Raw genomic sequence first — 53,121 nt, forward strand, 5'->3', positions numbered from 1 at the left:
TGCTGGACTGGATGCTGCCCGACGGCACCGGCGGCGACGTGCTCGACTGGCTGCGCCACCGCCCGGGCGTGCAGCCGCCGGCCATCGTGCTCACCACCCTGGCCGACGAGGCGCAGGTGGTGGACGGCCTGAACAGCGGCGCCGACGACTACCTCATCAAGCCGGCCCGTCCGGCCGAACTGCTGGCCCGCATCAGCGCGCTGGTGCGGCGCACCCGCAGCCGCGGCCCGCAGGTGCTGTCGCTGGGCGGCTACCGGGTGGACCTGCTGCAGCACCGCATCGCCTTCGACGGCCGGAGCGCCGAGCTGACCCAGAAGGAATTCGACCTGGCGGTCTACCTCTTCCAGAACCCGCACGTGCTGCTGTCGCGCGAGCATCTGCTCAACCGCGTCTGGGGCAAGACCGCCGACGTCACCACGCGCACGGTGGACACCCACATCAGCCGCCTGCGCCGCAAGCTCGCACTGGATGGCGACGGCCCGCTCAAGCTGACGCCCGTCTACGGCCGCGGCTACCGGCTGGACGCGGAGTCCGGCACCGGCGAGGACGACCTGCCGGAGGGCGGCGCCGAGGTGGCGCATTGACGGGGCGAGCGGGTGAGCGAGGCGCAGCGGGTCTGGCGGACGGACGCCCGCAGATCCGATGGCCCCCGCCTTGCGTACCTATGGATACGGCAATGGCTGACAGCGACCGGCGCCGGCCCCTCCTAGAATTTTTGCGCTGCTCTCCGACAGACCCGCATCCCGCGACGCCACGGCCGCAGAAGCACAACAATATTTAAGGGCCCCACCCATGAAACAGGAGACCGCGGCCCTCGTCCGGGCGTTGCGCGACAACCCCGCCGCCATCGTCGAGGAATGGCTGCGCGAGCTGCAGGCCAGCCAGGGCAGCCTGCATGCCAGCGCCAAGGCCGAGGCCGCCGCCCTGGCGGACGGCCTGCGCAGCGCCCTCGAGGCCGACGCCGACCCCGAATCCCTGCAAGGCCCCGGCTGGCGCGGCCTGCGCGCCACCCTGGAGCAGCTGTCCGCCAGCCGCGCCGCCAAGGGCGACGCCGCCAGCGCCACCGCCGTGTTCGTGCAGGCGCTCAAGAAACCCCTGTTCACCCGCCTGCAGCAGGCCTGCGCCCAAGACCCGCAGGTCCTCGCCCGCGCGCTGTGGGCCCTGTCCACCCTGGTGGACCGCCTGGCGCAGCACACGCTCGACACCTTCCAGCAGACCCGCGAGGAGGTCATCCGCCGCCAGCAGGAAGACCTGCTGGAGCTGTCCACCCCCGTGGTCAAGCTGTGGGACGGCGTGCTGGCCGTACCCATGATCGGCACGCTGGACAGCAACCGCACGCAGGTCGTCATGGAGACCCTGCTGCAGACGGTGATGGACACCGGCTCGGAGCTGGCCATCATCGACATCACCGGCGTGCCCACGGTGGACACGCTGGTGGCGCGCCACCTGCTCAAGACCGTCACCGCCATCCGGCTGATGGGCGCGGACTGCATCATCAGCGGCATCCGGCCGCAGATCGCGCAGACCATCGTGCACCTGGGAATCGACCTGCAGGGCATCACGACCAAGGCCACGCTGGCCGATGCCCTGGCCCAGGCCCTGCGCACCAACGGCTGGCGCATCAGCCGCGAGGACTGAGGCCGGCATGGACCGCATTCCCATTCTGCGGATGGGCCAGACGCTGCTGGTCACCATCCAGATCGACATGCAGGACCAGACGGCCATGGCCCTGCAGGAAGACCTGGCCCAGCGCATCGCGGCCACCGGCGCCAATGGCGTGCTGATCGACATCTCGGCGCTGGAGGTGGTCGATTCCTTCATCGGCCGCATGCTCAGCATCATCTCGGGCGTGGCCCGCGTGCTGTCGGCCACCGCCGTGGTGGTGGGCATGCAGCCGGCCGTGGCGATCACGCTGGTGGAGCTGGGCCTGTCGCTGGACGGCGTGCGCACCGCGCTGGACGTCGAGCGCGGCATGGCCCTGCTCGACCGGCTGCGCCAGCCGCACGGGGTGCGCCGTGGCGCCTGAGCCCACCGGCACCCTGCCGCTCGCCAGCGAGCCGCACATCGTGCAGAGCCGCCAGGTGGTGCGCGCCCTGTGCCAGGAACTGCGCTTCTCCCTGGTGGAGCAGACCAAGATGATCACCGCCGCCAGCGAGCTGTCGCGCAACACGCTGATCCACGGCGGCGGCGGCCGCATGCACTGGGCCGTGCTGCAGGAAGGCGCGCGCCGCGGCCTGCAGCTGCGCTTCGAGGACGAGGGCCCGGGCATCGCCGACATCGGCCTGGCCATGTCCGACGGCTACACCTCCGGCGGCGGCATGGGCCTGGGCCTGCCGGGCAGCAAGCGGCTGGTGCACGACTTCGACATCCGGTCCACGCCCGGCCAGGGCACCTGCGTGAGCATCGTGAAGTGGAAGTGATCCGCGGCTGGACCCACCGGGCCTTCCCCATCGCCGACCTGAGCTTCGTCGGCGAGGCGCGCCGCCACGTCGTGCGCCTGGCGGCCGAGCTGGGCTGGCCCGACCACGACGGCGCCCGCGCCGCCCTGGTGGCCACCGAGCTGGCCACCAACCTCGCCAAGCATGCGCGCGAGGGCCAGCTGCTGGTGGCCGCGCGCGCAGCGCTGAACGACATCGAGCTGATCGCCGTCGACCGCGGCCCCGGCATGGCGGACGTGCCGCGCTCCATGCGCGACGGCTACTCCACCGCCGCCACCGCCGGCACCGGCCTGGGCGCCATCGCCCGCCAGAGCGACGGCGTCGACCTGCATTCCGCCCCCGGCCTGGGCACCACCTGCGTCGCGCGCATCCGGCCGCAGGGCGCACCGGCGCCGCGGCCCTCGGCCTTCGACTGGGGCGCTGTATGCGTGCCGGTGCGCGGCGAGACCGCCTGCGGCGATGGCTGGCTGCTGGCCTTCGAGGGCCGGCGCGCCGCCGCCCTGCTGGCCGACGGCCTGGGCCACGGGCCGGACGCCGAGCGCGCCGCCCAGGTGGCGCTGGACGTCTTCGGCGACCGCGTCTTCGACGACGCCGGCCGGGCCATGCAGGCCATGCACGAGGCGCTGCGCACCACGCGCGGCGCCGCCGTGCTCGGCCTGTGGATGGACGGCGACGAGGTGCGCCACACCGGCGCCGGCAACGTCGCCGGCCGCCTGGTCTCCGGCACCGCCGACCGGGCGCTGGTCACCGCCCACGGCACCATGGGCCTGCAGGTGCGCCGCTTCGACCTGGCCGTCACGCCGCGCCCGCCGCATGCGCTGGCCGTGCTGCACAGCGACGGCGTGCAGACGCGCTGGCCCGCCAGCGCCCTGGCGCCGCTGCTTGCGCGCGACCCGGTGCTGCTGGCGGCCCGCATCTACGCCGACTATTCGCGCGGCCGCGACGATGCCTGCGTGCTCGTGCTGCGCCCGGGAGCGCCGTCATGACCGCCGCACCCGCCGACGACCGGGCCGCCCGCCTGCAGGCCGCCGAGTCCGAGGTCGCCCAGCTGCGCGCCGAACTGGACGAGACCAACCGCGGCGTGGTCGCGCTCTATGCCGAACTGGACGAGCAGGCCAACCAGCTCAAGCAGGCGACCGAACTCAAGAGCCGCTTCCTGGCCTACATGAGCCACGAGTTCCGCACGCCGGTCAACGCCATCCGCAGCATCGCGCGGCTGCTGACCGACGAGGTGGACGGCCCGCTCACCGACGAGCAGCGCCGCCAGGTGCAGTTCATCCAGACCTCGGCCGTCGAATTCGCCGAGATGGTGGACGACCTGCTGGACCTGGCCAAGATCGAGGCCGGCCGGGTGGAAATCTCGCCCGCCTGGTTCGAGATGGTGGACCTGTTCTCGGCCCTGCGCGGCATGTTCCGCCCCATGCTGGAGAACCAGCAGGTCACGCTCACCTTCGAGGAGCCGGCCGACCTGCCGCGCCTGTACACCGACGACCGCAAGCTGTCGCAGATCCTGCGCAACTACGTCTCCAACGCGCTCAAGTTCACCCCGCAGGGCGAGGTGCGCATCGCCGCCAGCCGGATCGACGGCGACCGCGTGCGCTTCGCCGTCAGCGACACCGGCATCGGCATCGCGAAAGAGCACCAGGCCGCCGTGTTCGACGACTTCTCGCAGGTCGACTCGCCGGTGCAGAAGCGCCTGCGCGGCACCGGCCTGGGCCTGGCGCTGTGCCGCCAGCTGGCCGGCCTGCTGGGCGGCGAGGTGGGCGTGGAGAGCGAACTGGGCCGAGGCTCGACCTTCTGGCTCGTGCTGCCGGTGCAGCTGCCCGGGGGCGCGGCACCGCGGGGCGCGGACGCGCAACCGCCATCGCCGGAGGCCGCATGGAAACCAGCGGCGTGATCCACAGCACCATCGACCGCGGCGCCCACCGCATCCTGGTGGTGGACGACCATCCCACCACCCGCTATTCCACCGCGCGCACGCTGCGCGCCGCCGGCTTCGCCACCGAGGAGGCGGGCACCGGCGGCCAGGCCCTGGGCATGGCGGCGCAGGGCATGTCGGCCGTGGTGCTGGACGTGCACCTGCCCGACATCGACGGCTTCGAGGTCTGCCGCCGCCTGCGCGAGGACCCGCGCACCGCCAGCCTGCCGGTGATCCACCTGTCGGCCACCTTCGTGCAGGACCGCGACAAGGTGACCGGCCTGAACGCCGGCGCCGACGCCTACCTGGTGCACCCGGCCGAACCGGCGGTGCTGGTGGCCACGCTGCAGGCGCTGATCCGCGCGCGCAGCGCCGAGGAGCGCCTGCGCCAGAGCGAAAGCCGCTTCCGCGCCATCTACAACCAGGTGCCCGACGGCATGGCCCTGCTCGATGCCGAAGGCCGCTTCGACGACGTCAACCCGGCCCTGGCCACGCTGCTGGGCCGCGCGCCCGATGCGCTCGTGGGCGGGCGGCTCGACGCGCTGGCGCGGACGCAGGATGCCGCGGCCGTGCGCGACTTCGTCGCCCAGGCCGTGGCGGCCAGCGGCAGTGCCGCGGGCAATGTGTCGCGCGCCGAGTTCCCGCTGCTGCATGCCGACGGCCACGAGGTGCCGCTGGCCTGGAGCCTGTCGCCGCACGGCACCACCGGCCTGCTGGTGGCCGTGGCCGTGGACATCGCCGAGCGTCTGGCCCTGGAGCGTGCGCGCCAGGAGGTGCTGGAGCGCGAGCAGGCCGCCCGCGCCATGGCCGAGCGCCACAGCCGCACCAAGGACGACTTCGTGGCCGTACTCTCGCACGAGTTGCGCACACCGCTCAACGCCATCAGCGGCTGGGTGCACATCCTGCAGAAGCACGGCGGCCGGCCCGACCTGATGGGCAAGGCGCTGGACGCCATCGCCCGCAGCGTCAAGGCGCAGAGCCGCATCATTGCGGACATCCTGGACGTGTCGCGCGTCAACGCCGGCAAGCTGCGGCTGCACCGCGAATGGGCCGACCCGGCGGAACTGACCCGCGCCGCCATCGACGCGCTCAAGGACGACATCGCCGCCCGCGCGCTGGACGTGGCGCTGGCGGCGGACGAGGCGGGCAGCCGCCCCGCCTGGCTGGACCCGACGCGCTACCAGCAGGTGGTGTGGAACCTGCTGAACAACGCCATCAAGTTCTCGCCGCCGCGCGGTCGCATCGACGTCGTGCTGCACCGCGAGGGCCGGCGGCTGGTACTGCGCGTGCAGGACCAGGGCCAGGGCATCGCGGCCGACTTCCTGCCGCACCTGTTCGACCGCTTCGCGCAGAGCGACGCGCCCGACAACCGGCACCATGGCGGCCTCGGCCTGGGCCTGTCCATCGTGCGGCGCCTGGCCGAGCTGCACGGCGGCGCGGCCGAGGCCCACAGCGAGGGCGAAGGCCGCGGTGCCCGCCTGACGGTGCAGTTCGACGTCGAGCCCGACGCCGACAGCCAGGCCGCCGCCGGCGCGCCCCAGCCCGCGGCCGCCCCGGCCAGTGCCGACCGCGACCGGCCGCTGGCCGGCCAGCAGGTGTTGGCGGTGGAGGACAACCCCGACGCCGCCGAGATGCTGCAGATCGTGCTGCACGAGGCCGGCGCCCAGGTTCAGGTGGTGAACGACTACGACGCCGCGCTCGCCGCGGTGGGCGCCCGTTGGCCCACGCTGGTGGTCAGCGACATCGGCCTGCCCGGGCGCGACGGCTACGAGCTGGTGCGCGCGCTGCGCCGCCTGGAGGCCGAAGCCGGCCGCGCGCGCACGCGCTGCGTAGCCCTCACCGCCTTCTCCCGCCCCCAGGACCAGGAGCGCGCGCTGGAGGCCGGCTTCGACGCGCACGTGTCCAAGCCGCTGGACACCCACCTGCTGCTGGCGGCGTTGCGCGAAGGCGGCTGAACCGCTTGCGCCGGGAAAAGCGAGGACCGTCGAAGCTCCTTTAGACTGCGCAGAATTCTGCAATCTCAAGGAGCCGGCCATGGGCTTTTCAGCCAGCGACGTCGTGCCTTTCACCCAGGCACGCGCCAACCTTTCCGAGTTGGCCGACCAGGCCAAGGCCGGCGCCGAAAAGATCATCACCAAGAACGGCGAGAGCTATGTCGCGCTCATCGACGCCGACCGGCTGGACTACTACCACCGCCTGGAGCGCGAGCGCATCCACCTGCTGCTGATCGAGGATGCCCGACGCGGCATCGCCGACCTCAAGGCCGGCCGCACTTACGGTGCCGATGCGGCCATCGCTCAGCTGCAGCAGCGCCGCGCGGCCGCCCCTACTGGCAAGGCCACCAAGAAGCGTGGCTGAGGCTCTGCATCGGGTCGAACTGACCGCGAGCTTCCTGGAGCGGCTGGACGCCATCGAGGCTTTTCTCGTCGAAGCCGATGCGGCTTTCGCCTTCGATGGGCTGCTGGCCGGCCTGCGTTCCACGGTCATCCCCAATCTGGCGCGGTTCCCCCGCCTCGGCAGGCGCTGCCTGGACAACCCGCCGCAGTCTGCGGAAGCACTGGCCCAACTCGCAGCACTGCCAGCCGGCGCAGCCAGCGCTCTGCGCGAGTATCTGCATGGCGACTACCTGATGCTCTACACCGTCATGGACGCCAGTGCGACGGTCTATCTGCTGTCCATCCGGCACCACCGCCAGCTTTCATTCGACTTCGCCCGCCTGTGGCCGGGCGCCAACTGAGCGCGCGCCCGAGGCCGCCGTTCATGTCCGGTCAGGGCAAGCGCCCTATGCTCCGCGCGACGCCGCCGCCGGCGGTTCCCTGCATGCGCCTTCGCTCCATGAACGTTCCACCTGCCACCCGCCTCTCCACGCGACGCGACGCGTCCCTCTCGCGCCGCCATGCCCTGCTCGCCGCCGCCGCCCTGCTGGGCACGGCCGCTTGGCCCGTGCTGGCCGACGAGGCGCGTCTGGGCGTGGGCGCCGCGCTGCCGCCGCTGTCGGTCAACGACCAGTTCGACAGGCCAGTGAGCATCGATGCCGGCACCCGCGTGCTGCTCTTCGCCGCCGACAAGGCCGCGGGCGACATCGCCACCGAGGTGCTGCGCCCGCATCCCGAGGTGCTGGCCCAGCAGCGGCTGGTGTACCTGGCGGACATCAGCGGCATGCCGGCCGTCATCACCCGCATGTTCGCGCTGCCCAAGATGCGCGAGCTGCCCTTCCCCGTGGGCCTGGTGCGCGACGCGGCCCTCACCGCGGCCCTGCCCCGGCAGGCGGGCGCGCTGACCTGGATCGCGCTGGACCAGGGCACGGTGCGCAGCGTCGAGACGCTGCCGGACGCCGCCGCGCTGCGCAGCCGCCTCGGCCTGCCGGCGAACTGATGCGCCCGGCGCGGTCCGCCGTCGCATGGCGGGCAAGGCCTGGGCGCGCCACGGCGCTCGCCGGGCTGTAGGACAAAGGCGGCACACGACAGGCCCCAACGCCCGCCTCCCGCAGAATCGGCAGCCGCCGCGGGACCATCCGCCCCACCTCTGCCGAGGCCGACCTTGACCCGCTCGCCCGAAAAGCCTTCTCTCCAGCCCTCCCGCCTGCCCATCCGCGCCGAGGGCACGCCCGGCGAAGTCCGGGACCACAAGGACGACATCTTCTTCGCCGCCATCGAGATGACCCGCATGCCCATGCTGGTCACCGACCCGCGGCAGCCCGACAACCCCATCGTCTTCGCCAACCGGGCCTTCCTGTCCATGACCGGCTACACGCCGGAGGAACTCATCGGCACCAACTGCCGCTTCCTGCAGGGCCCGGCCACCGACCGCGCCTCGGTGGCGGTGATCCGCGAGGCCATCGAGAGCCGCACCGAGGTGCAGATCGAGCTGCTGAACTACCGCAAGGACGGCAGCACGTTCTGGAATGCGCTCTTCATCTCGCCGGTCTACAACCCGGCCGGCGAGCTGGTGTACTTCTTCGCCTCGCAGCTGGACGTGAGCCGCCGGCGCGACGCCGAGGAAGGCCTGGCCCAGGCCCAGAAGATGGAAGCCCTGGGCCAGCTCACCGGCGGCATCTCGCACGACTTCAACAACCTGCTGCAGGTGATGTCCGGCCACCTCGACCTGCTGGAGGTGCGTGGGCGCATGAACAAGCTCGACCCCGAGCACGTGGGCCGCGGCGTGGAGAACATCCGCGAGGCGGTGAGCAAGGCGTCCAAGCTCACCAGCCAGCTGCTTGCCTTCTCGCGCAAGCAGAGCCTGCGTGGGCGGGTCATCAACCTCAATGCGGTCACCAAGGACATGACCGACCTGGCGCAGCGCACGCTGGGCGAGCAGATCCAGGTGGTGTTCAAGTTCGAGCAGGACATCGGCAACTGCCAGCTGGACCCGACCCAGCTGGAGGTGGCGCTGCTGAACGTGCTGGTGAATGCCCGCGACGCCATGCCCGAGGGCGGCACGCTCACCATCCAGACCGGCAGCGTGGAGGTGAGCGACGACGACACGCCCGCCTTCTCCGGCTTGGCGCCCGGGCGCTACAGCACGCTGTCGGTCACCGACACCGGCACCGGCATCGACAAGGCCCTGCTGGCGCGGGTGATGGACCCCTTCTTCACCACCAAGGAAGAGGGCAAGGGCACGGGCCTGGGGCTGTCGATGGTCTACGGCTTCGTCAAGCAGTCCGGCGGCACCGTGACAATGTATTCCGAGGTGGGCATCGGCACCACGGTGCGCATGTACTTTCCCACCGTGGATGCGCGGCCCGCCGTCGCCACGCGCAGCGCCCATCCCGCCTACCGCGGCGGCACCGAGCGCATCCTGCTGGTGGAGGACCGCGAAGAGGTGGGCCTGCTGGCGCAGGAGATGCTCGAAGGCCTGGGCTACACCGTGCTGATGGCCAACTCGGCCCAGCAGGCGCTGCGGGTCTTCCGCGGCCTCGCGCCCGAGGCGCAGCCGGACCTGCTGTTCTCCGACGTGGTCATGCCCGGCGGCATGAACGGCTACACGCTGGCGCGCGAGATCCAGAAACTGCGCCCCTCCACCCGCGTGCTGCTGACCACCGGCTTCGACCGCGACCTGGGCAGCCTGGACCACGTGGCGCCGGCGGAATTCGAGATCCTCAAGAAGCCCTACCGCCTGGGCGACCTGGCGCGCAAGGTGCGCGACGTGCTGGACGGGCCGACGGGCTCGCATTCGACCGCCGGCTGACGCCGCCCCCCGCTGGCGCGGGCACGCAGTCAGTGGCCCAGACGTTTCGCCCGCGCCAGCAGCAGGGCGCGCTGGGCCGCGTTGTCCGTGAGGCCCGCCGCCTGCGCATAGGCCGCCCGTGCCTCGGCGACGCGACCCAGGCGCTCCAGCATGTCGGCCCGCGCGCCCGCCAGGAAGGGATAGCGCTGCAGCCGGGGCTCGTCGGCCAGTGCATCGAGCAACGCCAGGGCCGCCGCCGGGCCGTCGGCGAAGCCCACGGCCACGGCCCGGTTGAGCGCCACCACCGGCGAGGGATGCCGCGCCAGCAGCCGGTCGTAGCCCGCGACGATGGCGTGCCAGTCGGTGTCCTCGGCGCGAGCAGCACGCGCATGGCAGGCGGCGATGGCGGCCTGCAGGGTGTAGGGCCCGTCCGCGTCCAGCGCCTGGGCCGCGGCCAGGGCCGCCAGGCCGCGCTGGATCAGCAGGCGGTCCCAGCGGCGGCGGTCCTGCTCGGGCAGCAGCACGGGGCGGCCCTGCGCATCGAGGCGCGCCGGCAGCCGGCTGGCCTGGATCTCCAGCAGCGCCGCCAGGCCATGCACCTCGGCCTCCCGCGGCAGCAGGTGCTGCAGCTGGCGCACCAGGCGCAGCGCCTCGTCGCACAGCGCCGGCCGCAGCAGCTGGGCGCCGCCGGCCGCGCTGTGGCCCTCGTTGAAGATCAGGTAGACCACGGCCAGCACGGCGTCCAGCCGCAGCGCGCGCTCGTCGGCGCGGGGCAATTCGTAGGGCTGGCCCTTGAGGGCCTTCTTGGCGCGCACGATGCGCTGCGCCACCGTGGCTTCGGGCAGGAGGAAGGCCCGGGCGATCTCCGCCGTCTCCAGCCCGCCCAGCAGGCGCAGCGTGAGCGCCACCTGCGATTCGCGCGGCAGCGTGGGGTGGCAGGCGATGAAGATCAGCCGCAGCTGCTCGTCGCCGATCTCGGCCTGGTCGCGCGCGGCATCGAGCTGGTCGGCGAAGTCGGGCACCACCTGGGTGCCCATGGCTTCGTCGTCGGCGGCGAGTTGCGCATGCTCGCGCGCCAGCATGGCGCGGCGGCGCAGGCGGTCCAGCGCCTTGTTGCGGGTGGCGGTCATCAGCCAGGCGGCCGGGTTGTGCGGTGCGCCGTCGCGCGGCCAGGCGTCGAGGGCGGCGAGCAGCGCGTCCTGCGCGCAGTCCTCGGCCTCGTCCAGGTCGCGCAGCAGCCTGGCCGCCGCGCCCACCAGGCGGCCGCGCTCGATGCGCCAGGTGGCGGCGGCCAGGTCGGCATGGCTCACGTCGCGGGCGGCGCGTCGGGCATGAATGCCAGCTCCCAGATGTGGCCGTCCAGGTCCTCGAAGCCGTGGCCGTACATGAAGCCATGGTCCTGCGGCGGCCGCGGCACGGCGGCACCGGCGGCGCGGGCCTTGGCGACGAGGCCGTCCACCTCCTCGCGGCTCTCGCAGGAGAGGCACACCAGCACCTCGGTGGCGGCCCTGGCATCCACCAGCGGCTTGGCGGTGAAGCCGCGCGCGAAGTCCTCGGTCAGCAGCATGGCGTAGAGGTTTTCGCCCAGCACCAGGCAGGCGCCGTGCTCATTGGTGAACTGCGGGTTGAAGCAGTAGCCCAGGGCCTCGAAGAAGGCCTTGCTCGCGGGCAGGCTCTTGCAGGGTAGGTTGATGAAGATCTGCTTGTGCATCGGGGTTTCCTCAGAAATGGGAAGACGACTCGGCCAGGGTCTTGAGCTGCTGCAGCGCACGGGGCCACATGCCTTGGAGCATGGCGGCATGGTCTTCGCTCCAGCCTTCGAGCCGCACGTCGAGGCGGGTGCCGCCTTCGGGCCGCCGGGCCAGCGCGTAGCGTTCGTAAATGGGCGCTGCGTCGGGCAGACCGGGCGTGACCGGCTGGCCCTCGCGCAGTTCACCCAGCATGCGCAGCGTGAGTTGCGTGGGCGGCTGGCGCCGCTCGACCACGGCCTCCATGCCGTTGCAGTCCGGGTCGAGGAAGCGCATGCGGCTGCCCTCGGACCAGTCGCCCTCGCAATGCGCGCCTTCGCAGAAGGCGCTCGCCCACTCGCGGAAGGCGACGGGATCGAACAGGCAGGCCCAGACCCGCTCGGGCGCGGCGTCGATGTCGATGGTGTGCTGCTGGTCGCTCATGCCCGGGCCTCCGCAATCTGCTTCAGGTTCTGCAGGCCGTCCTCGAAGTCGCGGCCGCACATGCGGTCCATGTCGATGAAGATGCCCATGATTCGCCCGATCAGGTTGGACGGGCCGTGCATGCGCCAGTGCACGGTCGTGCCGCCATCCGGTGCGCGCTCGAGCAGGAATTCGACCTGGTTGTGGGCCTCGAAGGGCTTGAGGAAGTCCAGCTGGAGCTGGACGGCGCGGCCAGGCTGCTGCCCGGTGAGGGTCATGCTGCCGGTGCCGACCTTGCTGCTGTCCCAGTCGTAGCGCGAACCCGCGCCGGCCGGTGGGCCGCTGTAGTGGCCACGCATCTGTGGGTCCTTGCGGGCATAGGGATTCCAGCGGTTGAAGCCCTGCAGCTCCCCCACCAGTGGCCACAGCTGCTCGGGGCTGGCATCGATGCGCAAATGGCGCTCGACGGAGAAGGTGGCGGGGCGGGTGGCGGCATAGGCCAGCAGGGCCAGCACCAGCACGGCCAGGCCGATCAGCACGAAGACGAGGATTTGCATGGCGGCTGCGTCCTTGCACGGGCCGCGTCAGCGGCCGATCTCCATGTCGCCGCCCGGGCCGAAGTCGGCCTCCTCGTACAGGCGCCGCACCTCGATCTCGCAGGTGATGCCGACGAAGGGCGCGGGGAAGCGGGCGGCCCAGGCGCGGGCTTCGTCCTCCGAGCGCACCTGGATCAGCGTATAGCCGGCGATCAGCTCCTTGGTCTCGGCGAAGGGACCGTCGATGACCTCGCGGCGGCCGTCGGCGTGGTAGCGCTGGCGCCAGCCCTGGCGGCTGGGCCGCAGGCCGGCGCCGTCGAGCAGCACGCCGGCGCGCGCCATCTCCTCGTGGAAGGCGCCCATGTCCTCGAAGAGCTGGGCGAACTCGGGGCCCGGCTTGTCGCCGCGCTCGCTGGTGTCCGTCGCGCGGACCTGGATCATGAATCGCATGGAAGGCTTCTCCTGATGAAGCGGCAGCGCCTGTCGCTGCCTTCATGCCTACGACGATCCGGCCGGTGCGACATCGACAAGCCACGGGAAACTACCTAGCCATCGGCCTGGCGGCGCCCCTTCTCACCCGTAGCATGGACCGACGCCGCGGATCTCCACGGTCGCCCACTCGGCGGCGGGGCAGCGGCCGGCCCAGTGCAGCGCCACGGCCTCGTCCTCGGTGTCGAGCAGGAAGAAGCCGCCCACCATTTCCTTGGCCTCGGCGAAGGGGCCGTCCAGCACCTGCACCGCGTCCGCCCGGCGGGTGAGGCGCCGCGCGGCGGTGCCCAGCGACTCGCGGGCGATCAGCAGGCCGGCCGCCTGCAGCTCGGCGCCGAAGTCGAGCATGCGCTGGTAGGCCTGCTCGCCCTCGGGCCGGCTGCGGGACGCGCGTTGGCCGAGCGGTTCGACGATCAGGAGCATGTGCGGCATGGCGGACTCGCGGTAAACACAGGGACGCCCATTCTGCGGCCCCCGCGTGGCATCGCATGCCACGGGCCACCCTGGGAAGGCCGGCCGTCAGGCGCCGGTCGGCCGCCTGTGCATCCCGGCTGACGGCGGAAGGGCCCGTGCGCCGAAGCCGCGGGGCGCCTCGGCCGCCCAGACTGCGGCACTTTCCACGCGACGACTCCGGCCCATGGCGCATCCCCACTACGACCTCATCGTCATCGGCAGCGGCCCCGGCGGCGCCAGCCTGGCGCACCGGCTGGCCGCCACCGGCAAGCGCATCCTGATCCTCGAGCGCGGCGAGTACCTGCGGCGCGAAGAGGCCAACTGGAGCCCGCAGGCCGTGTTCGTCGATGGCCGCTACCAGGCGCGCGAATCGTGGCTGGACCGCGACGGCCGCCGCTTCGCACCGCAGCTGCACTACTGCGTGGGCGGCAATTCCAAGGTCTATGGCGCCGCGCTGCTGCGGCTGCGCGAGCGCGACTTCGGCGAGGTGCGGCACCACGGTGGCCTGTCGCCCGCCTGGCCGCTGACCCATTCGGACTTCGCGCCCTGGTACGACGCGGCCGAAGCGCTGTTCCACGTGCACGGCCTGCGCGGCGACGACCCGCTGGATCCGGGCACCACGCCCTACCCTTTCCCGCCCGTCCGGCACGAGCCCAAGATCGCCGAGCTGAGCGAGCGCCTGCGCGGCCAGGGCCTGAATCCCTTCCACCTGCCGCTGGGCATCCTGCTCGACCAGCAGGAGGACGGCTTCGCCACCCCCACCAGCACCTGCATGCGCTGCTCCTACTTCGACGGCTTTCCCTGCCTGCTCAACGGCAAGGCCGATGCGCAGGTCGTGTGCATCGACCCGATGCTGCGCGACCATCCCAACGTCACGCTGCTCACCGGCGCCTATGTGGAGCGGCTGGAGACCGACGCCAGCGGCCGCCGAGTGCGCGAGGTGGTGGTACGCCGCCACGGCGGCGAGGCCCGCTTCACCGCCGGCACGGTCGTCGTGGCCTGCGGCGCGCTCTCGTCCGCGCTGCTGCTGCTGCGCTCGGCCAGCGACCGCCATCCGCGCGGACTGGCCAATGGCTCCGACCAGGTGGGCCGCAACTACATGCGCCACGAGATGTCGGTGGTGATGGCGGTCATGAAGGAGGTCAACGACACCGTCTTCCAGAAGACGCTGGCACTGGGCGACTTCTACTTCGGCAGCGACGACTGGGACCATCCGCTGGGCCTGATCCAGATGTGCGCCACCAGCCATGCCGACCAGATCAAGGGCGAGGCGCCGCTGCCCGGCCTGATGAAGCACCTGCCCGAGATGCCCTTCGAGGAACTGGCCCGCCATTCGATGGACTTCTGGCTGCAGGCCGAGGATCTGCCCGATCCCGACAACCGCGTCTACTACCGCGACGGCCAGGTCCACCTGGACGTGCGCGAGACCAATCCCGAGGCCCTGCGGCGCCTCAAGGCCAAGCTGGAGCAGGTGCTGTCGGCCATCGGCTGGCCGGCGGTGCTGGTGGAGCGCTCGCTCTACCTGGGCAAGGACATCCCGCTGTCGGGCACCGCCCACCAGGCCGGCACCTGCCGCTTCGGCACCGACCCGGCCACCTCGGTGCTCGACCTGGACTGCCGCGCGCACGAGGTCGACAACCTCTACGTCACCGACGCCAGCTTCTTTCCCAGCATCGGCGCGGTGAATCCGACGCTCACCATCATCGCCAACGCGCTGCGCGTGGCGGACCGGCTCAAGGACCGGCTGTGACGGCGGCGGACTGGGCCACGCTGGCCGCCCGGTGCGCGATGGTGATGCTTTTCCTGCCCTTCAGCGCGCTCGACAAGCTGCTGGGCTTCGGCCACGCGGTGCGCCAGGCCCGCGAAGTGTTCCGCCCCCTCTGGCTGGCCCGCGCCGCCATCGCCGCCGGCCTGGCCGTCGAGGTGCTGTGCAGCCTGGGCGTCGTCACCGGCGTGGCGGACCGCGCCGCCGCCCTGATGCTCGCCGCGTACTGCGTGGCCACGGCCCTGCTGTTCAAGCGCTTCTGGCAGCCCGGCGACTTCTGGCGCCGCGCCGACGGCCGGGCACGCGGCCTGTTCTGGGACTTCCTCAAGAACCTGTCGCTGGGCGCCGGCTTCGTGCTGCTGGCGCTGGGGCCGGACGGTCGCGGCTGGCAGGCCGTCGTCGATGCGCCGCTGGCGTCGAGCCGGCCGTATTCGGCGATGGCCTCGCCTGCGCCGGCCCCCTGACCGCGAGCGCGCCGGCCTGCGCCGTGGCAGCGTTGATGGACTTGGCGGACAGTTCCGCGCGCCTGTTGACCCAACAGGCTGCCCGGCTGCTTCCACAGCCCCGGTCGCCCCAGCGCCGCCACCGGAAGCGTACGAGGGGATCGAGGGCCCCCGCTCGGCTAGCATCGGTGCCGCCCGGCGCGGCAGGATCCGGGCTCGCGAGCACCGAGCCCATCCGCGCCAGGCGCGTACTGCCGCGGTCCGCGCGCCGCGCCCCCGGGCCGCGCCCTGGGCCACCGCGGCGAACATCGCCCTTCCCTTTGCGCCTTCCTCCCGACCGACCCGACCCGACCCGTGCCCATGACCGACCCCACCACGCCCATCCAGGAGCCCACGCTATGGCGCGACGAGCGCTGGACCGCCCGCGTGATCAAGAACGAAGACGACGACGGCTGGGCCGTCTCGATGACGCGGCAGGGCGATGCCGAGCCGGCGCTGGTCGGCCCCTGGACCATGGGCCGCGACAAGAAGAACCCCAAGCCGCTGGACACGGCGGCCTTCCATACCCTGGTCAAGACCGCCAGCGAGGTGCTGCGCCGGCACGAACAGCAACTGCATGCCCGGCTGAACAAGAGCGTGAGCGTCGGCGTGGGCTCGGAACGCATCCGGGTGTCGCTGCAGATCGTGCCGGACGAGGACAACCCCTACGCCATCCTGCGTGCCGAGGACGAGCTGGGCGAAGCGCTCGGCGAGGTCCGCGTGCCGCCGACCTTCAAGCTGAGCGCCGACAGCGCCGCCGCGTGGATCGAGGGCGGGTACCAGCGGCCCTCGCGCTGATCACGAAGGCACCGCCGTCCGATCCAGCAGACAGTCGATGAACGCGCCGAGCAGCGCGAGCCGATGCTGCCTGTTGGGGTAGTAGAGGAACAGGCCCGGCCGGGTGATCGACCAGTCCGCGAGGACTTGAACCAACCGCCCCTGCGCCAACAGCTCAGCGACGCCATCCTGCTCGAAGTGATAGGCGATCCCGAGCCCGTTCAATGCGGCAGCGATGCCGACGTCGGCATGGTTGGTGACCACGGGACCGTCGACCTCGACCTCGATCCGCTGACCCCGCTTGCGGAACTCCCAGCGGTAGTGCCGTCCCTCCATCTGGAGTCGCCAGTTGACGCAGGCGTGGTCATGCAGGTCTTTGGGTGACTTGGGCGTTCCCCGACGTGCGAGATAGTCGGGGGACGCGACGGCCACCATCTTCAGGTCCGGCGTGAGGCGCACGGCGACCATGTCCTTCTCCAGTCGTCCGCCCACCCGTATGCCCGCATCGAAGCGGCCCACGACGATGTCGGCCAGCGCGTCGTCGACCACGATGTCGAGCACCACATCCGGGTGGGTCTGGTGGAACCGTGCCAGCCGCGGCGCGATGATGGTTCTTGCCGCGATGCCCAGCGTGTTGATGCGCAGCGTGCCGCTGATCTGCCCGGTGGCTTCGCTGGCCTCGGCCACCGCAACGGCCATCTCCTGGAACAACGGCGCGATCCGCCGGTAGAGCCGCTCGCCACTCGCCGAAGGCGCGACGCTGCGGGTCGTGCGATTCAGAAGCCGTGCGCCGATGCGGCCTTCGAGCTGTCGGATGGTCTGGCTGAGGGCCGACGGCGAGAGCCCCAGCTGCTCTGCGGCCCGGGCAAAGCTCTGGCGTTCCACGACGGCGACGAAGGCTTTCAGCTCAGCGAAATCGGAGCCTCGCATTCTGTATTCCTTGCTACACAACCCATGCAGATTCAAGCATATTCCCTAAAGACCGGGCGGCGCGCATCCTCGGGGCCTTCACTCACCGCACGGAGCCAATGCCATGGACACCTTGAACCTGCCCGCGCCGATTGCGGCGTACTTCGCCGCCGACCCCGAGACCGAAACCTTGGCGCGTTGCTTCACCGCGCAGGCCGTCCTGAAGGACGAAGGCCACAGCTACACGGGCGTGCGCGCCATCCAGGCCTTCCTGGCCGACGCATCGGCCAAGTACAACGCGACGACGGTTCCGTTCGCCCTGGAGCAGGAGGATGGCTTCCATCGGGTCCGCGCCACTGTCACCGGCAACTTCCCGGGCAGCCCCATCGTTCTCTCGTACCGCTTTCGGCTCGAGGGCGCCCTGATCGCATCGCTGGAGATCACGGCATGAGCTTCGATCTGCACCTCGATGGCCTTCGTGTCGTGGTCACGGGCGGCACTTCCGGCCTCGGCGCCGCCGTGGTGAAGGTGTTTGCCGAAGCCGGCGCCAGGGTGGCGACATCGGCGCGCGGTATGCCGGCGCACCCGGTGGATGGCGTCACGTATGTCACCGCCGACCTGTCGACCGCGGAGGGCACCCATCACTTTGCCCAGACCGTGCTGAAGGACTGGGGTGGCGCCGACATCCTGATCAACGTGCTCGGCGGCTCGAAGACGCCTGGCGGCGGGTTCGCCACGATCACCGATGCGCACTGGCTGGCCGAGCTGAACCTGAACCTGATGCCGGCCGTTCGCATGGACCGTGCTTTGCTGCCGGCCATGCTGGCGCAAGGCGCCGGCGTCATCCTCCACGTCAGCTCCATCCAGCGCGTGCTGCCTCTGCCCGAGTCGACCACGGCCTATGCCGCCGCCAAGGGCGCTCTCACCACGTACAGCAAGTCGCTGGCCAGAGAGGTCACCCCCAAGGGCGTACGCGTGCTGAGCGTTGCACCCGGCTGGATCGAGACCGAGGCGTCCGTCGAGTTTGCACGGCGGATGGCCGCAGAGGCCGGCACGGACTACGAGGGCGGCAAGAAGATCGTCATGGATTGGCTGGGAGGCATTCCAGTCGGGCGACCCGCCAGCCCCCGCGAGGTTGCCGATCTGATCGCGTTCCTTGCATCGCCCAGGTCCGGCTCGATCGCAGGGTCGGAGGTGCGGATCGATGGCGGCACCGTGCCGACGCTCTAGGCGGTGCGGCCGCAGGATCGCGGCGGACGAGACCATCGCGTTGTCTCTTGGCGAAAGCCGGCGCCGAAACCTTGATCTGCCCCCCGAAGGCGCTACTGCGTGCGTGGAGGGGGCTGGCAGCGGCCTTCGCATTGAGGGCGAGGTCGGGGACCCCCGCACTCACCAGCCGGCAGACCCGGGCTCGCCCTTGAAGGGACCCACGACCTCGGGCGTGATCCAGCCCGCGTAGAAGCGGCCGGGCTGTGGCACCACCCGAACGCCATCGACCCAGCAAGCGAGCTCGTGCGGGTAGAACGCGACGTGGTCGCGCAGCGCCGCGTAGGTGGGCTCGGGCTGCGGGTAGAACCATGCCGCCGCGTCGAAACGGCGGCCGCCCGCGACCACAGTGAGGTAGCGCGCCTCGCCCTTCCATTCGCAATACGATGTGCCGGACGCCGCCACCAGCGCATCGGCCCGCACGTCGGCGCGCGGCAGGTAGAAGGTCGGCGGGCTGGCGGTCTCGAGCAGCCGCAGGGCCTTGCGCGTCCGCGCGATCTCGACGTCGCCGCTGCGCACCACGACCTCGCGCGCGTCCGGCTCGATGCGTGGCGGGCGCGGATAGTCCCAGACCGATTCCTGGCCCAGGCCCGGCGTCTGAGCGAAGGGCGGGCGGGCATCGCCCACATGGCGCCATTGCGCGCGGGCGCGCTGGAGGCGTTCGGTCTCTTGGGCATGGGTGTGTGGGGGGTTCATGGGGCAATTCTGTGTCCGGATGACGATCTTCACGCGCGCCGCACCCTGCAAGGAACAAAGGCCGCGGTTGCGGCGAGTCACCCCCGGACAAACCCTATTTCGGCGCCTCGCCGCATCCAGCGCCCCTCCCCGTGCGTATCTCCACGCGGGACCCGCAGCCGGCACCGTCCCATTGCCCATCACTCCACCTAAAGAGGTCACGCCGATGAGACTGTCCATCACTGCCAAGGCGCTCGGCATTGCTGCCGGCGCGCTGTTGTTCACAGGCGCCCAGGCGTCCAGCCATCGAGAGGCGCCCTCGATCGCGGGCATGCCCAAGCTGGATGCCACCGACTTCTACATGTTCCGCAGCTATGAGCCCGGCCGCCAGGACTACCTGACGCTGATCGCCAACTACCAGCCCGACCAGAGCGCGTACGGCGGACCCAACTACTTCAGCATGGATCCGAACGCGCTGTACGAGATCCACCTGGACACGAACGGCGACGCGGTGGAAGACCTGACCTTCCAGTTCCGCTTCAAGAACACCCTGCGGGACATCCAGCTGGCGGTGGGCGGCAAGCAGGTGTCCATCCCGCTGATCCAGGCCGGGGGCATCACCGGGCCGAACCAGGCCACCAGCAATCTGCGCGAGACCTACACCCTGAGCGTGGTGCGCGGCGACCGCCGCAAGGGCACGGTCCAGGCCGTCACTGGCCCGGGCGGCGTGACCGAATTCGACAAGCCCACCGACAACATCGGCGAGAAGACCTTCGGCGCCGGCGCGGGCTATGCCAACTACGCCAACCAGCACATCTACACCGTCAACATTCCCGGCTGCAGCGCACCGGGGCGGGTGTTCGTCGGCCAGCGCAAGGATCCCTTCAGCGTGGCGCTGGGCCAGGTGTTCGATCTGGTCAACCTCAACCCGCTGGGCGCACCCGATGCGAATGCCGACGCGCTCGCGGCCAAGAACGTGACGACCATGGCGGTGGAACTGCCGGTCGCCTGCGTCACCACGGCCGGCCAGCCGATCGTCGGCGGCTGGACCACGGCCAGCGTGCGCCAGGGCCGCCTGATCGCCAGCCCGCCCAAGAGCGGCCACGGCACGACGGCCGTGAACGGCGGCGCGTGGGCGCAGGTGTCGCGCCTGGGCATGCCGCTGGTCAACGAGGTGGTGATCGGCCTGAAGGACAAGGACCGCTTCAACAGCTCCAAGCCCATGGACGATGGCCAGTTCGCCAACTACGTGACGAACCCGACGCTGCCGGCCCTGGTGCAGACCCTGTTCTCCGCGCCGGCGCCGACCAACTTTCCGCGCACCGACCTGGTCGCCGCCTTCCTCACCGGCGTGGAGGGCCTGAACAAGCCGGCCAACGTCAAGGCGGCCGAAATGCTGCGGCTCAACACCAGCATCGCCGCGACACCCAAGGCCCAGCAGAGCAACCTGGGCGTGCTGGGAGGCGACAACGCCGGCTTCCCCAACGGGCGCCGACCGGGCGACGACGTGGTGGATGCCGAACTGCGCGTGGCCATGGGCGCCCTGTGCGTGGCCACCGGCGCCAACGATGCGCTCAAGGTGGGCTGCAAGCCTTCCGACGCACCGGCTGGCGGCGCGGCACTGACCGACGGCGCGGCCCAGTCGCCGGCGCAGTTCCCCGACGCCTTCCCCTACCTCAACACACCCCTGCCGGGCGCCACCACGGCGCGGCAGTGAAAGGGCCTGCGATGAACCACAGCCGCCTGTCCCTCCGACTCGCGGGCGTCCTGCTCACCGCTGCAGCCCTGGCGGGCTGCGGCGGTGGCGGCGGGAGCTCTTTCGCCTTCTTCCCCGTACCACCCGGCACGGGCACCACCAGCCCGCCCACCACCCCCGCGCCTGGCGCTGGTACCGGCACGGCCACGCCGCAGGCCAGTGCCTACGACCAGTTCGTGGCGTACGTGGTGGCGCTGGTGAGCAGCGTGCAGGACACGGCGGAGCCGGCGGACATCACCGCCTACGATCCGCCGCCGACCTCGGAAACCGCCGAACCGACGGCGACGCAATGAGCGTGCGGCGGCTGCGCGGCGGGCGCATGGCTGCACTGGGCCTGGTGCTCGCCGCTGCAGTGGCCACGGTCGGCGCCGCACCCCGCCAGCCGAGCTCCGACGCGCAGGTCGTCGAGACCCTGCCCGGCGGTCCCGGTGCCGCCGAGGCCAAGCGTCGCCTGCGCGCCAGCCTGGGCGCCAGCGCGGCGGATCCCAAAGCCGCCGTCGAGGCGGCGGGCGCCTACCTCGGCCTGGCGCGCACCCAGGGCGATGCGCGCTACGCGGGGCAGGCCCTGGCTGCGCTGCGGCACTGGGCCACCCTGCCGGCCGAGCAGACACCGCCCGAGGTGCTGGTCATGCGTGCGACCGTCCAGCAGTTCGTCCACGATTTCGATGGCGCAGAAGCCTCGCTGAAGGCCGCCCTGGCCCGGCGGCCTGCGGATGCCCAGGCCTGGCTGACGCTGGCCACGGTGCGCCGGGTGCGGGGCCGGCTGGCCGAGTCCGACGCGGCCTGCCAGGCCACCGGCCGGACCGGGCCGGCCGTCTACGGCATCGCCTGCCTGGCCGAGAACGCTGCGCTGCGCGGCCGGCATGACGAGGCCCGCACCAGCCTGCGCGCCCTGCTGCAGGCGCCGGCGCTGCGTGGCGCCGCCCAGGCCGGCGTGCGGCAATGGCTGTGGACCACGCTGGCCGAGGTCGAGGAACTGGCGGGCCGCCCCGCCGACGCCGAGGCCGCCTACCGCGAAGCCCTGCCGCTCGGCGAGGACGGCTACCTGCGTCTGGCGTATGCCGACTTCCTGCTGCAGCAGGGGCGGGCGGCGGAAGTTGCGCCGCTGCTGTCCGGCGAGCCCCGCAGCGACGCGGTGTTGCTGCGCCTGGCCATCGCCGAGACACGCAACGGCCAACGCAACGGCCCGGCACGCGAGGAACTGGTGCGCCGCTTCGAGGCCGCCGCGCAGCGTCCGGAAGGTGCGGTGGGCCACGCGCGCGAGCAGGCCATGTTCGCCCTGGACGTGCAGGCCGATGCCCGGCAGGCCGTGGCACTGGCCCGCCAGAACGTCGCCCTGCAACGCGAGAGCATCGACCTGCTGCTGCTCGCGCGTGCCGGCCGTGCCGCCCAGGACGACGACGCCCTGGCCGAGCTGCGCCGGTTGCGCGAAGAAACCGGCATGAAGGACGCCCGCATCGATGCACTGCGCTGACCGTCAACGCCGCGGCCGGCGCGTCATGCTGGCGCTGCTCGCATGGATGATGCTGCCGCTGCTGCTGTGCGCATGGCCCGGTGCTGCCCACGCGCACAAGGCCAGCGATGCCTATCTGCTCATCGACCGCGACGGGCCGAACCTGGCCGTGCGCTGGGACATCGCCCTGCGCGACCTGGATGCCGCGCTGGACCTGGACGCGGACCGGGACCAGCGCCTGCAGTGGGGCGAGGTGCGCACCCGCCTGCCCGAGATCACGGCCTATGCCGCCGCGCGGCTGCGGCTGCAGGAGGGCCGTTGCGCCCTGCGCCCTGCCGAGCCCGATGGCATCGAGGACCGGGTGGATGGCGCCTACTTGGTGCTGCGCTTCACCGCGACCTGCGATGCCACCGAAGCCCTGACGGTGGATTACCGGCTGCTCGGCGATGTTGACCCGACGCACCGCGGACTGCTGCGACTCGGCGCTGCGGCCGGCCAGGCCTCGGCCGTGCGCTCGCTCGATCCGAACGGCGGCCCGGTGCCCGTCCGGTGGCCCGACGCCGTCGGCGCCGGCAGGGACGGCGATCACGGCAGCCACGGCTTCTTCGCCGATGGCCTGCACCACATCCTGATCGGCTACGACCACCTGCTCTTCCTCCTGTGCCTGCTGCTGCCTGCCGTCTTGCAGCGCAGCGCCGCGGGCTGGACGCCGGTGGCGCGCTGGCGCGATGCCGTCTGGCCGATCGTGAGCTGGGTCACCCTGTTCACGCTGGCGCATTCGCTCACCCTCGCCCTCGCGGCGCTCAAGGTGGTGAGCCTGCCGCCGCGCATCGTCGAGCCGGCCATTGCCGCCACCATCCTGCTCGCGGCGCTGGACAACGTGCGACCCCTGCTCGGCCCGCGTCGACGCTTCTTCAGCTTCGGCTTTGGCCTGATCCACGGCTTCGGTTTCGCTGGCGCCCTGGGCGAGCTGGACCTGCCTCCCGGCGTGTTCGCCAGCGCCCTGCTCCAGTTCAACCTCGGCGTGGAAGCCGGCCAGCTGCTGGTCGTGGGCGCGGCCATGCTCCTCTTGCTGGCCTTGCGGCGGTGGCGCGGCTATGTGCCCGTGGTGCTGCGTGGCGGCTCCATCCTGGCGGCGCTCCTGGCCCTGGTGTGGCTCGTGGAGCGGGTGTTCGATCTGTCGCTGCTGCCGATGCCCGGCGGGTGAGCGCCAGGGTGCAAGCCCGGGCATCGCCATCCGGGTCGGGGCCAAAAAAAAGCCGCAACCTTTAAGGTTGCGGCTTTGCTGCAGGGGCTGCTTTTCGAGCGACGGCCTGGCCGTCTTCGCCCGAATTGTTGTTCTTGGACGGTGACTGGCGGAGAGGGTGGGATTCGAACCCACGGTACGGGGAAACCGTACGCCTGATTTCGAGTCAGGTACATTCGACCACTCTGCCACCTCTCCACAAGCTGTGCGATTCAGTCGAAGCCTTGCATTATAGCCAGGCTTTGGGCCCGCTGGGAAGCGGGCCACCAAAGAATCACGCGCGCAGCACGGCCTGGTTGCCCAGGTAGGGGCGCAGGGCCTTGGGGATGGCGATGCTGCCATCGGCCTGCTGGTGGTTCTCCAGCACCGCGACCAGGGCGCGGCCCACGGCCAGGCCGGAGCCGTTCAGGGTGTGCAGCAGTTCGTTCTTGCCCTGCGCGTTCTTGAAGCGGGCCTGCAGCCGGCGCGCCTGGAAGGCCTCGCAGTTGGAGACGGAGCTGATCTCGCGGTAGGTGTCCTGCGCCGGGATCCACACTTCCAGGTCGTAGGTCTTGGACGCGCCGAAGCCCATGTCGCCGGTGCACAGCAGCACCACGCGGTAGGGCAACTCCAGCGCCTGCAGCACCGCCTCGGCATGGCGGGTCATCTCTTCCAGCGCGTCGTAGCTCTGCTCGGGGTGCACGATCTGCACCATCTCGACCTTGTCGAACTGGTGCTGGCGGATCATGCCGCGCGTGTCGCGGCCGGCGCTGCCGGCCTCGGAGCGGAAGCAGGGCGTGTGGGCCGTCAGTCGGACGGGCAGCTGCGACTCGGGCACGACGGTGTCGCGCACGAAGTTGGTCAGCGGCACCTCGCTGGTGGGAATGAGGTAGAGCGCCGACAGGTCGGGCACCGGCTCGCCGTCCTGGCCGCCCTTCTTGGCGGCGAACAGGTCGCCCTCGAACTTGGGCAGCTGGCCCGTGCCGCGCAGCGTCTCGCCGTTGACGATGTAGGGCACGTAGCACTCGGTGTAGCCGTGCTGCTGCGTCTGCAGGTCGATCATGAACTGCGCCAGCGCACGGTGCAGGCGGGCAATGGCGCCCTTCATGACGGTGAAGCGCGAGCCGGCGAGCTTGACGCCCATCTCGAAGTCCAGGCCCAGCGGTTCACCCAGTGCCACATGGTCGCGGGCCGCGAAGGCGAGCGCGGGCGCATTGCCGCCCTCCCCGCCCTGCGGGCTCCAGCGCCGCACCTCGACGTTGCCGGTTTCGTCCTCGCCCTGCGGCACGCTCTCGTGCGGCAGGTTGGGCACGGCCAGCAGCAGGGCCTGCAGCTCGGGCTGCAGCGCGTCGAGGCGGACGGCGGACGATTCCTGCTCGGCCTTGAGCGCATTGACTTCGGCCATCAGCGCATCGACCGATTCGCCCTTGGCCTTGAGCGGGCCGATTTGCTTGTTCAGCGCATTGCGGCGGGCCTGGATTTCCTCGGTGCGCGTCTGCAGCTGCTTGCGCTCGGCTTCCAGGGCGGAAAAGCGCGCGACGTCGAGGTATGGCTGGTTCTTCTTGCGGGATTCGAGGCGCGCGACGACCGAAGGCAGGTCCTTGCGCAGGAGAGTGATGTCGAGCATCGGCTCATTGTAGGAAACGGCCTTGCGTCGCCTGCGCGAGCGCCTGGCGGTCGGCGTCGCTGGCGAAGGCGGCGCTGGCCCGGTCGAAGGCCTGGCGGGCCATGGCATCGATGGCTCCGGCCTGGTCCGGGGCGGCCTGGGCCAGGGCGGCCAGGGTCTTCTGCAGGCGGATCGACACCTCGATGGCGCCGGTGCCGTCGCGCGCCAGCGGGCGGAAGGCGTCCTCCAGCAGGTCGGCGATGGCGGGCAGCGGCACGAAGACGCGGTCGCAGGCGGCGGCGTCCGACGCGGCGTCCGGCCGCGCGAGCACGGCGCGGAAGACGCGGTGCTGCGCATCGATCACCTCGATGGCGGTGCCCGCATCGTTGACCGCCGCCGACAGGGCGCGGCTGCCGATCTCGGCCAAGGTGACGAGGCCCAGGCGCGGGTCGTGGTCGAAGCTGCGGTGGCGCTCGACGGTGAAGGCGGCGGCGAGCACGTCGCGTGCCTCGTCGTCCGCCTGGCCCTCGGCCCGAAGCAGGGGCCGCTGCGGATGCACCAGCGTGCCGGGCAGCACGGCCACGTGCAGGCGCAGGCCGTGTTGCGCGGCGATGCGCTGCAGCGCGCCCATGTCGACGTGCGTGACGTAGCCCGTGCGCTCGCCGCACACCGGCCAGGCGCCCTCGGGCACGGCCACGGCCGGCTGGCCGCCCAGGTACGGCGCTTCGCGCCATTCGCGGACGGATTCGACGGCCGCGCGCTCCACGCGGTCGATCACGTCGGACATGCGGCCGAAGGCCGTGAGGTGCGCGATCCAGCGCAGCAGCGTGAACACGATCAGCGCCACCACCGCCAGCGTGCCGACGAACAGGATCACCCGCCCGCGGTCGCCGTAGAAGCCGGTCGACAGGGCGATGATGCCGACGATGGAGAACAGGAACGCGCCCAGGAAGGTCGACAGCGCGTTCTGCGAAGTCGGGTCCTGGATCAGCAGCTGCGTCGCGCGCGGCGTGGCCAGCGTGGTGGCCGACGAATACGCCGACACCATGGCGGTGAGCGAGAAGGTGGTCACCGCCAGCATCGACGAGGCCAGGATCTGCAGGATGCCGCCCACCGAGTCCTGGCCGATGTTGCCCTCGAAATGCTCCGGCAGCCAGGGCGCCAGGTAGCGCGCCGCCACCGCCAGCAGCACCGCCAGCAGGCTGAAGACGACCGAGCGGAACCAGATGCGCCGCGCCGTGCGGCGCAGCAGCAGTCGCCAGGCGGGCATGCTCATGGCCGCGCCCCGCTCAGGCGACCGTCGCCGGATCGACGTTGGCGCCGCAGACGATGAGGCACACGCGCTGGCCCGGCTGCAGGTGCACCGCGCCGCTGTGCAGCGCGGCCAGCGGCAGCGCGGCAGCGGCCTCGACGGCCAGCTTCATCTCCGTCCACAGCCACTGCTGGGCGTCGCGGATGGCGGTCTCGGTCAGCAGCAGCGCTTCGGGCACGTGCTGTTGCGCGATCTGCCAGGCAATGTCGCCGATGCGGCGTGCGCCCAGCGAATCGGCGGCCAGGCCGCCCACGGCCACGTCGACCGGCTCACCCGCTTCGCGGGCGCGGTAGAGCGTGGGCGAGCCCTCGGGCTCCAGCGCGATCACGCGCGTGCGGTCCTCGAACCAGCCGGCCAGGCCGCCGACGAGGCCGCCGCCGCCCACGCTGACCAGCACGGCGTCGGGCACGCCGCCGGCCTGGGCCTCGATCTCGCGGCCCAGCGTGCCGGCACCGGCCACCACCTCGGGCTGGTCGTAGGCATGGGTGAGCAGCGCGCCGGTGGCTTGCTGGCGGGCCAGGCAGGCTTCGAGCGCATCGACGTACAGCTCGCCCACCACGTTGACCGTGGCGCCCAGGTCGCGCAGCTTCTGGCGCTTGGCCTCGGGCGAGACGCCGGGCAGGAAGACCTCGCAGGGCACGCCCAGGGCCCGCGCCGCGCCGGCCGTGGCGATGCCGGCATTGCCGCCGGAGGCGACGACCACGCCGGCCGCGGGGATGGGGTTGGCCAGCAGGCGGTTCATCATGCCGCGGGCCTTGAAGCTGCCGCCGGACTGCAGGTGCTCCAGCTTGAGCCAGACCTCGGCGCCGGGCGCCTCCAGGCCCAGGGCCGAGGCGGGCAGGCGCCACAGCGGCGTCTCGCGCACGAAGCCGCGGCCGTCCTGCTGCAGGCGGCGGGCGGCGGCTTCGATGTCGGCGCGCCAGCCCTGGGAATCGTGCGAAGAAGCGGTCGAGGTGGTCATGAAGGAAGGTCCAGAAGTGGCGCCGGCCGCATCGTGCGGCCGGCTGACCGGAGGCCTCGCGCAGCGCGCCTGGCGCTGGCCGGGGGCCGTCCGGGAAGGATCAGGAAATGTGCTGCGGCGGCGGCTGGTCGTCCAGCTTGAGGCCCTTGGGCAGCGGGAACTTGAGGTGCTCCTCCACGCCCGGCAGACTGCGCACCGACACGGCACCCAGCGCCTTGATGCGCTCGATGACCTCGGCCACCAGCACCTCGGGGGCCGACGCGCCAGCCGTCAGGCCCACGCGCGCGCGGCCCTCGAACCAGGCGGGCTGCAGCTCGGCGGCGGAATCGACCATGTAGGCCGTGGTGCCCAGCCGCTCGGCCAGCTCGCGCAGCCGGTTGCTGTTGGAGCTGGTGGGGCTGCCCACCACGATCACCACGTCGACCTGCGGCGACAGCAGCTTCACGGCATCCTGCCGGTTCTGCGTGGCGTAGCAGATGTCCTGCTGCTTGGGCTCGCGCACCTTGGGAAAGCGCGCGCGGACGGCGGCGGCGATCTCGGCGGCATCGTCCACGCTCAGCGTGGTCTGGGTGACGACGGCGAGCTTGTCGGTCTGCGCCGGCTGCACGCGGGCCACGTCGGCCACGTCTTCCACCAGGTGGATGCCGCTGGAGAGCTGGCCCATCGTGCCCTCGACCTCGGGATGCCCCTTGTGGCCGATCATGATGAACTCGTAGCCTTCCCTGGCCAGCTTGGCGACCTCGACGTGCACCTTGGTCACCAGCGGGCAGGTGGCGTCGAAGATCGAGAAGCCACGTGCGCGGGCCTCGTTCTCCACCGCCTTGCTCACGCCGTGCGCACTGAAGACCAGCGTCGCGCCGGGCGGCACCTCGTCGAGCTCCTCGATGAAGATCGCACCCTTGGCCTTGAGCTCGTTCACCACGTAGGTGTTGTGCACGATCTCGTGGCGCACGTAGATGGGCGCGCCGAACTTGGCGATGGCGCGCTCCACGATCTCGATGGCCCGGTCCACGCCGGCGCAGAAGCCGCGCGGCTCGGCCAGGATGATCTCGTTCAAGGCAGTGCCCGCCGTCATCACAGGACGCCGATCAGGCGCACCTCGAAGGTCACCGGCTGGCCCGCCAGCGGATGGTTGAAGTCGAACTGCACCGCGCTGTCCGACAGCGCGATGACCGCGCCGGCATAGCTGCCGGTGCCGTCGGGCGTGGGGAACTGCACCACGTCGCCGACGGCGTACTGCTCGTCCGGGTCGCCCAGCTGCGCGAGCAGCGTGCGCGCCACCCATTGCTGCATCTCCGGGTTGCGCTCGCCAAAGGCCTCGCCGGCCGGCAGGTCGAAGGTGGTGTGCGTGCCTTCGGCCAGGCCCAGCAGGCGCTGCTCGACGGCGGGCGACAGCTCGCCCGCGCCCAGCGACAGCGTGGCGGGCTTGTCGGTGAAGGTGTTGATGATGTCGCCGGCCGGGCCGGCCAGGCGGTAGTGCAGCGTGAGGAAGGAACCGGGCTGCACCACGGGAACCTGGGTGGGAGAAGACAAGGAAAGCCCCCGATAAACTGGCCCGCGATTTTAGAGGAGGGGTGTCGGGCCGCCGCGGCGTAGGGCCGCAGGCCGCACCACCGCCCAGGGAGGACACGCATGGCATTCCACGACCTGCCGGCCGATTCGCGGCCGCGGGAGAAGCTGCTCGCGCGCGGTGCCGCCGCGCTGAGCGACACCGAACTGCTCGCCCTGCTGCTGCGCACCGGCATCGCCGGCCGCCACGTGCTGCAGCTGGCGCAGGACGTGCTCGACGCCGTCGGCGGCATCGCCGGGCTGCTGGCCGCCGACGCCGAAGCCCTGCGCCGCGTGCGCGGCCTGGGCGGCACCGCCAAGCGGGCCGAACTGCTGGCGGTGATGGAGCTGGCCCGGCGCGCCATGGGCCAGCGGCTGGCCGAGCGGCCCGCCTTCGAGGCGCCCGAGGCCGTCGCCCAGTACCTGCAGCTGCACCTGGCCCACAAGGCGCACGAGGTCTTCGCCGTAATGTTCCTCGACACGCGGCTGCACCTGCTGGCCATGGAAGAGCTGTTCCGCGGCACGCTGTCGCAGACCAGCGTCTACCCGCGCGAGGTGGTGCAGCGCGCCCTGCACCATGGGGCGGCGGCGGTGATCCTGGCGCACAACCATCCCAGTGGCGACGTGCAGCCCTCGCGGGCGGACCTGCTGCTGACCGAATCGCTCAAGGCCGCGCTCGCGCTGCTCGACATGCGGGTGGTGGACCATGTGATCGTGGGGCCGGGGCGCTTCCATTCGATGGCGGCCCACGGCGAGCTGTAGACCACGGGCAGCCTGGAAGACGCGGACCTGGCGGCGGGCCATCAGGCGCCGGCGAGCGCGGCCGACTTCTGAGCGCAGGCTGACGGCCAGGCGGCCGTGGCCTCCCGGCTGCGGGTTTGCCCTGCCCCCGAGGTCCTGATTCGGCAAAGGACGTGGCCGTTCCAGGCAAGGCGTCGGCGCGGGCCGTTCCTAGACTGCCCCGGCACCCAGACGCCCCATGAGCCGCAGCCCTTTCCACTTCGACGACCAGCCGGTCGCACCCTCCACCGAGGTGCCCGGAGACAGCTTCGCGCCCGGCCTGCTGGCCGGCCGCACGGCGGTGGTGACCGGGGCCGGCACCGGCATCGGCGGCGCGACCGCGCTGCTGCTGGCCCGGCTGGGCGCCCGGGTCACGGCCTTCGGCGACCGCCGCGGCGGCGGCGCGGTGCCCGGCCACGCAGGCATCGAGACCCATGAACTCGACCCGAGCGACGACGACACCGTCGCCGCCCGGCTCGACGCCCTGCCCGGGCTGGACATGCTGGTCAACGCCGCCGGCATGAGCCTGGAGCGCGATGAATACGAGCGCGCCGCCTTCGCGCAGGTGATGGCGCACAACCTGGACGGCGCCATGCATGCCTGCACCCGCGCGCTGCCCGCGCTGGCGCAACGCCGTGGCGCCATCGTCAACGTAGCCTCCGTGCTGGGCCTGGCCGGAAGCGCCGACCGGCCCGCCTTCGCCGCCAGCCAGGGCGCGCTGATCCAGCTCACCCGCTCGCTGGCGCAGAACTACGCCCGCGTCGGCGTGCGGGTCAACGCCGTCGCGCCGGGCTGGATCCGCACGCCGCAGGCCGACGCCGTCCGCGGCGAAGGCGCCGCACGCCAGGCCATCGCCCGGCGCACCCCGCTGGGCCGTTGGGGCGAGGCCGACGAGGTCGCCGCCGTCGCCGTCTTCCTGTGCACGCCCGCCGCCCGCTACATGACCGGCGCCATCGTCCCCGTGGACGGTGGCTACCTGGCCGGCTGAGCCCATCGTTCCCTTCCTGTCGCACGTCACGTACCCCAAAACCACCGGAGACACGCCCCATGCACACCACGCCCGCTTCCCTTCGCCGCCGACGCCTCGTCCAGGGCCTCGCCGCCAGCCCCGTGCTGGGCCTGCCCGCGCTCGCCCGCGCGCAAGGCAAGCCGATCCGCATCGGCTACATCAGCCCGCTCACCGGCCCGCTGGCGCCCTTCGGCGAGACCGACAAGTACACCGTGGCGCGCATCCAGACGCTGCTCAAGGACGGGCTCACCATCAACGGCACGCGCCATCCGGTGGAGATCCTGGTGCGCGACAGCCAGTCCAACCCCAACAAGGCGGCCGAGCTGGCGGGCAACCTGATCCTCAACGAGAAGGTAGCGCTCATGCTGCCCGCCTCCACCACCGACGCCATCAACCCGGTGGCCGACCAGTGCGAGCTCAACGGCGTGCCCTGCCTGTCGAGCCAGGCGCCGTGGCAGAGCTTCGTTTTCCCGCGCGGCGGCTCGGCCGACAAGCCCTTCAAGTGGACCTACCACTTCTTCTGGGGCCTGGAGGACGTGCTGGCCACCTTCACCAGCATGTGGGCCCAGGTGCCCACCAACCGCAAGGTGGGCATGCTGTTCCCGCGCAATGCCGACGGCGAGGCCTGGGGCAACAAGGAATGGGGCCTGCCTCCGGCGGTGACCAAGGCCGGCTTCCAGACCGTCATTCCCAGTTCCTTCCAGCCGCTGACCAACGACTTCAGCGCGCAGATCGCCGAGTTCAAGAAGAACGGTGTGGAGATCGTCGGCGGCATCACCTACCCGGTGGACCTCAAGACCTTCATCACGCAGGCGCGCCAGCAGCAGTTCAAGCCCAAGGTGGTCACGGTGGCCGCGGCGCTGCTGTTCCCCTCGGGCGTCGAATCGATGGGCGACCTGGGCAACGGCATGAGCACCGAGGTGTGGTGGACGCCGGCCTTCCCCTTCAAGTCCTCGCTGACCGGCGAGACCGGCCAGAAGCTGGCCGCCGATTGGGAAGCCGAGATGAAGAAGCAGTGGACCCAGCCGCTGGGCTACGCCCATGCGCTGTGGGAAGTGGCGCTGGACGCCCTCAAGCGCGCCAAGGACCCGACCAGCCGCGAGGCCATCCGCCAGGCCATCATCGAGACCGACCTGACCACCATGGCCGGCCCGATCAGGTTCAAGGGCGGGCCCACGCCCAACATCTGCAAGACGCCCATCGTGGGCGGCCAGTGGGTGCGCGGCCAGAAGTACCGCTACGACCTGAAGATCGTGGACAACGTCAGCGGCAAGCTGGTGCCCGTCGAGGGCAAGCTGCAGCCCATCCAGGCCTGACGCGATGGCCGAGGCGGTGCTCTTCCAGGCCCGGGGCCTGGCCAAGTCCTTCGGCGCGGTGCGCGTCGTGCAGGGGCTGGACTTCGACGTGCGCGCCGGCGAGGTGCTGGGCGTGCTCGGCCCCAACGGCGCGGGCAAGACCACGCTGTTCAACCTCGTCAGCGGCGACGTCGCGCCCGATGCCGGGCAGATGACGTTCGACGGCCGGCCGCTGGGCCAGGAGCCGCCCTTCCAGCGCTGCCGCCTGGGCATCGGCCGCACCTACCAGGTGCCGCGGCCCTACGGCGGCATGACGGTGTTCGAGAACCTGCTGGTGGCTGCGCTGTTCGGCGGCCGCCAGCCCGAGGCCGCGGCGCAGGCGCGCTGCGCCCGCATCCTGGACGAATGCGGCCTGGCCGCCCGCGCCAACCAACTGGCCGGCGGCCTGCCGCTGCTGGACCGCAAACGGCTGGAGCTGGCCCGCGCCCTGGCCAGCGGCCCGCGCCTGCTGCTGCTGGACGAGATCGCCGGTGGCCTGACGGACGAGGAGTCGAAGCAGCTGGTGGCCCTGGTGCGGCAGATCCGCGACGGCGGCGTCACCGTGGTCTGGATCGAGCACGTGCTGCATGCGCTGATGGCCGTGGCCGACCGGCTGATGGTGCTGAACTTCGGCCAGAAGATCGCCGAGGGCGCACCGGCCGAGGTGATGGCCAGCGCCGAGGTGCAGCGCGTCTACATGGGGCTGGAGGTGCAGGCATGAGCGCACCCCTGCTGTCGACCCATGGCCTGCAGGCGCGCTACGGCGACTTCCAGGCCCTCTTCGGCATCGACTTCCACGTCGCCGCCGGCGAGGTGGTGGCCCTGATCGGTGCCAATGGCGCGGGCAAGTCCACCCTGCTGCGCAGCCTGACCGGCCTGCTGCCCGTGGCCCGGCCCATGGTGCAGCTGGGCGGCGAGGCCATCGGCGGCCTGCCGGCGCACGAGATCGTGCGCCGCGGCCTGGCCATGGTGCCGGAAGGCCGGCGCCTGTTCACCGGCATGTCGGTGGAGGACAACCTGCGCGTCGCCATCGACCAGGCCAAGACTCTCGCCCTGCGTGCCGCGGCCGATGCCTGGACGCTGGAACGGCTCTACGCCCTGTTCCCCATCCTGCGCGACAAGCGCCGCACGCCGGTCGAGTCGCTGTCGGGCGGGCAGCAGCAGATGGTGGCCATCGGCCGCGCCCTGCTGCTGCAGCCGCGCGTGCTGCTGTGCGACGAGTTGTCGCTGGGCCTGGCGCCGAAGGTGGTGCGCGAGATCCATGCCGCGCTGCCGCAGATCACCGCTGCCGGCACCGCCATCGTGCTGGTCGAGCAGGACGTGGGCCTGGCCCAGCACAGCTCGCAGCGCCTGTACTGCATGCTCGAAGGCCGCATCACGCTGCAGGGCGCGTCGGCCGCCGTCACGCGCGAGGCCATCGCGCAGGCCTATTTCGGAGGAAGCCACCATGCCATGGCTTGACGCACTGGTGCAGGGCCTGCTGCTGGGCGGCATGTACGCCCAGTACGCCCTGGGCATGGCGCTGATGTTCGGCGTCATGCGCATCGTCAACACCGCCCACGGCGACCTGGTGGTGCTGCTGGCGCTGCTGGGCATCAGCGCCGCGGGCGCGCTTGCCCTGGGTCCGTCGATGGTGCTGGCGCTGCTGGTCCCCATCGCGCTGGCGCTGGGCTGGCTGCTGCAGCGGCTGGTGCTCAACAAGGTGCTGGGCAACGACCCGCTGCCCTCGCTGATCGCCACCTACGGCCTGTCGATCGCGCTGCAGAACCTGATGCTGGCCGTGTGGTCCGCCGACAACCGCAGCCTGTCCGGCGGCGGGCTGGAGGCCGAGAGCCTGGCCATCGGCCCGCTGTACGTGGGCCTGCTGCCGGTGCTGATCTTCCTGGCGGCGCTGGCCATGAGCGCGGGCCTGGACCTGACGCTGCGCCGCACCGCCTTCGGCCGCGCGCTGCGCGCCGCCTCGGCCGACCCCGAAGCGGCCTCGATCACCGGCGTCAACCCGCGCCGCGTCTATGCGCTGGCGACCGCCCTGGCGGTAGGCATGCTGGGCGTGGCGGCGGTGTGCCAGTCGCTGCGCGCCACGGTGTCGCCCACCGACGGGCCGGCCCAGCTGATTTATGCCTTCGAGGCCGTGATCATCGGCGGCATGGGCTCCATCTGGGGCGCCTTCGCCGGCGCCATGGTGCTGGGCGTGGCCCAGGCCATCGGCTTCCGCATCGATGCCGGCTGGGGCGTGCTGGCCGGGCACCTGGTGTTCCTGGCCATGCTGGCTCTCCGTCCCCAGGGGCTGACCGCGCGGCGGGCCTGAGGTTCGCACGCCGCATCTGCTGTCGCATCCGCCGCACCTCCCCGCCCCGCCATGACCTCTTCCGATGCCGCCGCCATGAGCGCCACCCTGCCGACCTCCTCCACCGCCGCCGCGGCCCTGCCGCCCGCCGCGCCGCCTGCCGTCACCGTGCAGCGCCACAGCCGCTCCAGCCGCGTCGCCACGCCGCTGGCGCTGGCGGCCGTGGTGGCCATCTACGCCATGCCCTGGTGGGCCGACGGCGGGCTGATCCGCTCGGTGGTCGAGCTGGCCTGCTACATCGCCCTGGCCCAGATGTGGAACCTGCTGGCGGGCTATGCCGGCCTGGTGTCCGTGGGCCAGCAGGCCTTCGTCGGCGTGGCCGGCTACGCCATGTTCGTGCTGGCCAACAAGTTCGGCGTCGACCCCTTCCTGGCCGCCGGCCTGTGCGTGGTCGCGCCGATGCTGCTGGCCGTGCCGGCCTACGGCCTGCTGCACCGGCTGGACGGGCCCTACTTCGCCATCGGCACCTGGGTGGTGGCGGAGGCCTGTCGCCTCTTCGTCTCCACGCAGGACTACGTGGGCTCCGGCTCGGGCATGACGCTGCGCGCCATGGCCGCCTACAGCCCCGAAGCGCGCGAGCTGGGCGCCGCCTGGCTGGCCGCCACGCTGCTGCTGCTGACCGTTGGCGGCAGCGTGCTGCTGATGCGCTCGCGCTTCGGCCTGGCGCTCACGGCCATGCGCGACAACCCGGTCGCGGCGGCCAGCCAGGGCGTGAACGTGGGGCGCCTGCGCTTCCTGGTCTACGTGGCGGCGGCGGCCGGCACCGGCCTGGCGGGCGCGGTGTACTACCTGAGCGCCCTGCGCATCTCGCCCGCCGCCGGCTTCGATCCCAACTGGTCGTCGATCTGCATCTTCATCGTCATGGTGGGCGGCATCGGCACCATCGAAGGACCGCTGGTCGGCGCGCTGCTGTACTTCGCGGCCGACCGGCTGTTCGGCCAGTACGGCACGCCCTACATGGTGGTGCTGGGCCTGCTGACCCTGCTGGTGGCCCTGTATGCCCGCCAGGGGCTGTGGGGCCTGTGGAGCCGGCGCGTGGACGCGCCCTGGTTCGCCCTGCGCCGCCGGCTGGCGGGGCCGGGCTGAGCCGGCACCACCCCTACTTCCCTTTCCTTCTTCCCGCATCCACGACACGGAGACACATCCATGAGCACCGTCATCACGCCCCGCCCCGGCCTCATCGCCCTGCCGCCCGAGCCGCACCAGGCCATCGTCGACGAATTCGGCCTGGAGGGCGGCTTCGTCGGCCCCGGCGAGCAGGACTCGCCCTGGGTGCCCTTCGGCGACAGCGCCGCCATCCGCCACCTGTCCTTCGACGTGCGCAGCGGCGCCGTGGCCAACATCCTGTGGGTCAAGGGCGGCGGGCGCATCGGCACGCACCGCCATCGCGGCGCCGTCTCGGCCATCACGCTGGAAGGCAGCTGGGGCTACTACGAGTACGACTGGGTGGCCACGCCCGGCAGCTTCGTCTACGAGACCCCCGGCACCGCCCACACGCTGTACTCCGACGATCCCAAGGGCATGAAAGCCATGTTCTGGATCAACGGCGCCATCGAGTTCTTCGACGATGCCGGCCAGCTGACCGACACCTTCGACGTGTTCTGGTTCATCAACCACTACGTGTCGCACTGCCGCGCCAACGGCCTGCCGATCAACCAGAGCCTCTTCGTCTGACGCCATGGCCCGCAGCCTGCAAGAGATGTTCGACGTGCGCGGGCGTGCCTGCGTCGTCACGGGCGCCGCCAGTGGCATCGGCCTGGCCTATGCCGAGGCCATGGCCGAGCAGGGCGCGCGCGTCAGCCTGTTCGACCTGAACCGCGAGCGGCTCGACGCCGCCGTGGCGCGCCTGCATGCCGACGGCGCCGACGTGCGCGCCGAGGTGGTGGACGTGACCGACCGACCGGCGATGTACGCCGCCTTCGAGCGCAGCGCTGAAGCCCACGGCGGGCTGGACGTGCTGTTCGCCAACGCCGGCATCGACGCCGGCCCCGGCTTCCTCACGCCCGAGCACGAGCGCAACCCCGAAGGCGCCCTCGAAGGCCTGGACGAGCGCCACTGGGACGCCGTCATTTCCACCAACCTGGGCTCGGTATTCACCAGCCTGCGCGCCGCCGCCCGGCTGATGAAGCCGCGCGGCAAGGGCAGCATCGTCGTGACCACCTCCAACGTGGCCATCATCAACGAGGCCATCGTCGGCACGCCCTACATGCCGGCCAAGGCCGGCGCGGCTTCGCTGGTGCGGCAGGCGGCGATGGAGCTGGCGCGCTACGGCATCCGTGTGAACGCCATCGCGCCCGGGCCCTTCGCCACCAACATCGCGGGCGGCCGGCTGCGCAACCCCGCCGACCGCGCCGCCTTCGAAGTGCGCGTGCCCATGCACCGCGTGGCCGACACCGAGGAGATCAAGCCGCTGGCGCTGTACCTGGCGTCGGACGCCTCGTCCTTCGTCACCGGCGCGCAGATCGTCATCGACGGCGGCCAGATGCTCGGACGCACGGACTGACCATGAAGGCCGCGATCTTCGAGGCGCTGAACCGCCCGCTGCGCGTCACCGAGGTGGACGACCCGGTGCCCGAGCGCAACCAGCTGCTGCTCAAGGTCTGCCGCTGCGGCATCTGCGGCAGCGACCTGCACATCACGCAGGACCCGGTGTTCGGAGCCCGCGCTGGCGACGTGCTGGGCCACGAGATCTCGGGCGAGGTGCTGGAGGTCGGCCCCGAGGTGCAGGGCCTGCGCCCCGGCGACCTGGTGAGCGTCGCGCCGCTGGCCGGCTGCGGCCAGTGCGACGCCTGCCGGCGCGGCGAGCCGGCCTGGTGCAGCCAGTTCCGCCTGACCATGGGCGGCTATGCGCAGTACGCCGCGCTGCTGCCGCAGCAGTGCCGCAAGCTGCCGGCGGACGTCTCGCTGGCCGACGCCGCGCTGGCCGAGCCCCTGGCGGTCGCGCTGCATGGCGTGCAGCGCGCCGGCCTGCAGCCGGGGCAGCGCGTGGCGGTGGTGGGCGCCGGCGCCATCGGCCTGGCCGTGGCCTACTGGGCCCGCCGGCTGGGCGCCACCGGCGTCGCCGTGCTCGACCTGCTGGACCACCAGCGCGAGCGCGCGCTGGACCTGGGCGCCACCGCCTTCCTGGCCACGGCCGGCATGGACGCCGCCGAGCAATCCGCGCGCCTCGATGAAGCGCTGGGCGGGCCGCCGGACACCGTCTTCGAATGCGTGGGCCGACCCGGGCTGATCGACCACTGCATCGGCCTGGTGCGCCCACGCGGCACCGTGGCCGTGCTGGGCCTGTGCACGGCGCCAGACCATTTCGATGCCTTCCGCGCCATCTCGAAGGAGGTGCAGATCGCGATGTCGGTCTTCTTCGGCATGCCCGAGTTCGAGCGCACGCTCGATGCGCTGAACGCCGGCCAGGCTGCGCCGCTGGCCCTGGTGTCCGGCACCGTCGGCCTGGATGCGATGCCCGAGGCCTTCGAGGCCCTGCGCGTGCGCAGCGGGCAGTGCAAGGTGCTGGTCGATCCCTTCGGCTGAGGCTCGCCGGCCCAGTCGCAGGAGGTCGGCGGAACGTTCAGTGCGCCGGCCGGCCCGCCAGTTCGCTCGGCGTCATGCCGTAGCGCTGCTTGAACACGCGCGAGAAATGCGCGTGGTTGCTGAAGCCGCAGCGATACGCCGTCTCGGCGATGGTGAGCCGCCGCGCCTGCCGATCCTGCAGCAGGCGGTGGGCGCGCTCCAGGCGGCGCTGCAGGATGTGGTCAGCCACCGAGGTGTCCTGCGCCGCGAACAGCCGGCGCAGGTGGCGCTCGGAGATGCCCACGTGCGCCGCCACGTCGTGGGCCGTCAGGCCCTCCTCGTCCAGGTGCGCCTCGATGTACTCGCGCGCCGCCAGCAGGTGGCCCGCGCTCATGGCCGACAGCGGCAGCGGCCCCGCGGCCTGGCCCATCACGGCGCCCAGCAGCTCGCACACCGCCTCATCGAAGGCGGGGGCGGGGGCGCCGGTGCCGCGCGCGGGCGCGTCGCCCATCGCATCCAGCAGCAGCCGCTGCAGCGCCTGACGGTAGAGCCGGCTCGCGCCATCGGCCTCGTCCAGCTGCAGCGGATGGCTCATGTCCTCGCGGCCGAAGCGGGCACGGAACAGCTCGGCCGGAATGTCGAGATGCAGGATGTCGAAGCCAGGCGCGCCGCCCAGCAGGTAGGGATAGCGGGCGTCGTAGACCATCAGCCCGCCGGCGGCCAGCTTGGCCGCATGGCCGCGCTGGTAGGCGAACACGCCGCCGGCCAGCACCAGGTTCATGAAGATGGATTCGCGCGGAAAGGCCCGGATCGACTCCGGCGTGCGCTCGATCACATGCGCATTGGCGCGGGTGCGGCCGATGCGCAGCGAACCGGCCTCCACGCAGATCTGCTGGGCCAGCAGGCCTTCATCGGCATGCGGCGAGCAGCGGAAGCTGACCAGCTGCTCGCGGCAGCGCTCTTCCCAGTAACGCACGCGCTCCTCGGGCGGCACGGGCACGGTGTCGATGAAGCACCGGTGTTCGGGAAAGGCATGCATCCGGGCGATTGAAGCAGATCACCCCTGGCGCGCGGTCGGGACTTCCCCCGAGACCGGCGACCCGGCCGGGGCCCATGCGACACTGCCCCGATGCCCACGAAGACCCCGGCCCTCAAGAGCCTGGCCGACCTCAAGCAGGTGCAGCGCCAGCTGGCCGAGGACCGCGCGCGCGAGGCGGCCGAGGCCCTGCGCCTGAAGCAGCAGGAAGAGCAGCGCCTGGCGCGCCAGAACTTCTTCGCCCGCGCCATCGGCGCCGACACCGGCGCCACCAAGCCGCTCAGGCACAAGCCCGTGGTGATGCTGTCCAAGGAGAAGCCGGCGCCGGTGGCCACCCAGTTCCACCTGGACGAGGCCAGGGCGCTGCGCGAGGCGATCAGCGACGAGTTCGACGTCACCACGCTGCTGGACGCCGACGACCAGATGAGCTTCCGCCGCCCCGGCGTGGGCCTGGACGTGACGCGCCGGCTGCGCGCCGGCGACTGGTCGATCCAGCGCCAGCTGGACCTGCACGGCCTGCGCAGCGACGAGGCGCGCGAGGCGCTCGGCGGCTTCATCCGCGAGGCCCACCGCCACGGCGTGCGCTGCGTGCGCGTGGTGCACGGCAAGGGCCTGGGCTCGCCGGGCAAGCAACCGGTGCTCAAGACCAAGGCGCAGCGCTGGCTGATCCAGAAGAAGGAAGTGCTGGCCTTCGTGCAGGCCAAGCCGGCCGAGGGCGGCGCCGGCGCGCTGGTGGTGCTGCTGGCGCCCGTCGGGCGCTGAACCAGGGGGGCGCGCTCAGGCGCCCTTGTTGCGCATCCAGTCCGCGGTCTGGAAGAAGGAGTCGCGCAGCCGCGTGCGCAGCGCCTCGGGCACGCCGGTCTCGGCCATGGCCTGGTCCATGCAGGCCAGCCACTGGTCGCGTTCCTTGATGCCGATGGGAAAGGGCAGGTGCCGCGCCCGCAGCCGCGGATGGCCGAAACGCTCGGTGTAGTGCTGCGGCCCACCCATCCAGCCGGTGAGGAACCACGCGAGCCGCTGGCGCGCGTTGTCCAGGCTGGGGCCGTGGGCGGCGCGCAGCTCGGCGTACTTCGGCTCCAGTTCCATCAGGTCGTAGAAGCGCTCGACCATGGCGCGGATCTTGTCTTCGCCGCCGATCCATTCGAAGGGCGTGTCGTGGGGCGGCTTGTCCTGAATCTGCATGGGGCGATTGTCCCGCGCGGGCAGCGGCCCCGCAGTGCGCGGGCCGCTTCGACCGGACAGGCTCGTGGGCGGCGGCTACTCCGCCGCCTGCCGCAGCGTGGCCGCCACCGGCCGGCGCAGCACCTCGCGCAGGCTCCACCAGCCCGCACCCAGGGCCAGCAGTGCACCGACGATGGCGCCGCCCAGCGGCACCAGGGGCGAGGCGGTCCAGCGGAAGTCGAACACCCAGCGCGCCAGCGCCCAGCCGATGGCCGAGGCCACGATGCTCGCCAGCAGGCCGGCCAGCAGTCCCGTGCCGGCCAGCTCCGCGCGCTGCACCTGGCGCAGCAGCGCCGCGCGGGCGCCCAGCGCGCGCATGACGGCGAACTCGCGCGCGCGCTCCTCGCGCGTCGCACTGACGGCCGCGAACAGCACCACCAGGCCGGCAGCGAGGGTGAAGCCGAACAGGAACTCCACGGCGCGGATCACCTGGTCCAGCACGCGCTGCACCTGGGCGATGGTGCTGCTCATGTCGACGTTGGTGATGTTGGGAAACTGGCGCACCAGCGTGTTGTCGAAGCCCGGCCGGTCCGGCGCGCGGAAGGCCGCCAGGTAGGTCACGGGCACCTCGGCCGGCATGGCGGCCAGCGGGTACATGACGAAGAAGTTCGCATGCAGCGAGCCCCAGTCCACCTTGCGGGTGGAGGTGATGCGGCCTTCGCTCGCCACGCCGCCGATGTCGAAGCGCAGCCGGTCGCCGAGCTTCAGGCCCAGGGTCTCCATGAGGCCCTCCTCCACGCTCACCGCATCGGCTTTGCCGGTGGTCCACGCACCCTGCACGATGCCGTTGTGGGCCGGCCGCTCGGCCGCATTGCTGAGGTTGAACTCGCGGTCCACCAGGCGCTTGGCGCGGTCCTCGGTGTAGTCGTCGGGGTTGACCGGCTTGCCATTGATGGCCACCAGCCGGCCACGGAACATGGGATACCAGTCGTACTGCGCCACGCCGCCCTGGCGCAGCGCGTCCTGGAAGGACTGCGCCTGGTCGGGCATCACGTTGATGACGAAGCGGTTGGGCGCATCGGGCGGCGTGGCCTGGCGCCAGCTGTCGACCAGGTCGGTGCGCAGCAGCACCAGCAGCATCAGCGCCAGCAGGCCCACGGCCAGGCTGCTGACCTGCAGCACCGCATACACCGGCCGCGCCGACACCTGCCGCGTGGCCAGCACCAGCCAGCGCGGCGCGCTGCCCTCGCGCACCACGCGGCGCAGCAGCAGCACCGCCAGCCAGGCCAGCACGGCGAACACCGCCACGGCGCCGGCGAAGCCGCCGACGGCGATCAGGCCCAGCGTGAGGTCGCTGCTGGCGGCCAGCAGCAGGGCCGCGAAGCCGGCCACGCCCAGGCCGAGCACCGCCGCCGACGCCGGCCGCAGCCCGCCCAGTTCGCGGCGGATGACGCGCAGCGGCGGCACCTGCGCCAGTTGCAGCACCGGCGGCAGGCCGAAGGCGAAGAGCAGCGTGAGCCCCATGCCCACGCCGAACAGCGCCGGCCAGACCGTGGCCGCGGGCAGGTCGCCGTCGACCAGGCCGGCCAGCAGGCGCACGAACACATGGTGCACCGCATAGCCGATGGCCACGCCCGCCAGGCTGGCGCCCAGGCCGATGACGCCGAATTCGACCGCATAGGCACCGGCGATGGTGCGCTGGCGCTGGCCCAGCACCCGCAGCATGGCGGCGCCATCCAGGTGCCGGGCCGCGAAGCCGCGCGCCGCCAGCGCCACGGCCACGGCCGACAGCAGCGCGGCCAGCAGGGCCACCAGATTCAGGAATTTCTCGGCCCGGTCCAGCGTCTGGCGCATCTCGGGCCGGCCGCTGTCCAGCGACTCCAGCCGTGCGCCGCGCAGCTCACCGGCGTCCAGGCGCTGCTGCACCTGGTCCGAGAAGCGCTTGACTGAGGGCGCCTCGCCCGCCACCGCCAGCCGGTAGCGCACGCGGCTGGCCGGCTGCACGAGGGCGGTGCGGGCCACGTCGGCCTGGTTCATCATGACCCGGGGCGCGAAGTTGAGGAAGCCGGCGCCACGGTCGGGCTCGATCACCAGCACGCGGCGGATCGTCAGGGCGGCATCGCCCAGCAGCAGGCTGTCGCCCACCTTCAGGTCCAGGGCTTCGAGCAGGCTGGCATCGACCCATACGTCGCCGGGGGCCGGCACGTCGCGGGTGGCGGCATCCGGCGCGCCGGCGGCATCGGCCACGCGCAGGCTGCCGCGCAACGGATAGCCCGCGGCCACCGCCTTGAGCGCGACCAGCCGGCTGGCGCCGCCGCGGTCGTCGGGCGCGCGAGCCATGGTGGGGAAGTCGTAGGTCATGGCCGACTGCAGGCCCTGACCATGCGCGGCATCCACCTGCGCCTGCGGCGGCGGGTTGTCGGTGACCAGCACCGCGTCGCCGCCCAGCAGTTGCCGGGCATCGCGCGCCAGGCCGCCCTTGAGGCGGTCGGCGAAGAAGCCCACCGCCGTGAGCGCCGCCACGGCGAGCAAGACGGCCACGATCAGCAGGCGCAATTCGCCGGCACGCAAGTCGCGGCGCAGCGTGCGCCAGCCAAGGGAGAAAGCGTCGTTCATAGCAGGGGCGCACGATAGCCCAGGGACCGCCCCGACCGGCAATGCAGGGCCATCCGCAAGGGCATTGGACGGGCATGCGGGCCGGATCAAAGGGATTACCCGCTGCCGCCCCGCCAATGGCGGCGGCCATCATGGGCGGGCGGACGCGGCCTCCTCCGACGCGTGCGCGGGGGAAGGGCTGCCTAGGATCGGCGCCCACGGCCCACCCCCATTCCAGGAGAACCACGATGACCCCGCTGCTGCGATCCGCCCTCGCCCTCACCGCCCTGGCCACCGCCGCCGGGCTGCTGGCCGGCTGCGACCCCAAGCCCAAGGCCGAGGCCGCCGCGCCCGCACCCGCCGCAGCGGCCCCGGCCGCAACATCCTCCGCTGCCAGTGGGACACCCGAGGGCATCACCCCGGCGCCCTCGCATGCGGGCGTAGACTCCGGCGCCCATAAAGGACCGGCCGAGGGCAGCTCGGCCATCGGCGGCGTCGCGGCCGGCCAGGCCGCCGGCGGCCACACCGTCGATGGCCCGACGCCCGCGCCCTCCGCCGGCGACGGCGCCGCCCCGAAGAACTGAGCCCACCCGGTCCGGGCCGCCCCACAGGATTTCCACGAAAGACGCGCTCCCACGCGACCCACGATGAAGCCCACGAGACACGTGTCATTGCAGGAGGTTCGGTCATGGACATGAACCGCCGCCATTTCTTCCGCGTCAGCGGCGCCGGCCTGGTCGGCTCCAGCCTGGTGGCGCTGGGCTTCTCGCCCACCGCCGCACTGGCCGAGACGCGCCAGTTCAAGCTGGCCCGCACCACGGAGACGCGCCAGACCTGCACCTACTGCTCCGTGGGCTGTGGCCTTCTGATGTATAGCCTGGGCGACAAGGCCAAGAACGTGAAGGCCTCCATCCTTCACATCGAGGGCGACCCGGACCATCCCGTCAACCGCGGCACGCTGTGCCCCAAGGGTGCCGGCCTGCTCGACTTCGTCCACAGCCCCAACCGGCTGAAGTACCCCGAGGTGCGCGAGCCCGGCAGCACCGAATGGAAGCGCGTGAGCTGGGACGAAGCCTTCGGCCGCATCGCCAAGCTGCTCAAGGCCGACCGCGACGCCAACTTCCAGGCCACCAACGCCGCGGGCCAGGTGGTCAACCGCTGGACCTCGTCGGGCATGCTGTGTGCCTCGGCCTCCTCCAACGAAACCGGCTATCTCACGCACAAGGCATTCCGCTCGCTCGGAATGCTCGTCTTCGACAACCAGGCCCGCGTTTGACACGGACCGACGGTGGCCAGTCTGGCCCCGACGTTCGGCCGCGGTGCGATGACCAACCATTGGCAGGACATCCAGAACGCTGATCTGGTCCTGATCATGGGCGGCAATGCCGCAGAAGCGCATCCGTGCGGCTTCAAATGGGTCATCGAGGCCAAGAAGCACAACAAGGCACGCCTCGTCGTGGTGGACCCGCGCTTCACGCGCTCGGCCGCCGTGGCGGACTACTACGCGCCCATCCGCGCGGGGTCGGACATCGCCTTCCTGGGCGGCGTCGTGAACTACCTGCTGAGCCAGGACAAGATCCAGACCGAGTACGTCCGCAACTACACCAACGCCCCCTTCATCGTGGGCCCGGACTACAAGTTCGAGGACGGCATCTTCAGCGGCTACAACGCCGAGAAGCGCAGCTACGACAACAAGAGCTGGGGCTACGCGCTCGACGAGCAGGGCCATGCGAAGGTCGACATGACCATGCAGGACCCGAACTGCGTGCTGCAGGTCATGAAGCGCCACTATTCGCGCTACACGCCCGAGATGGTCAGCCGCATCACGGGCACGCCCCAGGACAAGTTCCTGAAGGTCTGCGAGTACATCGCCAGCACCAGCGTGCCCGGCCGCACCATGACCATCATGTATGCGCTGGGCTGGACGCAGCACAGCCAGGGCTCGCAGATCATCCGCACCGGCGCCATCGTGCAGCTGCTGCTGGGCAACATCGGCGCCCCTGGCGGCGGCATGAACGCACTGCGCGGCCACAGCAACATCCAGGGCCTGACCGACCTGGGCCTGCTGTCGAACTCGCTGCCCGGCTACCTCTCGCTGGCGCGCGACACCGAGCAGACGCTGGACGACTACTACCGCCCGCGCGCCCTCAAGCCGCTGCGTCCCAACCAGATGAGCTACTGGCAGAACTACCCCAAGTTCTTCGTCAGCATGCAGAAGGCCTGGTTCGGCAAGGCGGCCACGGCCGAGAACGACTGGGCCTTCCACTACCTGCCCAAGATCGACAAGCTCTACGACGTGCTCCAGGCCTTCGAGCTGATGGACCAGGGCAAGCTCAACGGCTACATCTGCCAGGGCTTCAACCCCGTCGGCTCCTTCCCGGACAAGCACAAGATCGTGCGCAGCCTGTCCAAGCTCAAGTTCCTGGTCACCATCGATCCGCTGATGACCGAGACCAGCGAGTTCTGGCGCAATTTCGGCGAGCACAACGACGTCGATCCCAAGCAGATCCAGACCACGGTGTTCCGCCTGCCGTCGACCTGCTTCGCGGAGGAGAACGGCTCGGTTACCAACTCCAGCCGCTGGCTGCAGTGGCACTGGAAGGGCGCCGAGCCCCCGGGCGAGGCCCTGCCCGACACCGAGATCGTGGGCGAGCTGTTCACGCGGCTGCGCGCGGCCTATGCCAAGGAGGGCGGCGCCTTCCCGGACCCGATCCTCAACCTGGCCTGGAACTACAAGATTCCGACCTCGCCGTCGCCCGAAGAGCTGGCGATGGAATACAACGGCAAGGCCCTGGCCGACGTCACCGATCCCAAGGACCCGACCAAGGTGCTGGCCAAGGCCGGCGAGCAGCTGGCGGGCTTCGGCCTGCTGCGCGACGACGGCACCACGGCCAGCGGCTGCTGGATCTATGCCGGCGCCTGGACCCAGGCCGGCAACCAGATGGGCCGCCGCGGCAACGCCGACCCCTACGGCATCGGCATGGTGCAGGACTGGGCCTGGGCCTGGCCGGCCAACCGGCGCATCCTGTACAACGCCGCCTCCACCGACCCCAAGACCGGCAAGCCCTGGATCGCGAAGCGGCCGCTGGTGTTCTGGGACGGCGCCAAGTGGACCGGCCCGGACGTGCCGGACATCCGCCCCGACGCCAACCCGGCCGACCCGGATGCGGTGCGCCCCTTCATCATGACCGCCGAAGGCGTGGCGCGCCTGTTCGCGCCCACCGGCATGGCCGAAGGGCCGCTGCCGGAGCACTACGAGCCCTTCGAGTCGCCGCTGCCCAACAACCCGCTGCACCCCAACAACAAGGTGGCGCGGGCCAACCCGGCGGCGCGCATCTTCAAGGGCGACCTGGAGCGCCTGGGCGTGCCCAAGGACTTCCCGTACGTGGCCACCAGCTACCGCCTGACGGAGCACTTCCACTACTGGACGAAGAACGTACAGACCTCGGCCATCATCCAGCCGCAGCAGTTCGTGGAGATCAGCGATGTGCTGGCGAAGGAAAAGGGCATCGCCAACGGCGACTGGGTCAAGGTGTCGAGCAAGCGCGGCTTCATCAAGGCCGTCGCGGTGGTCTCCAAGCGCATCTCGGTGCTGCAGGTGGACGGCAGGACGGTGCATACCGTCGGCCTGCCGAACCACTGGGGATTCGTGGGCGTGGCCAAGCCGGGTTACCTGGTGAACACGCTGACGCCGTTCGTGGGGGATGCGAACACGCAGACGCCCGAATACAAGTCCTTCACCGTGAACATCGAAAAAGCCTAGGGAAGGAGCGCATCCATGTCTTCACTCCAATCCCTGGACATCGCCAAGCGCTCGGCCACCACGGTGCAGCCGCCCGTGGTGCGCCACCAGCCGCAGGTGCAGCCGGTGGCCAAGCTGATCGACGTGTCGGCCTGCATCGGCTGCAAGGCCTGCCAGGTGGCCTGCATGCAGTGGAACGATCTGCGCGACGAGGTCGGCACCAACCACGGCACCTACGACAACCCGATGGACCTCACGCCGTCGTCCTGGACGGTGATGCGCTTCTCGGAAGTCGAGCCCGAAGAGGGCAAGCTGGAATGGCTGATCCGCAAGGACGGCTGCATGCACTGCGAGGACCCGGGCTGCCTCAAGGCCTGCCCGGCGCCCGGCGCCATCGTCAAGTACAGCAACGGCATCGTCGATTTCATCAGCGAGCATTGCGTGGGCTGCGGCAATTGCGTCACGGGCTGCCCCTTCAATGTGCCGCGCATCAACAAGGCGGACAACCGGGCCTACAAGTGCTCGCTGTGCTCCGACCGCGTGGGCGTGGGCCTGGAGCCAGCCTGCGCCAAGGTCTGCCCCACCGGCGCCATCCAGTTCGGCACCAAGGAGGACATGCACGAGTACGCCGCCGAGCGCCTCGTCGACCTCAAGGAGCGCGGCTATGCCAATGCCGGCGTCTACGACCCGCAGGGTGTGGGCGGCACGCACGTCATGTACGTGCTGCAGCATGCCGACCGGCCCGAGCTCTACCACGGCCTGCCCAAGGATCCGACGATCAGCCCGCTGGTCTCGCTCTGGAAGGGCATCGCCAAGCCGCTGGGCCTGCTGGCCATGGCCGGCGCGGTGATCGGCGGCTTCTTCCACTACATGAAGGTGGGGCCGGTCGAAGCCAAGGACGACCAGGACGCCGATGGCGTGCCCGATGACCACGAGGTCGTCGTGATCGAGAAGCCCGCCGCAGACCGCCGTGAAGGAGCCCAGCCATGAGCCGTGTCTACCTGCGCCGCTACAAGAACGGCACGCGGATGAACCACTGGTTCATCGTCCTCATGTTCTTCTGCGCCGCCCTCTCGGGCCTGGCCTTCTTCCACCCGGCGCTGTTCCCGCTGACCAACCTGTTCGGCGGCGGGCAGTGGACGCGCATCCTGCACCCCTTCATGGGCCTCTTGATGGTGCTCGGCTTCGTCTTCATGTTCTTCGGCCTCTGGCGCGAGAACCTGATCGACCGCAACGACGTGGAATGGATGAAGCGCTCGGGCCAGATGCTGGCCGGCCACAAGGAGCACATGCCGCCGGTGGGCAAGTACAACGCCGGCCAGAAGCTGGTGTTCTGGGTCATGGCGGTGTCGCTGCTGGTGCTGCTGGCGACGGGCTTCCTGTTCTGGAGCCCATGGTTCGTGCACTATTTCCCGATCACGCTGCGGCGCATCGCGGTGGTGCTGCATGCGGCCTCGGCCGTGTTCCTGGTGCTGGCGGTGATCATGCACGTGTACGCCGCCATCTGGGTCAAGGGCACCATGCGCGCCATGACCCGCGGCACCGTCACCGAAGGCTGGGCGCGGCTCAACCACCCGGTGTGGCACCGCGAGATGACCGGGCGCGACTGAGCGCCCGACCTTCCCTGCCCCGGCGCTGATGCGCCATCCGGCCCCACGGCACCTTTGGTCCGTGGGGTTCGTTATTTGTCCGGCCGCCTCGGGATACCCCTGGCATGCGCCCAGACACCGCCTTGCTCTAGCATTCGCCCCCGATGACCGAACCCAGCCACCCCGCCGCCTTCTTCGCCAGCACGCGGGTGCTCGAGCCCGAGCAGATCGCGATGCAGGCCGGCCAGCGGGTGCCCTTTTTGCGCCTGCCGCGGCGCGCCACCGTGTTCGCCGACCGCGGCCTGCGCCTGCGCCAGCTGGCCGCCGGCCATCCGATGCGCGACTACCTGCTCTTCGTGGCCGACATCGCGCAGGCCCAGCACGAGGCCCTGCAGCACCATCCCGACGTCCACCTGCCCGACCTGGCCGCCATCGACGCCGCCTCGCAGGCGCTGCGTCCGCCCCTGCCGGCCGACCTGTGGCCGCGCGACCCGGCCTGGCGCGCCGTGCTGCGCCAGGTGCTGACGCCGCTGCGCACGCGCCTGCCCGAGGGCCCCGCGCGCGCCGGCGTGCAGCGCGTGCTCGATGCCGACAGCGACTGGCTGGAGCGTCAGGCCACGCTGCTCACGCAGGGCATCATGTTCGGCCTGGACCTGGGCACCGCGCCGCTGGTGGCGGCTGGGCTGCAGGTCTACTTCACCCACCTCGCCATCGCCACGGCCGACGAGCATGGCCCGCTGCGCGCCTTCGGCGTCACCGAGCCGCTCACCCGCTGCCCCTGCTGCGGCAGCGCGCCCACCGCGGGCGTGATCCGCATCGGCGCCGAGGATGCCGGGGTGCGCTACCTGCACTGCGCGCTGTGCAGCACGCAATGGCACTACGTGCGCGTCAAATGCGCACACTGCGAGAGCACCAAGGGCATCCACTACCAGTCGCTGGAGCCCGAGGGCGCCGCCGCACCCGAGCGGCCGGTGGGCCTCAAGCCCGGCGCGGTGCGCGCCGAATGCTGCGACGAATGCGGCCACTACCTCAAGCTGGTGGCCATGGACCGTGACCCCGAGGTCGAGCCCATCGCCGACGACCTGGCCAGCCTGCCGCTGGACCTGCTGGTGGCCGAGGCCGGCCATCAACGCATCGGCCACAACCTGATGCTGCTCTTCGGCGATCCCGAGCCCGAGCCCGTGGGCGCCACACCCGACGACGGCGGGGGCGGCTGATGGCCCTGCCCGACGAGTCCGTGGTCCACGGCTCCAAGGCAAGTCCCCAGGATCTGCCCGCCGTCGACCGGCTGCTGCGTGCGCCGGACACGCAATCCCTGATCGCCGCCCACGGCCACACGCTGGTGGCCGGCGAGGCGCGCGCCCTGCTCGACGCGCTGCGCCCGCGCGCCGTCGCCGGCCAGTTGCCGCTGGCGGACGTGCAGCCTGAAGCGATGCAGGCCGCGCTCCTTGAGCGCGTGCAGGCCCGCCTCGCGCCGCGCATGCAGCGGGTGCTCAACCTCACCGGCACCGTCATCCACACCAACCTCGGCCGCGCCCTGCTGGCCGACGAGGCCCTCGCGCACCTGCTGCGGCTGATGGCCGGCCCCAACAACCTGGAATACGACCTCGCCACCGGCGGCCGCGGCGACCGCGACTCGGTGGTCGAGGAACTGCTGACCACGCTCACCGGCGCCGAGGCCGCCACCGTGGTCAACAACAACGCCGCCGCCGTGCTGCTGACCCTGGGCGCCATGGCGCGCGACCGCGAGGTCATCGTCTCCCGCGGCGAGCTGGTGGAGATCGGCGGCGCCTTCCGCATGCCCGACGTCATGGCCTCGGCCGGCGCGCACATGGTGGAGGTGGGCACCACCAACCGCACCCATCCGCGCGACTACGAAGAGGCCATCACCGAACGCACCGCGCTGCTGCTGAAGGTGCACACCAGCAACTACGCGGTGCAGGGCTTCACCGCGTCGGTGGACGAATCGGTGCTGGCCGGCATCGCCCATGCGCGCGGCCTGCCCGTGGCCACCGACCTGGGCAGCGGCTCGCTGGTGGACCTGGCCGCCTACGGCCTGCCGCGCGAGCCGCTGCCGCAGGAAAAACTGGCGGCCGGCTGCGACGTGGTCACCTTCTCCGGCGACAAGCTGCTGGGCGGCCCGCAGGCCGGCCTGATCGTGGGCAGCAAGGAAGCCGTGGGCCGCATCCGCAAGTTCCCCATGAAGCGCGCCCTGCGCATGAGCAAGCTGCCGCTGGCGGCGCTGGAGGCCACGCTGAGGCTCTACCTGCGCCCCGAACGCCTGGCGCAGGACCTGCCCACGCTGCGCCTGCTCACCCGCCCGCTGGAGGCCATCCAGGCCACCGCCCGCGCCGTGCACGGCCCGCTGGCCGAGGCCGTGGCGCCGCGCTTCACGGTCGAGCCCGTCGCGCTGCAGGGCCAGATCGGCAGCGGCTCGCTGCCGGTGGAGCGCCTGCCCTCCGCCGGCCTGGCGCTCGCACCCGCCGGCATCACCAGGAAGGGCATCGGCCGTGCGCTCGACCAGCTGGCGCAGGCACTGCGGCAACTGCCCCTGCCCGTCATCGGCCGCATCGCCGACGACCGCCTGCTGCTGGACCTGCGCTGCCTGGAAGACGCCGCCGACCTGCTCGGCCAACTGCCGCACCTGCGCGAGCGCCTCGCATGATCATCGGCACCGCCGGCCACATCGACCACGGCAAGACCACGCTGGTGCGCGCCCTCACCGGCGTGGACACCGACCGCCTGCCGGAGGAAAAGCGCCGCGGCATCTCCATCGAACTGGGCTATGCCTACCTGCAGGCCGGCGACGCGTCGCTGGGCTTCGTCGACGTGCCCGGCCACGAGCGCCTGCTGCACACCATGCTGGCCGGCGCCACCGGCATCGACCACGCCCTGCTGGTGGTGGCCGCCGACGACGGCGTGATGCCGCAGACCCGCGAGCACCTGGCCGTGGTCGCGCTGCTCGGCCTGGACCGCGGCAGCGTGGCCCTGACCAAAGTCGACCGCATCGACGCCGCCGAGCGCGAGGCGCGCATCGCCCAGCTGCGCACCGAGATCGCCGACCTGCTCGCGGCCACACCGCTGGCCGGGGCGCCCGTGTTCCCGCTCTCCGCCCAGACCGGCGAGGGGGTGGATGCCCTGCGCCAGCACCTGCTGCAGGCCGCCGGCGAGGTGCGCGGCCATGACGCCACGCTCGCCTTCCGCCTGGCCGCCGACCGCGCCTTCACCCTGGCCGGTGTCGGCACCGTGGCCACCGGCAGCGTCCATGCCGGCACCGCCCGCATCGGCGACGAACTGCGCCTGGTGCCCGGCGAACGCAGCGCGCGCCTGCGCGGCATCCATGCCCAGAACATTCCGGCCGACGAAGCGCGCGCCGGCCAGCGCTGCGCCCTGGCCCTGGCGGGCCTGGCCAAGGAGGACGTGCGCCGCGGCGACTGGCTGTGCGATCCGGCCATCGCCCTTGCGACCACGCGCATCGACGTGCAGCTCACGCTGTGGCCCGGCGAAGGACAGGCGCTGCGCTCGGGCGTGCCGGTGCACGTGCACCTGGGCGCCAGCGACGTGATGGCCTCGGTCGCCCTGCTCGACCGCGACAGCCTGGCGCCCGGCGACACCGCCCTGGCCCAGCTGGTGCTGCGCGAGCCCGTGGCCGCCTGGCATGGCGACCGCGGCGTGCTGCGCGATGCCAGCGCCACGCGCACCGTGGCCGGCGTGCGCGTGCTGGACCCGTATGCGCCGGTGCGCTACCGCCGCACGCCCCAGCGCCTGGCCGAACTGGCGGCCTGGGCCCTGCCCGACCGTGCCGCCCTGCTCGACGGCCTGCTGCAGGCCGCGCCCCTGGGTCTGGACGCCGCACGCCTTGCGCGCGCCCTCGCCCTGCCCGGCCCCGACGCGCTGGCGCCCTTGCCGGCCGATGCGCTGCGCATCGACGGCATGCTGATCGCCCGCCGCCACCTGGAAACGCTGAAGGCGCAGGTCGTCGAACGCCTGCGCGCCTTCCACGAGGCCCAGCCCGCCGAGATCGGCCCCGACGCGCGCCGGCTTCGCCGCCTGGCTGGCCCGCGCACCGACGACGGCCTGTGGCGCGTGCTGGTCGAGTCGCTGGTGGCGGATGGCCGCCTGATGCGCAGCGCCCACTGGCTGCACCTGCCCGACCATGCAGCCCGCCTCAACGCCGCCGAGGAGAAGCTCGCACAGCAGTTGCTGCCCAGGCTCGCCGACGGCGGCTTCGACCCGCCCTGGGTGCGCGAACTGGCCAAGGACCTGGCCGCCAGCGAGGCCATGGTGCGCCAGACCCTGGCCAGCCTGGCCCGCCGCGGCGCGGCCTTCCAGGTGGTCAAAGACCTGTACTATCCGCTGCCCACCGTCGAGCGCCTGGCGGCCCTGGCCCGCGACTGCATCGACGGCCCGGACGGCCTGCAGGCCGCGAGCTTCCGCGACGCCACCGGCCTCGGCCGCAAGCGCGCGATCCAGATCCTGGAGTTCTTCGACCGCGTGGGCTACACGCGGCGCGTCAAGGACACGCACCTGCTGCGGCCGGACACGGCGATGTTCGGGGGGCGGGGCGCATGAGGGCCCGTGCAACGCCGGCCACGAAGGTGGCAGGGTTGGCGCCGCAGGCGGCCGGGCAGCGGCGGGGCTGCGCAAGACAACATTCCATGGGCGCCGCGCAGCGGTCGCCCATTCGGAGGGGAAACGTCCCTGGTGGGGCGGCCGGGCTTCAAACCCGGTGGGTGGCGCCACGCGTCGCTGGGAGGGTTCGACTCCCTCTCCCCTCCGCCCTTTCGGGGGCATCCGCCTGCTGCGCGGGTCGATCTTGCACCTGCGATGCTCGCCGTACCCATGTACGGCTGCGCTTCTCGGCGCAACCTCGGCCCGCTCGCGACGGCGGCTGTCCCCCCAAAGGCGTAGCGGAAGCAGGTTTGCGGCAAGTCCAAGGCGGGGAAGAGAGGCGCACTTCCTCCCTCTACCTCTGGGAGAGGGTTGGGGTGAGGGCCTGGGCAGTAATGACCATGCGGGGCATCCGCCGCCGCCAGCCCCTCACCCAACCTCTCCCCAGCGGGGAGAGGAGCCAGACAGCCGACGCAACACAAGGCCGCGCCCGGCGGGCAATCCCGAAGGGGAGCCCGTCCCACGCAC

At 71.6% G+C, this 53,121-nt stretch carries 54 protein-coding genes and 2 tRNA genes; 39 read left to right on the forward strand and 17 right to left on the reverse strand.

The window, feature by feature from the left end; translation table 11 throughout:
- The 11 genes from NS331_RS01415 to NS331_RS01465 form a co-directional block, all read left to right on the forward strand.
- On the forward strand, positions 1 to 584 hold a 584-nt coding region (locus tag NS331_RS01415; RefSeq protein ID WP_058640243.1), incomplete at its 5' end, for a response regulator transcription factor.
- 208 nt (positions 585 to 792) lie between these two features.
- Positions 793 to 1,638, forward strand: coding sequence for an STAS domain-containing protein (locus NS331_RS01420; RefSeq protein ID WP_058640244.1), 846 nt, complete (start codon positions 793 to 795; stop codon positions 1,636 to 1,638).
- 7 nt (positions 1,639 to 1,645) lie between these two features.
- On the forward strand, positions 1,646 to 2,026 hold the full coding sequence (locus tag NS331_RS01425) for an STAS domain-containing protein (RefSeq protein WP_058640245.1): 381 nt from the start codon (positions 1,646 to 1,648) through the stop codon (positions 2,024 to 2,026).
- Positions 2,016 to 2,420, forward strand: coding sequence for an anti-sigma regulatory factor (locus tag NS331_RS01430; protein ID WP_058640246.1), 405 nt, complete (start codon positions 2,016 to 2,018; stop codon positions 2,418 to 2,420). The genes NS331_RS01425 and NS331_RS01430 overlap by 11 nt, the downstream gene beginning before the upstream one ends.
- Positions 2,411 to 3,424, forward strand: coding sequence for an anti-sigma regulatory factor (locus NS331_RS01435; protein WP_082702183.1), 1,014 nt, complete (start codon positions 2,411 to 2,413; stop codon positions 3,422 to 3,424). Before NS331_RS01430 ends, NS331_RS01435 begins: the two co-directional genes overlap by 10 nt.
- The gene (locus NS331_RS01440; RefSeq protein WP_058640247.1) at positions 3,421 to 4,335 is read left to right on the forward strand and encodes a sensor histidine kinase; all 915 of its coding nucleotides are present in this window, start codon (positions 3,421 to 3,423) and stop codon (positions 4,333 to 4,335) included. Before NS331_RS01435 ends, NS331_RS01440 begins: the two co-directional genes overlap by 4 nt.
- A complete protein-coding gene (locus NS331_RS01445) occupies positions 4,317 to 6,311 on the forward strand; it encodes a hybrid sensor histidine kinase/response regulator (protein WP_058640248.1) in 1,995 nt (664 codons plus the stop codon). The genes NS331_RS01440 and NS331_RS01445 overlap by 19 nt, the downstream gene beginning before the upstream one ends.
- A gap of 79 nt (positions 6,312 to 6,390) precedes the next feature.
- Positions 6,391 to 6,714, forward strand: coding sequence for a type II toxin-antitoxin system Phd/YefM family antitoxin (locus NS331_RS01450; RefSeq protein WP_058640249.1), 324 nt, complete (start codon positions 6,391 to 6,393; stop codon positions 6,712 to 6,714).
- The gene (locus NS331_RS01455; RefSeq protein ID WP_058640250.1) at positions 6,707 to 7,093 is read left to right on the forward strand and encodes a type II toxin-antitoxin system RelE/ParE family toxin; all 387 of its coding nucleotides are present in this window, start codon (positions 6,707 to 6,709) and stop codon (positions 7,091 to 7,093) included. The genes NS331_RS01450 and NS331_RS01455 overlap by 8 nt, the downstream gene beginning before the upstream one ends.
- 98 nt (positions 7,094 to 7,191) lie before the next feature.
- Positions 7,192 to 7,731, forward strand: coding sequence for a hypothetical protein (locus NS331_RS01460; RefSeq protein WP_153012702.1), 540 nt, complete (start codon positions 7,192 to 7,194; stop codon positions 7,729 to 7,731).
- 165 nt (positions 7,732 to 7,896) lie between these two features.
- Complete coding sequence (locus NS331_RS01465; protein WP_058640251.1) at positions 7,897 to 9,543, forward strand: histidine kinase famiy protein; 1,647 nt, start codon at positions 7,897 to 7,899, stop codon at positions 9,541 to 9,543.
- A 29-nt stretch (positions 9,544 to 9,572) separates the two neighbouring features.
- On the opposite strand, the gene NS331_RS01470 is transcribed toward NS331_RS01465, so the two are convergent.
- The 6 genes from NS331_RS01470 to NS331_RS01495 form a co-directional block, all read right to left on the reverse strand.
- Positions 9,573 to 10,832: an RNA polymerase sigma factor gene (locus tag NS331_RS01470; protein ID WP_058640252.1), complete on the reverse strand. Its 1,260-nt coding sequence runs from the start codon at positions 10,830 to 10,832 to the stop codon at positions 9,573 to 9,575.
- Positions 10,829 to 11,233 (reverse strand): VOC family protein, encoded by a 405-nt coding sequence (locus tag NS331_RS27040; protein WP_058640253.1) that lies wholly within the window; start codon positions 11,231 to 11,233, stop codon positions 10,829 to 10,831. Before NS331_RS27040 ends, NS331_RS01470 begins: the two co-directional genes overlap by 4 nt.
- A 10-nt stretch (positions 11,234 to 11,243) precedes the next feature.
- Positions 11,244 to 11,693: an SRPBCC domain-containing protein gene (locus NS331_RS01480; protein ID WP_058640254.1), complete on the reverse strand. Its 450-nt coding sequence runs from the start codon at positions 11,691 to 11,693 to the stop codon at positions 11,244 to 11,246.
- Positions 11,690 to 12,229, reverse strand: a complete 540-nt coding sequence (locus NS331_RS01485; protein ID WP_058640255.1) for an SRPBCC family protein — start codon at positions 12,227 to 12,229, stop codon at positions 11,690 to 11,692. Before NS331_RS01485 ends, NS331_RS01480 begins: the two co-directional genes overlap by 4 nt.
- A 27-nt stretch (positions 12,230 to 12,256) precedes the next feature.
- Positions 12,257 to 12,658 (reverse strand): YciI family protein, encoded by a 402-nt coding sequence (locus NS331_RS01490; protein WP_058640256.1) that lies wholly within the window; start codon positions 12,656 to 12,658, stop codon positions 12,257 to 12,259.
- A 123-nt stretch (positions 12,659 to 12,781) separates the two neighbouring features.
- Entirely contained in the window at positions 12,782 to 13,129 is a 348-nt protein-coding gene (locus tag NS331_RS01495) for a YciI family protein (RefSeq protein WP_058640257.1), read from the reverse strand.
- Positions 13,130 to 13,334: 205 nt separating this feature from the next.
- On the opposite strand from NS331_RS01495, the gene NS331_RS01500 reads away from it, so the two are divergent.
- The 3 genes from NS331_RS01500 to NS331_RS01510 all read left to right on the forward strand — a co-directional run bounded on the left by NS331_RS01500 (position 13,335) and on the right by NS331_RS01510 (position 16,195).
- The gene (locus NS331_RS01500; RefSeq protein WP_058640258.1) at positions 13,335 to 14,900 is read left to right on the forward strand and encodes a GMC oxidoreductase; all 1,566 of its coding nucleotides are present in this window, start codon (positions 13,335 to 13,337) and stop codon (positions 14,898 to 14,900) included.
- On the forward strand, positions 14,897 to 15,379 hold the full coding sequence (locus tag NS331_RS01505; protein WP_242873617.1) for a DoxX family membrane protein: 483 nt from the start codon (positions 14,897 to 14,899) through the stop codon (positions 15,377 to 15,379). Before NS331_RS01500 ends, NS331_RS01505 begins: the two co-directional genes overlap by 4 nt.
- A gap of 339 nt (positions 15,380 to 15,718) precedes the next feature.
- The gene (locus NS331_RS01510; RefSeq protein ID WP_058640259.1) at positions 15,719 to 16,195 is read left to right on the forward strand and encodes a hypothetical protein; all 477 of its coding nucleotides are present in this window, start codon (positions 15,719 to 15,721) and stop codon (positions 16,193 to 16,195) included.
- On the opposite strand, the gene NS331_RS01515 is transcribed toward NS331_RS01510, so the two are convergent.
- Positions 16,196 to 17,104 carry a LysR family transcriptional regulator gene (locus NS331_RS01515; RefSeq protein ID WP_058640260.1) on the reverse strand — a complete coding sequence of 303 codons (909 nt, stop codon included), beginning with the start codon at positions 17,102 to 17,104 and terminating at the stop codon, positions 16,196 to 16,198. It abuts the gene before it with no gap.
- Between the two features lie 103 nt (positions 17,105 to 17,207).
- Between NS331_RS01515 and NS331_RS01520 the strand changes: the two genes are divergently transcribed.
- Positions 17,208 to 17,534 (forward strand): nuclear transport factor 2 family protein, encoded by a 327-nt coding sequence (locus NS331_RS01520; RefSeq protein ID WP_058640261.1) that lies wholly within the window; start codon positions 17,208 to 17,210, stop codon positions 17,532 to 17,534.
- A complete protein-coding gene (locus NS331_RS01525; protein WP_058640262.1) occupies positions 17,531 to 18,313 on the forward strand; it encodes an SDR family oxidoreductase in 783 nt (260 codons plus the stop codon). The genes NS331_RS01520 and NS331_RS01525 overlap by 4 nt, the downstream gene beginning before the upstream one ends.
- 159 nt (positions 18,314 to 18,472) lie before the next feature.
- Here NS331_RS01525 and NS331_RS01530 read toward each other — a convergent pair whose 3' ends face one another.
- On the reverse strand, positions 18,473 to 19,045 hold the full coding sequence (locus tag NS331_RS01530) for a DUF427 domain-containing protein (protein ID WP_082702184.1): 573 nt from the start codon (positions 19,043 to 19,045) through the stop codon (positions 18,473 to 18,475).
- Positions 19,046 to 19,250: 205 nt separating this feature from the next.
- Between NS331_RS01530 and NS331_RS01535 the strand changes: the two genes are divergently transcribed.
- The 4 genes from NS331_RS01535 to NS331_RS01550 are packed head-to-tail and all read left to right on the forward strand — an operon-like array spanning position 19,251 to position 23,440.
- Positions 19,251 to 20,741, forward strand: a complete 1,491-nt coding sequence (locus NS331_RS01535; protein ID WP_058640263.1) for a DUF4331 domain-containing protein — start codon at positions 19,251 to 19,253, stop codon at positions 20,739 to 20,741.
- An 11-nt stretch (positions 20,742 to 20,752) separates the two neighbouring features.
- Positions 20,753 to 21,073, forward strand: coding sequence for a hypothetical protein (locus NS331_RS01540; RefSeq protein WP_058640264.1), 321 nt, complete (start codon positions 20,753 to 20,755; stop codon positions 21,071 to 21,073).
- On the forward strand, positions 21,070 to 22,254 hold the full coding sequence (locus tag NS331_RS01545) for a tetratricopeptide repeat protein (RefSeq protein WP_058640265.1): 1,185 nt from the start codon (positions 21,070 to 21,072) through the stop codon (positions 22,252 to 22,254). The genes NS331_RS01540 and NS331_RS01545 overlap by 4 nt, the downstream gene beginning before the upstream one ends.
- A 25-nt stretch (positions 22,255 to 22,279) precedes the next feature.
- A complete protein-coding gene (locus NS331_RS01550; protein ID WP_082702185.1) occupies positions 22,280 to 23,440 on the forward strand; it encodes a HupE/UreJ family protein in 1,161 nt (386 codons plus the stop codon).
- A gap of 146 nt (positions 23,441 to 23,586) precedes the next feature.
- Here the strand turns inward: NS331_RS01550 and NS331_RS01555 are convergent.
- From NS331_RS01555 to NS331_RS01580, 6 genes are all read right to left on the reverse strand, one after another.
- Positions 23,587 to 23,677: transfer RNA gene (locus NS331_RS01555), tRNA-Ser, on the reverse strand.
- A 76-nt stretch (positions 23,678 to 23,753) separates the two neighbouring features.
- Positions 23,754 to 25,085 (reverse strand): serine--tRNA ligase, encoded by a 1,332-nt coding sequence (gene serS / locus NS331_RS01560; RefSeq protein WP_058640267.1) that lies wholly within the window; start codon positions 25,083 to 25,085, stop codon positions 23,754 to 23,756.
- 4 nt (positions 25,086 to 25,089) lie between these two features.
- Positions 25,090 to 26,340: a DUF2254 domain-containing protein gene (locus NS331_RS01565; RefSeq protein WP_058640268.1), complete on the reverse strand. Its 1,251-nt coding sequence runs from the start codon at positions 26,338 to 26,340 to the stop codon at positions 25,090 to 25,092.
- Positions 26,341 to 26,353: 13 nt separating this feature from the next.
- Complete coding sequence (locus tag NS331_RS01570; RefSeq protein WP_058640269.1) at positions 26,354 to 27,337, reverse strand: threonine/serine dehydratase; 984 nt, start codon at positions 27,335 to 27,337, stop codon at positions 26,354 to 26,356.
- A 100-nt stretch (positions 27,338 to 27,437) separates the two neighbouring features.
- Positions 27,438 to 28,412: a 4-hydroxy-3-methylbut-2-enyl diphosphate reductase gene (gene ispH, locus NS331_RS01575; protein WP_058640270.1), complete on the reverse strand. Its 975-nt coding sequence runs from the start codon at positions 28,410 to 28,412 to the stop codon at positions 27,438 to 27,440.
- Positions 28,412 to 28,870 carry an FKBP-type peptidyl-prolyl cis-trans isomerase gene (locus NS331_RS01580; protein WP_058640271.1) on the reverse strand — a complete coding sequence of 153 codons (459 nt, stop codon included), beginning with the start codon at positions 28,868 to 28,870 and terminating at the stop codon, positions 28,412 to 28,414. The genes ispH and NS331_RS01580 overlap by 1 nt, the downstream gene beginning before the upstream one ends.
- A gap of 99 nt (positions 28,871 to 28,969) precedes the next feature.
- On the opposite strand from NS331_RS01580, the gene radC reads away from it, so the two are divergent.
- The 10 genes from radC (at position 28,970) to NS331_RS01630 (ending at position 37,880) form a co-directional block, all read left to right on the forward strand.
- Positions 28,970 to 29,647, forward strand: coding sequence for a RadC family protein (gene radC, locus NS331_RS01585; RefSeq protein ID WP_058640272.1), 678 nt, complete (start codon positions 28,970 to 28,972; stop codon positions 29,645 to 29,647).
- Positions 29,648 to 29,864: 217 nt separating this feature from the next.
- Complete coding sequence (locus NS331_RS01590) at positions 29,865 to 30,653, forward strand: SDR family NAD(P)-dependent oxidoreductase (protein ID WP_082702186.1); 789 nt, start codon at positions 29,865 to 29,867, stop codon at positions 30,651 to 30,653.
- Positions 30,654 to 30,712: 59 nt separating this feature from the next.
- Positions 30,713 to 31,990, forward strand: a complete 1,278-nt coding sequence (locus NS331_RS01595; protein ID WP_058640273.1) for an ABC transporter substrate-binding protein — start codon at positions 30,713 to 30,715, stop codon at positions 31,988 to 31,990.
- A 4-nt stretch (positions 31,991 to 31,994) separates the two neighbouring features.
- The gene (locus tag NS331_RS01600) at positions 31,995 to 32,729 is read left to right on the forward strand and encodes an ABC transporter ATP-binding protein (protein ID WP_058640274.1); all 735 of its coding nucleotides are present in this window, start codon (positions 31,995 to 31,997) and stop codon (positions 32,727 to 32,729) included.
- Complete coding sequence (locus tag NS331_RS01605; protein ID WP_058640275.1) at positions 32,726 to 33,469, forward strand: ABC transporter ATP-binding protein; 744 nt, start codon at positions 32,726 to 32,728, stop codon at positions 33,467 to 33,469. Before NS331_RS01600 ends, NS331_RS01605 begins: the two co-directional genes overlap by 4 nt.
- Positions 33,456 to 34,316, forward strand: coding sequence for a branched-chain amino acid ABC transporter permease (locus tag NS331_RS01610; protein ID WP_058640276.1), 861 nt, complete (start codon positions 33,456 to 33,458; stop codon positions 34,314 to 34,316). The genes NS331_RS01605 and NS331_RS01610 overlap by 14 nt, the downstream gene beginning before the upstream one ends.
- Before the next feature lie 51 nt (positions 34,317 to 34,367).
- Positions 34,368 to 35,441, forward strand: coding sequence for a branched-chain amino acid ABC transporter permease (locus tag NS331_RS01615; protein ID WP_206597306.1), 1,074 nt, complete (start codon positions 34,368 to 34,370; stop codon positions 35,439 to 35,441).
- Between the two features lie 60 nt (positions 35,442 to 35,501).
- Entirely contained in the window at positions 35,502 to 36,029 is a 528-nt protein-coding gene (locus tag NS331_RS01620) for a 2,4'-dihydroxyacetophenone dioxygenase family protein (protein WP_058640278.1), read from the forward strand.
- A gap of 4 nt (positions 36,030 to 36,033) precedes the next feature.
- Positions 36,034 to 36,858, forward strand: coding sequence for an SDR family NAD(P)-dependent oxidoreductase (locus tag NS331_RS01625; RefSeq protein ID WP_058640279.1), 825 nt, complete (start codon positions 36,034 to 36,036; stop codon positions 36,856 to 36,858).
- 2 nt (positions 36,859 to 36,860) lie between these two features.
- Entirely contained in the window at positions 36,861 to 37,880 is a 1,020-nt protein-coding gene (locus NS331_RS01630; protein ID WP_058640280.1) for a zinc-dependent alcohol dehydrogenase, read from the forward strand.
- Between the two features lie 37 nt (positions 37,881 to 37,917).
- Here the strand turns inward: NS331_RS01630 and NS331_RS01635 are convergent, their stop codons facing one another.
- Positions 37,918 to 38,898 (reverse strand): helix-turn-helix domain-containing protein, encoded by a 981-nt coding sequence (locus tag NS331_RS01635; protein WP_058640281.1) that lies wholly within the window; start codon positions 38,896 to 38,898, stop codon positions 37,918 to 37,920.
- Positions 38,899 to 38,988: 90 nt separating this feature from the next.
- On the opposite strand from NS331_RS01635, the gene NS331_RS01640 reads away from it, so the two are divergent.
- Complete coding sequence (locus tag NS331_RS01640; RefSeq protein WP_058640282.1) at positions 38,989 to 39,657, forward strand: Smr/MutS family protein; 669 nt, start codon at positions 38,989 to 38,991, stop codon at positions 39,655 to 39,657.
- Between the two features lie 15 nt (positions 39,658 to 39,672).
- On the opposite strand, the gene NS331_RS01645 is transcribed toward NS331_RS01640, so the two are convergent.
- Together NS331_RS01645 and NS331_RS01650 are read right to left on the reverse strand one after the other, a co-directional pair.
- Positions 39,673 to 40,077, reverse strand: a complete 405-nt coding sequence (locus NS331_RS01645; protein ID WP_058640283.1) for a group II truncated hemoglobin — start codon at positions 40,075 to 40,077, stop codon at positions 39,673 to 39,675.
- 75 nt (positions 40,078 to 40,152) lie between these two features.
- Entirely contained in the window at positions 40,153 to 42,672 is a 2,520-nt protein-coding gene (locus NS331_RS01650; RefSeq protein ID WP_058640284.1) for an ABC transporter permease, read from the reverse strand.
- Positions 42,673 to 42,899: 227 nt separating this feature from the next.
- On the opposite strand from NS331_RS01650, the gene NS331_RS01655 reads away from it, so the two are divergent.
- The 8 genes from NS331_RS01655 (at position 42,900) to NS331_RS01695 (ending at position 52,761) form a co-directional block, all read left to right on the forward strand.
- Positions 42,900 to 43,235, forward strand: coding sequence for a hypothetical protein (locus NS331_RS01655; protein ID WP_058640285.1), 336 nt, complete (start codon positions 42,900 to 42,902; stop codon positions 43,233 to 43,235).
- Between the two features lie 104 nt (positions 43,236 to 43,339).
- On the forward strand, positions 43,340 to 46,414 hold the full coding sequence (fdnG, locus tag NS331_RS01665; protein ID WP_153012703.1) for a formate dehydrogenase-N subunit alpha: 3,075 nt from the start codon (positions 43,340 to 43,342) through the stop codon (positions 46,412 to 46,414).
- A 15-nt stretch (positions 46,415 to 46,429) separates the two neighbouring features.
- Complete coding sequence (fdxH, locus tag NS331_RS01670) at positions 46,430 to 47,383, forward strand: formate dehydrogenase subunit beta (protein ID WP_058640288.1); 954 nt, start codon at positions 46,430 to 46,432, stop codon at positions 47,381 to 47,383.
- Entirely contained in the window at positions 47,380 to 48,003 is a 624-nt protein-coding gene (locus tag NS331_RS01675; protein WP_058640289.1) for a formate dehydrogenase subunit gamma, read from the forward strand. Before fdxH ends, NS331_RS01675 begins: the two co-directional genes overlap by 4 nt.
- Before the next feature lie 143 nt (positions 48,004 to 48,146).
- Positions 48,147 to 49,199: a formate dehydrogenase accessory protein FdhE gene (fdhE, locus tag NS331_RS01680; protein WP_058640290.1), complete on the forward strand. Its 1,053-nt coding sequence runs from the start codon at positions 48,147 to 48,149 to the stop codon at positions 49,197 to 49,199.
- Positions 49,199 to 50,647 (forward strand): L-seryl-tRNA(Sec) selenium transferase, encoded by a 1,449-nt coding sequence (selA, locus tag NS331_RS01685; protein ID WP_058640291.1) that lies wholly within the window; start codon positions 49,199 to 49,201, stop codon positions 50,645 to 50,647. Before fdhE ends, selA begins: the two co-directional genes overlap by 1 nt.
- Entirely contained in the window at positions 50,644 to 52,554 is a 1,911-nt protein-coding gene (gene selB / locus NS331_RS01690) for a selenocysteine-specific translation elongation factor (protein ID WP_058640292.1), read from the forward strand. The genes selA and selB overlap by 4 nt, the downstream gene beginning before the upstream one ends.
- A gap of 114 nt (positions 52,555 to 52,668) precedes the next feature.
- Positions 52,669 to 52,761: transfer RNA gene (locus tag NS331_RS01695), tRNA-Sec, on the forward strand.
- Positions 52,762 to 53,121 lie beyond the last annotated feature (360 nt).

Source organism: Pseudacidovorax intermedius (genome assembly GCF_001476815.1).
Classification (GTDB): domain Bacteria; phylum Pseudomonadota; class Gammaproteobacteria; order Burkholderiales; family Burkholderiaceae_C; genus Xenophilus; species Xenophilus intermedius_A.

Excerpts from the sequence above, each read along its gene's own strand:
- NS331_RS01420 (WP_058640244.1), top strand. The coding sequence starts at position 793 with ATGAAACAGGAGACCGCGGCCCTCGTCCGGGCGTTGCGCGACAACCCC.
- NS331_RS01425 (WP_058640245.1), top strand. The coding sequence starts at position 1,646 with ATGGACCGCATTCCCATTCTGCGGATGGGCCAGACGCTGCTGGTCACC.
- NS331_RS01440 (WP_058640247.1), top strand. The coding sequence starts at position 3,421 with ATGACCGCCGCACCCGCCGACGACCGGGCCGCCCGCCTGCAGGCCGCC.
- NS331_RS01445 (WP_058640248.1), top strand. The coding sequence starts at position 4,317 with ATGGAAACCAGCGGCGTGATCCACAGCACCATCGACCGCGGCGCCCAC.
- NS331_RS01450 (WP_058640249.1), top strand. The coding sequence starts at position 6,391 with ATGGGCTTTTCAGCCAGCGACGTCGTGCCTTTCACCCAGGCACGCGCC.
- NS331_RS01460 (WP_153012702.1), top strand. The coding sequence starts at position 7,192 with ATGAACGTTCCACCTGCCACCCGCCTCTCCACGCGACGCGACGCGTCC.
- NS331_RS27040 (WP_058640253.1), bottom strand. The coding sequence starts at position 11,233 with ATGCACAAGCAGATCTTCATCAACCTACCCTGCAAGAGCCTGCCCGCG.
- NS331_RS01480 (WP_058640254.1), bottom strand. The coding sequence starts at position 11,693 with ATGAGCGACCAGCAGCACACCATCGACATCGACGCCGCGCCCGAGCGG.
- NS331_RS01485 (WP_058640255.1), bottom strand. The coding sequence starts at position 12,229 with ATGCAAATCCTCGTCTTCGTGCTGATCGGCCTGGCCGTGCTGGTGCTG.
- NS331_RS01490 (WP_058640256.1), bottom strand. The coding sequence starts at position 12,658 with ATGCGATTCATGATCCAGGTCCGCGCGACGGACACCAGCGAGCGCGGC.
- NS331_RS01495 (WP_058640257.1), bottom strand. The coding sequence starts at position 13,129 with ATGCCGCACATGCTCCTGATCGTCGAACCGCTCGGCCAACGCGCGTCC.
- NS331_RS01500 (WP_058640258.1), top strand. The coding sequence starts at position 13,335 with ATGGCGCATCCCCACTACGACCTCATCGTCATCGGCAGCGGCCCCGGC.
- NS331_RS01510 (WP_058640259.1), top strand. The coding sequence starts at position 15,719 with ATGACCGACCCCACCACGCCCATCCAGGAGCCCACGCTATGGCGCGAC.
- NS331_RS01515 (WP_058640260.1), bottom strand. The coding sequence starts at position 17,104 with ATGCGAGGCTCCGATTTCGCTGAGCTGAAAGCCTTCGTCGCCGTCGTG.
- NS331_RS01520 (WP_058640261.1), top strand. The coding sequence starts at position 17,208 with ATGGACACCTTGAACCTGCCCGCGCCGATTGCGGCGTACTTCGCCGCC.
- NS331_RS01525 (WP_058640262.1), top strand. The coding sequence starts at position 17,531 with ATGAGCTTCGATCTGCACCTCGATGGCCTTCGTGTCGTGGTCACGGGC.
- NS331_RS01530 (WP_082702184.1), bottom strand. The coding sequence starts at position 19,045 with ATGAACCCCCCACACACCCATGCCCAAGAGACCGAACGCCTCCAGCGC.
- NS331_RS01535 (WP_058640263.1), top strand. The coding sequence starts at position 19,251 with ATGAGACTGTCCATCACTGCCAAGGCGCTCGGCATTGCTGCCGGCGCG.
- NS331_RS01540 (WP_058640264.1), top strand. The coding sequence starts at position 20,753 with ATGAACCACAGCCGCCTGTCCCTCCGACTCGCGGGCGTCCTGCTCACC.
- NS331_RS01545 (WP_058640265.1), top strand. The coding sequence starts at position 21,070 with ATGAGCGTGCGGCGGCTGCGCGGCGGGCGCATGGCTGCACTGGGCCTG.
- NS331_RS01550 (WP_082702185.1), top strand. The coding sequence starts at position 22,280 with ATGCTGGCGCTGCTCGCATGGATGATGCTGCCGCTGCTGCTGTGCGCA.
- serS (WP_058640267.1), bottom strand. The coding sequence starts at position 25,085 with ATGCTCGACATCACTCTCCTGCGCAAGGACCTGCCTTCGGTCGTCGCG.
- NS331_RS01565 (WP_058640268.1), bottom strand. The coding sequence starts at position 26,340 with ATGAGCATGCCCGCCTGGCGACTGCTGCTGCGCCGCACGGCGCGGCGC.
- NS331_RS01570 (WP_058640269.1), bottom strand. The coding sequence starts at position 27,337 with ATGACCACCTCGACCGCTTCTTCGCACGATTCCCAGGGCTGGCGCGCC.
- ispH (WP_058640270.1), bottom strand. The coding sequence starts at position 28,412 with ATGACGGCGGGCACTGCCTTGAACGAGATCATCCTGGCCGAGCCGCGC.
- radC (WP_058640272.1), top strand. The coding sequence starts at position 28,970 with ATGGCATTCCACGACCTGCCGGCCGATTCGCGGCCGCGGGAGAAGCTG.
- NS331_RS01590 (WP_082702186.1), top strand. The coding sequence starts at position 29,865 with ATGAGCCGCAGCCCTTTCCACTTCGACGACCAGCCGGTCGCACCCTCC.
- NS331_RS01595 (WP_058640273.1), top strand. The coding sequence starts at position 30,713 with ATGCACACCACGCCCGCTTCCCTTCGCCGCCGACGCCTCGTCCAGGGC.
- NS331_RS01600 (WP_058640274.1), top strand. The coding sequence starts at position 31,995 with ATGGCCGAGGCGGTGCTCTTCCAGGCCCGGGGCCTGGCCAAGTCCTTC.
- NS331_RS01605 (WP_058640275.1), top strand. The coding sequence starts at position 32,726 with ATGAGCGCACCCCTGCTGTCGACCCATGGCCTGCAGGCGCGCTACGGC.
- NS331_RS01610 (WP_058640276.1), top strand. The coding sequence starts at position 33,456 with ATGCCATGGCTTGACGCACTGGTGCAGGGCCTGCTGCTGGGCGGCATG.
- NS331_RS01615 (WP_206597306.1), top strand. The coding sequence starts at position 34,368 with ATGACCTCTTCCGATGCCGCCGCCATGAGCGCCACCCTGCCGACCTCC.
- NS331_RS01620 (WP_058640278.1), top strand. The coding sequence starts at position 35,502 with ATGAGCACCGTCATCACGCCCCGCCCCGGCCTCATCGCCCTGCCGCCC.
- NS331_RS01625 (WP_058640279.1), top strand. The coding sequence starts at position 36,034 with ATGGCCCGCAGCCTGCAAGAGATGTTCGACGTGCGCGGGCGTGCCTGC.
- NS331_RS01630 (WP_058640280.1), top strand. The coding sequence starts at position 36,861 with ATGAAGGCCGCGATCTTCGAGGCGCTGAACCGCCCGCTGCGCGTCACC.
- NS331_RS01635 (WP_058640281.1), bottom strand. The coding sequence starts at position 38,898 with ATGCATGCCTTTCCCGAACACCGGTGCTTCATCGACACCGTGCCCGTG.
- NS331_RS01640 (WP_058640282.1), top strand. The coding sequence starts at position 38,989 with ATGCCCACGAAGACCCCGGCCCTCAAGAGCCTGGCCGACCTCAAGCAG.
- NS331_RS01645 (WP_058640283.1), bottom strand. The coding sequence starts at position 40,077 with ATGCAGATTCAGGACAAGCCGCCCCACGACACGCCCTTCGAATGGATC.
- NS331_RS01650 (WP_058640284.1), bottom strand. The coding sequence starts at position 42,672 with ATGAACGACGCTTTCTCCCTTGGCTGGCGCACGCTGCGCCGCGACTTG.
- NS331_RS01655 (WP_058640285.1), top strand. The coding sequence starts at position 42,900 with ATGACCCCGCTGCTGCGATCCGCCCTCGCCCTCACCGCCCTGGCCACC.
- fdxH (WP_058640288.1), top strand. The coding sequence starts at position 46,430 with ATGTCTTCACTCCAATCCCTGGACATCGCCAAGCGCTCGGCCACCACG.
- NS331_RS01675 (WP_058640289.1), top strand. The coding sequence starts at position 47,380 with ATGAGCCGTGTCTACCTGCGCCGCTACAAGAACGGCACGCGGATGAAC.
- fdhE (WP_058640290.1), top strand. The coding sequence starts at position 48,147 with ATGACCGAACCCAGCCACCCCGCCGCCTTCTTCGCCAGCACGCGGGTG.
- selA (WP_058640291.1), top strand. The coding sequence starts at position 49,199 with ATGGCCCTGCCCGACGAGTCCGTGGTCCACGGCTCCAAGGCAAGTCCC.
- selB (WP_058640292.1), top strand. The coding sequence starts at position 50,644 with ATGATCATCGGCACCGCCGGCCACATCGACCACGGCAAGACCACGCTG.